A 57,671-nucleotide genomic window follows, 5' to 3' on the forward strand; every position below is an offset into this window, starting at 1 on the left:
CTATTTCTCTATGAAGTGGTATATTTGTTTTAAATCCTTCTATATGAAACTCATCCAATGCTCGTCTAGCTTTAGCAACTGCTCCATCCCAATCTAGCGCCCACACAATCAACTTCCCAAGCATAGAGTCATAGCAAGTTGGTGTTTCGTAGCCGCTGTATAGACTAGTATCTAGTCTTATCCCAGGTCCTCCCGGTGTTAGATATTTTTTCACTACTCCAGCTGTGGGCATAAAGTTGTTTTGCGGGTCTTCTGAGTTGATTCTAAACTCTATAGCATATCCTCTAAATTGTATCTCACTTTGTAAATACTTTAGTTTATCACCAGCAGCTATCTCTATCATTCTTTGGATAATGTCAACTCCTGTTACTATCTCAGTTACAGGGTGTTCTACTTGAACTCTGGTATTCATCTCTATGAAGTATATATTATCCCTCTCATCAACTAAAAACTCAACTGTCCCAACACTCTCATATCCAAGTTTTTTCATAGCATTTACAGAGATAGTGCAAAGTTTTTGTCTCACTTGTGCATTTAAAAGTGGTGAGGGAGTTATCTCTATAACTTTTTGATGTCGTCTCTGAATTGAACAATCTCGCTCACCTAAATGCAGCACATTCCCATACTGATCAGCAATAACTTGAATCTCAATATGCCTAGGATTTTGAACGTATTTTTCTATAAAAACATCTCCTTTACCAAAATATTTTATGGATTCATTTGTAGCAGAGCTAAACATTTTTGAAAAATCATCAGCAAAATGGACAATTCTCATTCCTCTTCCACCACCGCCAAAGGCTGCTTTTATTATGATGGGATAACCTATCTCTAGGGCTATCCTTCTCCCCTCTTCTTCATCTATAATAGGAGAACTCGTACCTTCTAAAACAGGAACTCCTATCTTTTTCATAGCAACTTTTGAAGCCATTTTATCACCAAAGAGTTCTATATGTTGTGGTTTTGGTCCTATAAAAATCAAACCATTGTCTTCACACGCTTGGGCGAACTCTGCATTTTCTGATAAAAAACCATAACCAGGATGAATGGCATCACACTTTGTTCTTTTGGCTATATCAATTATTTTGTCATACTTGAGATATGCATCAATGGGATTGCCAACTATCGGGTAGCACTCATCAGCTCTTGCAACCCAGATCCCATTTACATCAACCTCAGAAAAAATCACTACTGATTTGATTTCAAGTTCTTTACATGCTCTTATAATTCTTAGAGCTATCTCTCCTCTATTAGCTACTAAGATCTTAGTAAATTTTCTCATAACATACCCTCGTATTAAATTGATATGTTATTTTAATAAATTAATAGGATAAAATTCTTCTTCTATTTTGTCAATTTATTTGTTTGATAAAATAGTTTAAATTGTCCATAATTGTTATTTTAATTATTCTATCTCGCTATAATTATTTATGAATAAAATTACTCTGCAAAATAACACTAAAATATCAAACAGTATTATGTATTATATTTATACACATATAGATGTAAATATTGATATGCAAGAACTAAGTAAAGATCTTGGTATAAGTAAATCTCATATGCACAAGGTATTTAAAAATACTTTTGGTAAAAACATATATGAGAGTATCAAATCCATAAGACTGCAAAAAGCAGCTAGCTTACTTTTAACTAACAGATACTCTACAATCTCAGAAGTAGCTAATCTGTGCGGATACAGCTCTCACTCTTCTTTTATAAAAGCTTTTAAAAACAAATTTGACGCCTCGCCAAAAGATTGGAGAAATGGAGCATATAAAAACTACTCAAACTCCATTTTACAAGCATCAAACATATCTACAAACTCTAATGTAGATTATTCAAAATTATCTGCAACAATAGTTAATATGCCCTCAATAGAGAGTTACTATATTCGCAATAGTGGATATACAAATAATGTTAAAGAGACTTGGCAAAAACTTTATACTCTGATTTTAAATCATAAAGTAAAAAACTATCAAATGATAGCTCTTTTACATGATAATCCAACCATTACAGATCTCAATAATTGCCAATATATAGCGTGCATAAAAACAGATGAACAAGAGGAAGTATTTACAAAAAGATTGCCAAAATTTAAAATCTCCGATGGGGTATATGCAAGGTTTGATTTGCAAGGAGAAGGTGAAGATATACTAAGATTTATTCAATGGGTATATCATGATTGGCTAGTCGGTAGTGAGTATGAAACAACAACTAAGCCCTCCTTTATTGTTTATCATAAGAACAATTATCTAGATAATGAAAATTTGTTTGACATAAGTTATTACCTATCAATTAAGTTTTAAAAGCTCAAAGATTTTAAATCGTGTGAGATTATTTTTGCGATACTTTTAGACTCTCCAAAATGATTTAGAACTTCTATCTTCATATCTTCTATGCCTATCTGCATCTCGCGAGCAATATTTGGAATATCTATAGCTACATGCTTTCCACTATTTAAAAAGTAAGGATAGAGATAGACTTTATCCATCTTCATCTGATGCATCTTATCTATGGTGTCTTCAATGCTCGGCTGTGCTAATTCTAAAAAAGCGTACTCAACTTCATCAAAGTGAGTATCTTCTTCTTTTATTTTTTTAGCGAGTCTGATAAACTCATCATTTGATTCAGATCTTTTACTTCCATGTGCTATTAAAATCACTGCTATTTTTTTACTCATAGTTTTGCCTCTTTAATTTATTTATATATGACTCTAAACACGCCAGCCAAAAAGAGTACAACTGCCATCTCTTTTAGATTTTTATCATAAAGCAACATAAAAACAGCTCCTATCATAAGAGCAAATGAGATCGCATATGATTTTACTTCACTTTTTGCATCTCTTTTTATCCACTCTAGCTGATCACTTAAGAGCTCAACTTGAAGCTCATCAGAGCTCACTTTTTTTATGGCATTTTTAAAGTCTTTTACTATAAAAGGGATATCTTTTATCTCATCTATAAGAGTCTCTAAGATGCTCTCTTTTGCACCCAAAGCCTTTGGAATATTTTTTTGCAAAATCGGCAAGATATCTTTTACGCCATTAAAATTTTCTATATAAGTAGTCCCAAGCCCCTCTATAATGGCGCTCACCCTAAGTATGTAGATCGCATCGCTAGGAAGTTTAAAAGGTAGATCTCTAGTAGATTCTAAGATTTCAAAAGCGAGTTGTTGCATAGATTCACTGCTAAGATTATCGTTTGAAAATATCTCAAACATCTTTGCACTAAACTCAGCTAACTGTTCTGTTGGAGCTTCATAAGCTATGGTTCCGAGTTTTTTATTTGCTGCTATATAGCGTTCATAATCTTGTTCATTTGCAGCTTTTATAAGCTCGATGATGGCTACTCGTGTGTGATTTGGCACACTCTTTACCATCCCAAAATCAAGAAGTATAAGCTCGCCCTCTTTTGAGACTAAGAGATTTCCAGGGTGTGGATCTGCATGAAAGTAACCGGTTATAAGCATCTGTGTTGTATAAAAATCAACTAACTTTGCGATGATGGATCGAAAGTCTATCTTATGAGTAAAGATACTCTCTTTATCATCAAATCTAAAACCCTCTTCAAAGCTCATAACAAGAGCATCATCACTACAAAACTCAGGGAGTGGAGTTGGAAACTTAACGCCCGCATCTTTATATATGGATGAAAACTTCACCAAGTTACTTAGCTCTTTAGTGAGGCTAACTTCTTCTTTTATCATCTTAGAAAACTCAACTATTACTGCCTCAATGGAGTTTTTTGTATGATAGGAAAAGAGAGGTTTAAAAATGGTGTTAAAACTCTTAATGATTTTAATATCTGCCATAACTTGAGAGTAGATACTTTTGCGCCGAAGTTTTACAGCTACTTTTTGTCCCTTATGAGTATAGGCGACATGAACTTGTCCGATGGAAGCTGATGCAATTGGTATATCATCAAAACTAGCAAAACAGCCTTTTTGGAAGCTCCTTGTATATACTTCATCAAACTCACTCTTTTTCATAGGAGGAAGTGAGTCGTGAAGCTCTTTTAATTCATCAAGATACTCTTTATCGAAAAAGTCTGAACGAGTAGCTAGAACTTGTGCTAATTTTATAAAACTCGCACCTAAAAAAACTATGGTCTCTTTTAGCTCTTTTGGTTTTAACGGCTTAAAACCTAAAAAACTCTTTCTCTTTTTAATAACTAGATAGATAGTTAGTAAAAAGCTAAAAACCCTATAAACTCTTCTAGGCGAGTAGTATTTGAGTGAGTCTATTTTAGATCCTCTTTTAGTTTTGCTAAGTCTTCTTTAGTCGCAAGTCCTAGCTCTTCTATGACCTCTTTAAGAGTTGATTTTAACTGCTCTTTTATTCTTTGTTCTTCCTCTTTACCTTTAGTCTCGATAGACTCTAAAAAGCTCTTTGCATCTTTAGTCTTTATCTTACCCTCATCTTCAAGCTTTTTTAGTTCATCTTCTACTTTTTGCTTTAAAATAACCGCCGCGCCAATACCAGTATGAATTAATTCTTTTAACATTTCCTATCCTTTGTACTTTTGTTTAATGCTTTTTAACTTGACATATTCTAGCATACTCATTGATACATTAGTATACTCAAAACCTTGATAAATTTACTTTCTTATTACGCTTTAAAAATCTCTATAGCTACTTTAGCTGCTTCTTTGTGTTTTAAGATCGGTTTTGGGTAGTCTTTGATTTTATTATTTAAAAGATACTCTTCATTGTGAAGATATTTTGAGTCAAGATCTCTTAACTCACTTATATGTTTTTTTATATAAATCCCATCTCTATCAAACTTTTTACTTTGTAAGTAGGGGTTAAAAACTCTAAAGTAAGGTTGCGGATCTACTCCAGTTCCTGCACTCCACTGCCACGATAAAACATTACTAGCCTTGTCAAAATCCAGCAAATATTTTGCAAAAAAACTCTCTCCCCACTGCCACGGAAGAAGTAGATCTTTTGTAAAAAAAGATGCCACAACCATGCGGACACGATTGTGCATATTACCACTTTTTAAAAGTTCTCTAACTCCAGCGTCAACTATTGGCACGCCAGTTTTTGCCTCACAAAAGGCTCTAAACTTCTCTTCATCTTCAATGCCGTTAAAAGCATACTTATAGTTTTTATGCTCAATATATGGCAGATGAAAAAGCAAGTAAGCATAATAGTCTCTAAAGATAAGCTGTCTTATAAAGCTCTCAGCATTTTCTAGTTCGAGTACGCGTCTTAAGATCTCTCTAATTCCAATAGTTCCAAACCTAAGATCTACGCTAAGACCTGAACTTGCAGCAAGATTTAAAAAGTCTCTATCTTCTTTATATTTTGGGAGTTTTTCTACTAGATCTTCTAGTTTTTCATAAGGAGAAACTATTTCAAGATCTTTTGCTTCAAAACCAATATTTTCAAGTCTAAGTTCTTTTGTAGAGATCTCTTGATCTTCTTCTACTATTGTCAAACCCTCATAGCTTGAACTAAAAAGAGTCTGTTTAACTCTTTGGATCTCATCTATATTTTTACTCCCTAGAGCTATTTTTGCTTTTTTATAAAAAGGAGTAAACACAAAGTATGTAGTTCCATCATCTTTTAAGATCTCATTGTGTTTAAAAATGTAAGTATCTTGGATATATCTAAAATGAAGTTTGTGAGAGACTCTTAGATCTCTCTTTTTAGCATACTCATCGTAGTCTCCAGATGCTACAACCTCATCAAACTCAAAAGTGCTAAGATATGAAAAAACATCCTCTACATTTGCATAAAAAACTTTAAGATCTAACCCAATTGAGCGAAGATCTGACTTTAGTTTTACAACACTCTTGTAAATAAAGTTAACTCTTCTATCATCACTTTGTAGTAGATCTAAGATCTCTTTATCAAAAATAAATATGGGTAAAACCTCCCCCTCGTAAGTGAGAAGTGGATTGTCCTTTACTCTTAGATCTCGCCTAAACCACAGGATTCTTTTCATTTAGTAGATTTTAGATCTGAGCGAAGTGCTAACTCTTTTGGGTATGGATCTAGAAATTTCTGCTCTAGCAAATACTCCACCTTATACTTTGTAGCGTAGAGTTTAAGAGTACTAAGTGGCACAATAAGTGGAACTATCTTAGCTACATAATCATCTATAAGGCCATGTAGCATCTGCTTCTCAGAGCTATCTAAAAAGTTCTTTATAAATCCGCTCATATGTTCAAGTACGTTTCTAGTTTTGCCTACACTGCTCTTTTGTGAGATCGCCATTTTAAAGAGCAACTCATACTCACTTAAGATGAGATCAAAACTCTTTTGTTCGTGGTTTCCAACTATTTGACCTAATTCTCTATAGGTTTTTTCATCTTTTGATTGTAGTAAAAACTTGTAAGATTTGTGAAATTCAACTAGATCTCCCATCTTAGCGTTTAGTTTAAACTCTTCAAAATCACTATAAGCAAAGAGTTGCATTACAAAGTTTTCTCTAAGCCAAGCATCACAGAGTCTGCCCTCCTCTTCCATAGGAAAGTAACCAAACTCAGCTCTACACATTGAAGCAAAAACTCCATCATCCTTGCCATCTGCAAAACCATTTTCTAAATATACCTTAGAGCTCATAAGTCCACAAGTTGGAGACTTTGACTTTAGTATTATGCCGCGGATATTTTGTGCTTTTATCTTCTGTAACTCCGCTTTTGCTTTTTCATCCAAGATCTCTGTTAGATCCTCTTTCGTTTTGTTTGAGATGATGCGAAATTCGCCCTCTTCGCCTCTTACCATTCTAATGGATGGTCGTGGAGAACCAAAAGCGATATTCTCAGGACAAAAAGATACAAACTCAGCATATTTTCCAAGCTCATCTACTACAAAATCATCTCTTTTATGTCCTTTGTCAAAACGAACTTCTTCACCCAAAAGACAAGCTGAAACTGCAATTTTTATCATAACATTTCTCCTGCTGCTTTATGGTTTATCGGTCCTCTTGAGTGGCCGATATTAGGAGCTTTTAATATAGCGTCGTGGATAAATTTTTTAGAGATCTCAATGGACTCTTCAAGAGTTTTTCCAAGTGCTAGATTTGCAACGATGGCACTTGAGTATGAACAACCAGTTCCATGAACGCTTGTTGAGTCGATGTAAGGAGTTTGAAAAACTCTTTTTTCATGTCCAAAAAAGAGTTGATCTATACTTATTTTCTCATCTCTTATCTCTAAGATATGATTTTTAACAAGCACCTTACAAGATTGACAAAAAATTGTCTCCAAAGATGGTGTATCTCCAAACTTGTAGTTAAACAAAACCTCTGCCTCGTAAGTGTTTGGAGTGATAAGTAAAACATGCTCAAATAGCTCTTTCATAGCTTCTATGGCATCTTCTTGGAGTAGTTTAGAGTTTGCTTTTGAGATAAAGACTGGATCTAGAACTATTGGAATATTAAGATCTTTTATGATCTCTTTTACAAGATCTATAATCTCTTTTGAGTAGAGCATCCCAATCTTTATAGCTGCCACATCAAAATCTTTTAACACAGCTTGGATTTGCTCTTTTACAAATGATGGATCTACTTCGTAGATCCCACTTACACCCATAGTGTTTTGTGCGGTTAGCACGGTTATTGCCGACGCTCCAAAAACGCCAAAGGCTTCAAAGGTTTTGAGATCTGCTTGAATCCCTGCTCCACCGCTACTATCAGATCCTGCTATAGTCAATACTACTTTCATGCTAAACCTCACTTTATATTTTACGTGATTTTAGCTTATTTAAAAAAATTTGTAGCCTTATTATGCTTCTTTATCTAAAATCTTATAGAACTTTTTTTACCATCTTGCTCAACACTTATACTTGACTTTAAAATATAAAGAGTAGCTCCTGTTTTTTTGTAGATGATCTTTTGAAACATCTCTTTTGTATTTAGTGGATCATAACCCACAGCCTCTATCTTCTCTTTTTTATTTATAATGATGCAATTATTTGCAATGCTATAAAGACTAAGACTCATAGCGTCATCTTCTTTGCTTAGAGGTGCTCCCCTTACTGCTTCAACACTAGGACAAGCGAGTGTCTCTTTTTTTACAACATCTCCTTGAGCAAAACTCAACAAAAGAGCTAATATTAAAATGTTTTTCATAAAATGATCCAATATAAGAGTTATATAACTTAATGTGATACTTTTAAAGTTATATTTTTTTTCTAAAGATGATTATACCCTCTAGTTTTAAAGTTCGTTATTAAAAGTGTTTACTTTTTTTACTATAAATTTTTATAGTGTTATTCACCTTTATAATAATGATATAATCAAAAGTTTAAATAAACTATAGTTAAAAGTAGAAATCAAATGATAGAAAAAGTTTTTTTAGTTACGACTAAAGATGAAGAACAAACAAGCACTTTTAATGACTTAGTTTTGCTTATAAAAACTCACTATAAGTTAGTAGTAGAGTTGAAATATTACTCTGATATTATTGAAACAAGTGAGCAAAAATCATTTGTACTGCTATATCTTAGTGATGAGCGGATAAAAATATTTTTCAAAAATCATTTAAAGAGTGATATAAACATAGCCATCTTGCCAACTGCTAAAAATCCAAAAACTATTTCAAGTTATGGAGTGTCAAGCGATATACATGAAGCTCTTGAGGATGCACTTGATATTTCAAAATATATGAAAGTAGATATACTACTTTGTAATGGTGAGCCTACTTTTACCAATATCGTCATAGGTGATGTTCATGGACTAAACAATGCTAGCTTAGAAAAGAAGTTTTTTCTCACAAAAATAAAAGAGTTCTTTGTGCATCTAACAAAGTTAAGCTTTAGAGATTTTACTTTTACAACTGCAAAAGATTATGAACTTCATACTGCTTCAACTGGTATTATGATACTAGAACACAATGTTAAACATGCTCGCAATAATATTATTCATGAAGAGTTCTCATTTCAAGATGGCAAATTAAATGCCTTTATACTCTCTCCAACAAGTGTTATATCTTATGTTTACTATCTATTTTTAGTCTTTTTTTATAGTAGATTTTCACTCAGCTCTCTCCCTAAAAGTATAGGAGTTATAAAAACTTCAAAGTTAACTATCACAAGTTCTAAACCTATGGACTTTAAAATAGATGAGAGTTTTGTAAGCTCAAAAGCTATTGAGTTAGAGATTATAAAAGAAGCCCTTAGTATCTCTTTAGGTAGAAGTATAAAAGATCTACCAAAAAAACCTACAACAGAAGATGATAAAGACACTATTAAAACAAGTGAATTACCAAAAGGTGAAATAGTTGGTTCACTTTTAAGTGAGACTGTTCCACTTTTTAAAAGAGCAGAAGAAGATGATTTTAAAGATTTATTCTCATCACTAAGAGAGAGTTCAAAATTTAGCTCAATCTTTATAGTACTAATGGTACTAAGTACACTTTTAGCTACGACAGGTCTTTTTCAAAACTCTGCTCCTGTTATCATCGGTGCGATGATTTTAGCTCCGCTTATGGGTCCTATTATATCATTAGCTATGGGTGTCGTTAGAGCTGAAAATCTATTCATAACAAACAGTCTAAAAACATTAGCATACGGCATAGTAACTGCTCTGTTTTTTTCATGTATCTACACATATTCTATGCCACTCTCAGAGTTAACACCAGAGATGCGAGGACGACTAAATCCAAATGTATTAGATCTGATGGTAGCCATCATCTCAGGAATTGCTGGAGCTTATGCAAACTCTAAGAGTGAAGTTGCAAAAAGTCTAGCAGGTGTTGCAATAGCTGTAGCGCTCATTCCTCCACTAAGTGTGACTGGAATCGGGATCGGTTGGGGTAACATTGACATTATCTATGGCTCATTTTTACTCTTTATCACCAACCTTGTAGGTATTACGCTCTCGGCATCTTTGACATTTTTAGTCTTAGGTTACGCTCCACTCAAACGAGCAAAAAAAGGCTTAGTTTATACATCAATAATCTTGGCTTTAGTTACTATACCTTTGATATTCTCATTTGCAAAACTTATAAAGCAAAATAGCATCTTAAGTAGACTAAACAACAAGACCTACATCATAAATAGTAAAAAAGTTGATATTACCGTCCTAGAAGTAGATCTAAGCTCTAAAATTCCACTTCTATATATAAAAACAAGAAGTGACGCACTTTTAAGTAAAGAAGATTTAGTAAGTTTAAAGAAAAATATATCCAAGCACATAGATGATGAAGTCGCACTAAATGTCTCTATGCGCACTGTAGTTGAGTAAAATACTTATTTTATCTATTGAATGCTATGAAGAGTTATTAAGTTGGATCCTGAATCAAGTTCAGGATGACGGTTTGTTCGTTCATAATAACGCGTGTCCCGTCATTGTGTGCGTGTCCCGTCATTCCGTGCTTGTCCCGTCATTGTGTGCTCTCCTGAGGTGGAATGCATATCACAAACAACTCCCAAAATACGCCGCACCTCAGAAAAGGTGTGGCGAGAGTGGTGGAACGGGAGGAAAGCTGATTTCCTAGTTTTATCACTCTACTTGCAAAAGTTCACGAGATGGAGTTATTTATCTCTCTTGCACAAACTACACCGCTACTAAAAGCCCACTGAAAGTTGTAGCCTCCTAGCTCTCCTGTAACATCTACAACTTCGCCTATAAAGTGTAGGTTTTTAACTCTTTTTGACTCTAGATTTTTAAAGTTAAGCTCATCTGCTAAAACTCCACCTCGGCAAACCTCCGCCTTAGTAAAACCAAAGTTACCAGCTGGTGCAAACTCATAGTTGTGGATATTTACTAGTTTTTCTCTCTGCTCTTTTGTGATCTTCTTGCACTCTAGATCTACTACATCTAAAGCTTTTAGTATCGCTACACTAAGTCTTTTTGGCAGAGGAATAACTGAACTTATGAGTTTTTTACTTCCTTTAGTTAGCTCCAAAATATCTTCATTTGGTAAAAAATCAATCTCAATATTGCCCTTTCTCCAATAGAGTGAAGTGCTAAGAATTACAGGACCACTAATGCCTTTGTGAGCAAAAAGAAGATCCTCTTCTAAAACTCTATCTTCTACTTTTATGCGAACACTACAACTAAGTCCACTAAGCTCTTTCATCCAAAACTGCTCTTTTTGAAGAGTAAGCCCAACTAATGCAGGAGTAAACTCTTTATTTAAAATGCCGAAACTTTTGGCAATTTCAAGCCCAATTTCACTAGCTCCTAGCGTTTTATAGCTCTTTGCACCAGTTGCAACTATAACTCTTCTAGCTTTTATCTCGCCTCTGTCTGTTTTAACACTAAAGATCTCATCTTTTTTGCAAACTTCTAAGATCTCGGTATTTAAAAAAAAAGTATTTTTTGAAGTTAGTTTTTTTAGAATATTTATAATCTCATCAGATGAGTCCTTGCAAAAGTAGTAGCGGTTTTTTCGAACAACTGGACTTAGCCCATGTTGCTTTAAAAACTCCAACAAATCATCCCTACTAAAACGACTCAAAACACTCGATATTAGTTCTTCGTCTCCATCAAAGTTTCTCTGGCTCATAATGGTGTTTGTGATATTACACTTACCACCGCCAGAGATCTTTAGTTTTTGTGCAACTTTACTATTAGTATCAACTATGGCAACACTCATCTCCTTACTCAAATGAGCCCCACACATCAAAGAACTAGCCCCTCCACCGAGGATTAAAACATCATATATTTTCATGGGCGTATTGTAGCATTTTAGTTTGTTAGAGCACTAACTTAGATATAATTACGAAAATTTTTACAAAAGTAGTAATAATGAGCAACAAACTCCATATAGTCTCTCTTGGATGCACCAAAAACCTTGTCGATACTGAAGTTATGATGGGCAAACTTCAAAACTTTACCCTAACAGATGACCAGTCGCAAGCTGATGTTATCATCGTAAATACTTGTGGTTTCATCGATGCTGCAAAAGAGGAGTCCATAAACACTGTTTTATCTCTTCATGAAGCAAGAAAAGAGGACTCAGTTTTAGTAATGGCGGGATGTTTGAGTGAGAGATATAAAAAAGATCTAGCTACTCAGATGCCAGAGGTTGATATCTTTACTGGTGTTGGTGACTATGACCGTATTGATGAACTCTTAAGAGATAAAAAGAGCCGTTTTTCAGATGAAGTATTTCTTATAGATGGTAGTGAGAGAGTTGTAACAGGTTCCTCTTATCACGCTTACATCAAACTATCTGAGGGCTGTAACCAAACTTGTAGTTTTTGTGCTATTCCCTCTTTTAAAGGTAAACTAAATTCAAGAAACCTTGACTCCATTGCAAAAGAAGTTGAAGGTTTAGTGGCTAAAGGCTATTATGATTTTAGTTTTGTCTCACAAGATAGCTCTTCATTTTTAAGAGATCAAAATATCAAAGATGGACTAAGCCTTCTGATTCAACGCATAGAGCTCATCGAGGGCGTTAAAAGTGCTCGTATCCTCTACTTATATCCATCAACTACAACTATCTCACTTTTAAAAAATATTGCAAAGAGTGAGATCTTTCACAACTACTTTGATATGCCGATCCAGCATATAAATGATGAGATGCTTCACATTATGAAGAGAGGTTTTGGCAAAAGTAAGACTCTTGAACTTTTAGAGTTTATGAAGAGCCTGCCAAATGCATTTTTAAGAACTAGCTTTATTGTTGGACACCCAAACGAAACACAAGAGATGTTTGATGAGATGTGTGAGTTTGCAGCTTCTTTTGGATTTGATAGGATAAATGTATTTTCATACTCTGATGAAGAGACAACTCCAGCCTATGATATGGATGATAAGATCCCAGATGAGACCATCGCCAAAAGATCTCAAATACTTGGTGATATTGCTTCAAAGGTAAGAAATGAGTCTTTAGAAAAAAGAGTAGGTATTGAGACAGAGATAGTTATTGATCAAGAGAGTGATGAGCATGAGTATCTCCTAAGTGCAAAAGAGCTTATGTGGGCGCCTGAGATCGATGGTGAGATCTATGTAAATGATAGAACTGTTGATGAAGATCTTGTCTTTGCTAGAGTCTATAGAGCAAAAATCACTGAGCTTATAGGCGACACTCTAACTGCTACAGTTGATAACAAAGAGTAGATCTTATGCTTGAGCACACTTGCCTAGATCAACTTAGAGGCAAAAAAAATCTCCTAGCTTTTTCAGGTGGCGTGGACTCCTCCGCTCTTTTTTTCCTACTCTTAGGTGAAGAGATAGAGTTTGATATAGCCATAGTAAACTACAAACAAAGAGCACAAAGTGAGCAAGAAGTCTCTTATGCTAAAGATCTCGCTTTTAATCATAATCTTCTTTGTCACACATTTATATCCCCTACAATTAAGTCCAACTTTGAAGCAAAAGCAAGAGAGATAAGATATGATTTCTTTGATACGCTTATAAAAAAATACTCCTATGAAAACCTTCTAACTGCTCATCATCTAGGCGATAGATTTGAGTGGATGCTAATGCAATTTTGTCGTGGTGCTGGTTGTGCTGAGATGGCTGGAATGCAAAAGTTGCAAAAAAGAGATAGTTACACTTTAGTTCGCCCACTCTTGCATCTTGACAAAAGTGAACTATATAATTATCTCAAAAAAAACAATATTAAATATTTTGAAGATGCAACAAATGAAGATGAAGAGATAAAGAGAAACTCCTTTAGACATCGTCATACAAATATACTTTTAGATGAGTATCTAAGTGGTATAAAGAAGAGTTTTGAGTATCTTGACGGAGATAGAGAGATCCTAGTGCCAGAAGTTGAGATAGAACATATAGAGGAGTTGAGCTATTTTAAATCCACTAAGAACACTCGTTCAGATATCTTTATAGTAGATAAAATCTTAAAGAAAAAATCTTATATGCTTAGCTCATCTGAGAGAGAGTTACTCTTAACAGAGAGTAGTTTAGTAGTAGGTAGAGAGTTTTTAGTAAGTTTCTCAAATGAATTTGTTTTCATCTTGCCATATTTGGATGCGACTATGACAAAAGAGTTTAAAGAGGAGTGTAGGATCTTAAGAGTAGATCCAAAGATGCGTCCATATCTCTATAAAAACAGAGAAACATTTACAAAAGTAAAAGAGCTACTCCTGTGATGCTTTTTTACTTCTATATACTCTCATAGTAAAAGATGAACTTATAAGCTCATGATCACGTTTAAACTCTATAGGAAAGTTTACTCCTATAACCCAGTCAGCTTTATTGATGGCATCTAAGAAGTTATAAAAACTTTGCGGAGAGTTTATAGATGAAGTTGTATTTACTTCATAAACACTAAACTCATCTTCATCATCTAAGGGTTCTTGTTTTGATAATTCTAAAGATATAAAGTAACTTCTAAATTGTTTTTGAAACCTCGTAGAGTTAAATGAGTTGTCAAAAGAGGTTATGATATGAGTATTTTCAGACTGTAACTCTTTTAACTTTTGTAGAGTTTGCTCCGTAAACTCTTCATATCTTCTAAGCTCCATTGCCTCTTTATTTAACTTACTTCTTTGTTCTCTATAATTTTTCCCCTCAGGAATTAGAATTAAAAAGGAAAATATTAGCACAAACAGAAGTAAGATTATTGAGAAGAAAAGAAGATATAGGCTCTGTTTAGTTATATTAATCTTCATAATCTGCCTCTTTTTCTTCCTCATATCTTGGGGATTCTAGTGATAATATTTCTTCATCTATATAGTTTGTAGAGACAAATCTAAGCCAACCATTTTCACTCTCATAAAAACTACTATAAGTTCTATGAAATATAGAACGAAGAGGAGCTTGAAGCATAAAGTTATATACATCTTTATTTGGCGTAACTCCATGAAGTATTAGTCCATTTTTTAAAAGTGTTGCTTGTGAGAGTGTTATGCGTTGTGGCACAAGGTCAAAAAGGTTTGCAATAGAATCTTTTAAAACTGTATTTTTAGTTGAAATTGTCTCACTTAAGAGTACTTCTTTTTCTATAAAAGTTATTTGTGAGTTCATATTTTGCACACTTGACTCTAACTCAATCATTTTTTGTTTTATATCTTGCATATTTTGAGCAAATCTATAATCTTTAAAAAACAAAAAGAAGTAAGTTAAAAAAAGCATAATAAGCGTGATACTAAAAAAGCTAAATATGAGTTGTAGTTCTCCTGATATAACACTTTTTTTGCGTGGTTTTATGTAGCTATATTTCATTTTAGCTCTGCCTTTGCAAGGTCAATAATCTCGCCACCTAGATCAATATGCCTGATAAAGACACTAAAAAACATCTCTTCTTCTAGATAAGTTTTAAGATCAGAACTTACACCTATGGCATCTGCGATATAAACTGTCTCTATAAATTTACTTTGGTATTTTGAGTCTTTATAATATCTATTTACAGAGCTTTGAATAGCTAAAAATCTTTGATAATCTTCATTAAAGCTACTTGGGTCTTGAACTAAAAGCTCATCTTCTTCACTTAAAAACTCATCATCTTGAGACTGTGCAAACTCATCTATTTCATCTATAGTATCAAGATCTTCAATATCTCCAAAGTCATCCAAACCATCAATGTCACTCATTGTATCAATATCATCTAGATCTATACTAGACTCCAAATCAAGATCTATTTCACCATCTGATGAATCCATCATCTCATCTTGCATATTATCATGCTCAACATCTAAATGTTCCCCAAACAAGAGTTTCGTTTTATCAAAAACACCTAGTGTGATGTAGTTATCTTCTAAAAGAAGAAAAAGACCTAAATGAGTATCTATTTTATCTTTAAAAAAACTAGATAAGATACTAAAAGGAGAAAATATAAAGTCAACTCCCACTTGTGCGTAAGTTCTTTTGATCTCTTCTATGGCTGATGTAGATGTAAAATATGTCCAATCATTTTTATGACACATCATCTTTGAAGCACTAAAGTCACCAAAAACAGACATATCTTTTGTAGAACATGTTGGAAGAGCACCTTGTTCTTGCGAATAATCTAAAACACATATATATGAAAAAGGAGAATCACCTATAAAAGAGTCTATGTACTCTTTCATTTTTGTAGAAAACTCTGTATCGTCAAAGCTTTTATGATAATTTTTAGGTGTGTGTTTTTTACTGCTTATTTGAATATAGACAACACTTTTTGCGCGTTGTATTACAATAGCTACAAATATTTTATTGTATATGGATTCAAAAAGTCTGCCGAGCACTATTCATCTCCACATAGAGGATGTGCTTTGTTATAGTTTTGTTGTTTCAATGCACTGCCTAATTTTGTATATATTTGTGTAGTAGCCATACTAGAGTGTCCCAAAAGTTCACTAACATCAGCAATAGATGCACTACCATTTAATAGTTCTGTCGCATAAGAGTGTCGAAGTTGGTGCGGTGACACTCTTAACCCTACTCTTTTAAAGACTTTATTAACCCTATATCTTAGAGTGTTTTGGCTTAATCTTTCATCATTTGCCTCAAAAAGAAATATTTTTGGGGAGTTTTTTGTCAAATATTCATCTATAAGTTTCTTAGTTGATTTTAAAAGTGGTACATCTCTATGCTTAGCACCTTTACCTAAAACTCTTATCCACTCGCTTGATATATCACTTAGCCTTAGATCACATAGCTCAGATATTCTAAGCCCTAAGGAGTAGAGCATCACTACGATTAATCTCTCATATTCATCTGCATACTCAAGTGCCTCAGTTATATGTTTATGTGATATTGGTTTTGGCAAAGTTTTTGCTACTTTTATGCTCTCATCTGCCTTTAGAAAAACGCTCATCTCATTATCATTTAAAAACTCAACAAAGCCTCTTATAGCACTTAGTTTTCTACTAATACTTTTAGGATTTAATTTTGCAATTTTTATACGATATGGCATAAGATTTATGATTAGTTTGTCATCTTCTTCATAGATCTCTACGGATTCTAATGCCTCTTTTATAGCCTCATCATAGCTCTTTATCGTTAGATCTGAGTAACCTCTAAAGCTCTCTAGGTGCTCTAGAAATGCTATCCTTTTTTTACTTACTAACTTTTTCAAGTAACTTCTCAAAATCTTTATGATATTTTGCCGCTTGACTTACCAACTTTTCATCAGTTACAACACTTGGAGCTAGCTTTTTATATGCACTTAGCATTATCTCACATATAGTTCTTATCTTTGCTCTATCTGCATTAGAGATGACTTCATGCGTTGCAATCTTATTTATATCTTGCATATAAGCCCTTGCATCTTCATTGTAAGAAACATACTTAAGGGAGGTGATAGACTGAGCCATAACAGTTGATGCCATGCGATTATATATATCCATACTAAAGGCTTCTTTTGCAAAAACAAGAGCTTCTTTATACTCACCTATTTCGTAGTAGTATTTTGCTTTTAAGGATTTTTCATAGGATGGGTTTATAAGGAAGTAAAGCGCCATAAGAAAAATTAGCAAAAAAGCTACACTTGGTATTAATACTCTAGATCTCATGAATTTCAAGCCCCTGTTTTATTAAAGTTCTCGCTTCTTGCATCTTCATATCACTTATATCAATCAAATCACTAATATAGTAGTTTATTGTACCAAATGGTTTTGGTATTACAAATTTATCCCAGGAAGAGAATTGCCAATATGAACTAGGCTTTATTTCAACAAGAACTATTTTAACATTCGCTTTTTGAGCCATAACAATTATACCATCTGCAACTTCATGTCTAGGACCTTTTGGACCATCGGGCGTTATACCTAAATCATAACCATCTTTTAGCTCTTTTATGGATTGTATCAAAGCTCTTGCTCCACCTCTAGTCGATGAACCGCGAATCGTACCAAACTTAAAAAGCTCTAATGTTTTTGCAATTAGGTTACCATCAAAGTGTTCTGAAATTACTAATTTTACATGTGGAATTTTTCTATATCGGGTATAAGCATATGGGATCATAAGAAGCTCCCCATGCCAACAAGCCATGATAATAGGCTCATCGCCAATACTCTGCGGAGCATGAAACTTTATTTTATTTGTAGCATATAAAAGTCTAATCAAAAGCGAACCAAAAAAAGGCACGATAATTAGAGCAAGGGCACGACTTATTTTTTTAAGCAACAACTTCACCTGTTAAAATTGTTCTTCCAATGGAAGTTATCTTAACATCTCTAAATTGACCTAGAAGTTCATCAGAACCTTTTACTTTTATAACGATATTATCATCGCTTCTACCACTTACATAGTAGTCTTGTATAAGATCTTCAAAGTATACTTTGTATGTTTTGCCAAGAGATGTAGCGTTTATCTCATCCAAAATTTCTGTATGAAGATTTTGAAGTGTTGTAAGTCTAAGGGAAGCTACTTCTTCATCGACTGTGTTTGTAAAGTGCTCAGCTTCTGTCTCTGGTCGAGCAGAATATTTAAAAGAAAAAATTTGGTTAAATCTAACTTGACGCATAACATCTAAAGAGTCAAGAAAATCTTCATCACTCTCACCTGGAAAAGCGACGATAATATCAGTAGAGATACTGACTTCTGGACACTCTTTGCGGAGTTTTTCAACGCGATTTAAAAACCACTCTTTTGTGTAGCCTCGCTTCATCTCTTTTAAAACTTTACTAGATCCACTTTGAAGTGGCATATGCATTGACTTACATATCTTAGGATTTTTTGCAAACTCTTCTATAAACTCATCGTCCATATGAAAGGGGTGTGGAGAGGTAAAGCGAATGCGCTCTAGCCCTTCTATCTTAGAGAGTCGTCTTAGAAGTTCTGAGAAGTTTACTTTTTCATGTTCTCCTGAAAATCTACGACCATAATTATTTACATTTTGTCCTAAAAGAAAGATCTCTTTAGCTCCTGCATCTACCGCTTTTTTAGCTTCATTTATGATAAGAGTATCAGGGATAGAGATCTCATCACCACGAGTCTTTGGAACTATGCAGTAGGTACAAGATTTATCACAACCTATGGAGATATTTATAAAGGCTTTATATGAGGAGGTTCTAAAGTCATTGAAAGCAAATTCGCTCTCATCGTAGTTTATATCTATCTCAACTGCTCTATCTTTATGTAAAACTTCACTAATTTTAGAGACATTTCTAGCACCTAAAACAAAGTTAACATATGGTGCTCTTTTTATGATCTCTTCGCCAAGATGTGACGCTGTACAACCGCAAACACCAATCTTTGCATCTGGTTTTTTCTTTTTATTAAAAACGCCAAGTTCTGAGAAAAGCTTTGATACTGGCTTTTCTCTAACTGAACAAGTATTTATGAGTATTAGATCTGCCTCTCTGAAGTCATTTGTAGTCTCATAGCCCTCTTTCTCTGTAAGCTCGGCTATCATATGCTCGCTATCTCGTGAGTTCATAGCACAACCTAAGGTCTCGATAAATAATTTCATTATTTTATCTCAAACAGTTTTAACAAGTCCAAACTGTTTTCAGTCACTAAACCTTTGGTGAGAATATTCATTTTATACCCTAGCTAATTATATGTACTTGATACATATACTCATTGTCTGAAAGGCCGTATTTTACTTCACTCATATAAAAACTCTTACCTTTTTGCTCAAAATGATCTTGAAGCTCTAATAGATCTTTGTGAGAATTGTCTTTGTCAAAATAAAAAATCATATTCCCCTCTTTCTCTACACTAGCTTCTAGTTTGTCTAAATCAACTTTTTTTGGTTTTGTATCTATATCTGTTCTTGCAAATTTCAAATCCATCTCTTTATTTCCTTTAATTTATTTCATAAATTTAAGGGAACCTTTTCCCTATTCATTTATCACGCAAAACGAACAAGTCCGTTTCACTACGCTAATACCCCAAGGGTGCTCCGCCGTGCGCGCTTGGTTTCCCTCAGCGGGAAGCTCTCGGCACTAGTGCCTCTTTGAGAATGACTTGTCAAACTTTAAAGTCTTCCTCGTTCCATCTCTCTTTCAAGCGAGGTTTTAACCTCGCCAACTCTAAACACTCAACACCAATTTTACTACTATTAAAAAGTCTTGCATTATATACGAAAACTACTAAAAGTCATATTAAAGATAAATTTGGATATAATTTCGCACTTCATAAGAAATCCCAACAAATATTATTATTACTGTTTTTTATGAGACTTAAAAAAAACCGTTGCTTATGCAAAAATCAAGGAAATTGTTATGGAAAAAATCTTAGATATTGTTGATGCTATTGCACATGAAAAAGGTCTCCAACCTGACAAAGTCATAGAGGCTTTAAAAACTGCATTTGTACAAACTGCAAAAAGAGTTATAGATAGAAGATTTGCTTTTGAGGCTACTATTGATAAAGCAAAAAAAAGTGTTGATATTGTTCAGACTATTACAGTTGTAGCCGATGATGATGAGAGACTTCTAGATGAAGAAGTTGCACCTGCATATATATCTCTAACTGATGCTAAAGAGTATGACGACCAAGTAGAACTTGATGACCAACTACAGATCCCACACGACCTAGAAGAGTATGGAAGAACTGCTGCATCTAACCTTCATCGTGAGATAGAGTACCATGTTCAAAGACTTGTAGAAGATGAGCTTTTTAACAAGTACAACTCTAAAATTGGAACACTTGTAAATGGTCGAGTTACAAGTGTAGATTCACAAAATGCTACATATATAGAAGTAGATGAAGTTCGTGCAGTACTACCTATGAAGAGTCGTATAAAAGGTGAGATCTTTAAAAAAGGTGATCATCTAAAAGCTGTTGTTCGTCGTGTTATAATGGATAAAGAAAATGGTATCCAAATAGAACTTTCACGTACATCTCCTAAGTTTTTAGAAGAGCTTTTAGCATTAGAAGTTCCTGAAATTGCAGATGGCGCAGTTATCATTGAAAAAAGTGCAAGAATTCCTGGTGAGAGAGCTAAAATAGCACTAATAAGCACGCATCCACAAGTCGATGCAGTTGGCGCTACTGTTGGTGTAAAAGGTGTTAGGATTAACGCAGTTAGTCGTGAGCTAATTGGTGAAAACATCGACTGTGTTGAATATACAACTATCCCTGAGCTTTTTATCTCAAGAGTTATGTCTCCTGCTATTATCTCTCATGTAGAAATCATAAGAGATGAAGATGGAGAGCCTGAAAAAGCTATAGTCACACTACCAGCTGATCAAAAGTCAAAAGCAATAGGAAAGAGTGGTATAAATATCCGCCTTGCATCTATGTTAACTGGCTTAAATATAGAACTTGTAGAGAATGATGAAGTAACAGATGAGCAAGGCGAGACACAAGAGTCAAAAGATGGTGTTGATGCACTAGAGGCTTTATTTAATTAGTCTGTAGTTTTTACAACACTACTCCGTAATTACGGACTATTATAGCGCGTCGTCGAAGAATATATAGTCCGTCATGTTGAACGCTAACAACTCGTCATCCAGAACGCTAACAACCCGTCATCCTGAACGCTAACAACCCGTCATCCTGAACTTGATTCAGGATCTCTTGAGGGTTTAAAAACACAAAAAGCTTTAAAGTCCTGATGAGATTGCGGGTCAAGCCCGCAATGACGGAGATACTGAACCTGCAATGATGGAACTCTCAAGCCCGCAATGACGGAGATACTGAACCTGCAATGATGGAACTCTCAAGCTCTCGATTAGGAAAAACTTAATTTTTTCCTATGTATGGATTTAATTTTAGTAATATTAGATCTGCTACCATATTCCCCAAAAGTGTCAAAAAGGCTGTTATTATCAGAGTTCCCATAATTATGGGATAGTCACGACTAAGTGCACTCATAAAAAAGAGTTGCCCCATTCCATCGATTCCAAAGATAGATTCTAAAATAACACTTCCACCAATAAGCCCAGGAAGAGAAAGCCCTAGCAATGTAATAATTGGAGGTAAAAGGTTTGGAAGAATGTAGTAACGAAGTAGTTGTTTTTGTGAGAGACCTCTTGAGAGTGCAAAAAAGTAGTAATCACTTTTTAAGATCTCAAGCGTTAATGAGCGGACATAAATTATCATACTTCCAAGCCCTACAAATATCATAACTCCCACTGGCAAAACAAGATGCCAAGCCATATCAAGATAGTAAGATAAACCCTCTTTTGGCTCAATAGAGTGAAGTCCCGCTATTGGAAAAAGGTTCAAATTTAATGACAAAAATATAATAAATAAAAGAGCCAAATAAAACGATGGCATAGAAAATGAGACTAATGAGATCTGACGAATAATGTAGTCTGCTTTTTTCTCATACTTCATTGCCGCTTTGATCCCAAGGTACAAAGATATTACAAAAACTGCCACAAGTGCAATGGAGTTCATTATAAGCGTTATTGGAAGTCTTTTTAAGATCTCAGAGCTTACATCTTGCCCCGTTACAAAAGAGATGCCAAAATTTAGCGTGAGTATATTTTTTATCCAGTCAAAGTATTGAGCTGTGAGAGATTTGTCTAAACCATAAACTGCTTTTAGTTGTTGTATTGCCTCTTCTGTCATGTTTGGGTTTAACTCTCCTGCTGCAAAAAAACTATTTGGAGCGGCATGTATTGCTAAAAATGAGATGATTGAGATAAGTAGTAACATAAAGATTATATAAAAGATTTTTTTTATCATAAGAGGGATTATATCAAAATTTAACTCTTCTTAAAAGTAGAAAAAAGAGTTAAAATTTTCTTAAAAACTAGCAGAAACCGTAGCTACAATATTATCTTCTGTTTTAGTAGTAGAAGCTTCAAAATCCATTGCAGTGTACGCAACACTAAAGTCATAATTAGATATAGTTTTAGTTACGCCAATAAGCTAATAAACTCCTATATATTCGTACTTTCCAAGAGTTGCATCTATACTAATATCCATAGGCAAAGGGAGACTAACATAGGCTTCGTACGCATTTTCTGGATCTCCATCATCGGTTTTTATACCTAGGCTATATTTTGCTCCAATTTCAACTACTTTAAAATCATAACTAAGCTCTAAATACGCTTCACTAAAGTTTAGCGCTTGTGAATCATTTGGATAAGCATAATAAATACATCCTATATCATATACAACTCCATAAACTTTATTTTTATAACCTGCATAAGCGTCAAGTTCCATAGAAGCATCACTTCCTTCATATCTAACATTAGAGCCCCATGTCCCAAGATAAAGACCTTTATAATCCAAGTCAAACCCACCATTAATTGCTGGCGAATCTTCACTTTGACTCATACCTCTCCATACATAGTTACTTGTTAATGCCACATTTGCACTTACTCCAACTTCTGAAAGTATATTTTCTGCATATACACTTGTACTTACCAGTGTTGCTGTTATTAAACTTATTAGCACTTTTTTCATTTGTTGTCCTTTTTTTACAAATTAAGAGGATCTTTTTATCCTCTAATTTATTAATAACTTATATAAAAACTATTAAACCGCTTCGCTTCCAGTTTCACCTGTTCTGATTCTTATAATCTTCTCAATATCAGAAATAAAGATTTTTCCATCTCCGATTTTTCCAGTTTTTGCAGACTCTATAACAACTTCAACAACTTTATCAACATCTTCATCATTTACAACAATATCAAGTTTGATTTTTGGCATAAAATCAACTCTATATTCAGCACCACGATAAAGTTCGCTATGTCCTTTTTGTCTTCCGTAACCTTTTACTTCAAACACCGTCATACCAGTAATCCCTATATTAGCTAAAGCAACTTTTACATCCTCAAGCTTAAAAGGCTTGATAATAACTTCCATCTTTTTCATACTTTACTCCTTGTATAAATTTGTGTAAATTCTTAGTGTCTTTTAAACTCTGGATAGGCTTCAAGTCCAAGTTCATGTATATCAAGACCCTCAACTTCTTCTTGCTCATTTACTCTTAGTCCTATCAGCATATCTAACACTTTCCACACAATAAATGATGTAGTGAAAACATATACACCAATGACTAAAACACCTATGAGTTGTGGCATAAATTTATCATTTCCAAAGATACCAACAGCTAAAGTTCCCCAAATACCAGCTACCAAGTGAACTGAAAGTGCACCAACCGGGTCATCAAGCTTTAGTTTATCAAACAAAGGTACTGCAAATATAACTAAAATTGCACCAACTACACCAACTATTGTCGCATATCCCATACCAGTATCAGGAGCTGCTGTTACAGAAACTAAACCAGCCAATGCACCGTTTAAAACCATTGTCAAATCAACTTTTTTGTATATAAGTTGAGTAAGTATTGTTGCTGTTATCGCACCTACAGCTGCAGCCATATTTGTAGAAGCCATTACCATAGCAATTGCGTCTATATCTTCTTTTGAACCCATCGCAAGTTGAGAAGCACCATTAAAACCAAACCATCCCATCCAAAGTATCAGCGTACCGATAGTCGCAAGTGGCATATTTGATCCAGGAATTGGTCTAACATTACCATCTTTATCGTACTTACCTTTTCTTGCTCCAAGAATTATTACACCAGCTAGTGCAGCCCATCCACCTACTGAGTGAACTATCGTAGAACCAGCAAAGTCAGAAAAGCCGTCTAAAAGACCTCCTAAAGATGTACCACCCCATGTCCAATGACCTTGAATAGGATATATCACAGATGATAAAACAGCTACAAATATCAAAAATGGCAATAGTTTCATTCTCTCAGCTATAGTTCCTGAGATTACAGATGAAGCAGTTGCAACAAATACTACCTGAAAGAAAAAATCTGCCATTACAGAGTGGCCTAGTCCTTCACTTGTAAAACCGCTAAGTGCAAAGCCTCCACCTATAAATGAGTTTTCCTCACCATACATTAAGTTGTAACCTATAAAATAAAACATAATACAGCTCAAAGCATATAAAGCTACATTTTTTGTCAAAACTGTAGCTGTATTTTTACTTCTTGTTAATCCAGCTTCAAGCATAGCAAAACCTGCTGCCATCCACATAACCAATACTCCACCAAACAACATTAAAAAGCCGTCTAGAATATATTTCACATCTGTAAAACTTTCCATTTAATCTCCTTTAATTGATACCTGAAAAAGTATATCAGCTAATTGAACATTTTTTATATCTATTTTTGTATAATTTTTATACAAGGATAGAGATTGAATAGTTATGCTAAAATTTGATATGGAAAATTTTATAGCATTATCACTATCTTCAAAAAAAGCTTTACATGTTGCAAAGATGTCTGTGGCTTTACCTGTAAATATTTTAATATTAGGTGAAATTGGTGTTGGGAAAAAAACTTTAGCGCAAGAAATTTTACAAAACTCTCAAAGCTATGAGGCTACAGAAATAGAAAAGTTAATACTGAATAAGCAAATTGACATTCAAAGTTTCAAATCCTTGATTCTATATAACATAGATGCACTCATAAATAAAAAACAGTTTTTTGAAAATTTAAAAACACTAAGAATTATAGCTACTGCATCACAAAACTATAAAGATGACTTGAATACATTTCCTATCAAGATAAGGCTTGAGCCCTTATCTGAGCGAAAAGAGGATTTAGAAGAGCTGATAAGCATCTATATTAAAGAAGCAAATAAAATCTACTACTCAAATAAAACTGCGCATGATGTAGAGATAGATATATCTAAAAACGGAATTTCTTTAAAACAATCTATATATAAAAGTATTTTACTAAGTTCAATCACTAAAAATGATATTATGGATATTTTATATAAATATTTTATAAGTGATTTAAAAAGTAGAGATAGATCTTACAAAGATTTATTAGATATTTTTGAAATTCCACTTTTAAAGGCATTTAAAGAGAGATATAAATCTCAAGTTCAAATGGCAAACCACTTATGTATAAATAGAATGACTCTTAGAAAAAAGCTAAACAGTTACTATAAGGTAAAGAAAAATGTATAGTGATAGCTTTTATAAAGCATTTATTCATGAATCCATAAACCCTTTTATACTATTTAACAATGAGGGTAAACTTATAGATTTTAACAATGAGGCTGAAATTCTTTTTAACAGTGTATCTCCTAAAGAGATATTTGAATTAACTTTAAACCATTCACCTCACAATTTTGGATTTGAGAGAAAATATATAAATTTAAAATATGCAAAAATGAAATATTATGCACTTCTTGTAGGATATATAGATGATGAACATATAGCTATAGAGCTGTATAAGCAAATAAATATAGAAAAAGAGATAGCTAAGATTCAAGATGCTCAATTAACAAATATCTTTAGCCTTATAGATATATCAAAAAATACGAATTTTGACTTTACAAAAACAACAATAACTGAAGAGTACGACACATCAATACCTGAGATAAGAGTAAATATAAACAATTTTTTACTTACTCTAAATGAATGTTTTAAACTATTTAAAGAGTCAAAAAAAGTTAAAATTGCCGTTCATGTAAAAGTTGGTGAATATGAAGTTATAGATGATAAGAAGCATAGCATCGCATCTATTAGATGCAAAGCAGATACTCTAATAGAAGCGAGTCAAGAGTTAGAAAGACAAGCTTTAAAGTCTCACATAAATGTATTTGAAGTTAATGGTTATATAAAATTGGAATTTCCAATTATTATATAGCCATTAGATTTTTTAATTATTTACGACTATCCCAAGAAAAAACAGTTTTACCATCTTCATTAGTCTCAGCCGCAGCCATTCCCATGATGTTGTATCCACTATCAACATAGTGAACTTCACCAGTTACACCAGATGCAAGGTCGCTAAGTAGATACATAGCAGAGTTTCCAACTTGTGAGGTTGTAACATTTTTCTTTAGAGGTGAATTTGTCTCATTCCAATTTAAAATCTGTTTAAAGTCGCCTATCCCTGCAGCTGCTAGTGTTCTTATTGGTCCTGCTGAGATCGCATTTACTCTTTGACCCTTTTTACCTAGATCTACCGCCATATATCTTACACTTGATTCAAGTGCAGCTTTAGCAACTCCCATTACATTGTAGTTTACTATATATTTTGGACCACCTAAATATGAAAGAGTAAGTATTGATGCATCATCAGCCAAAACACTCTCTAAGCGGTTTGTTAAGTCAATAAATGAATATACAGAGACATCCATAGCAATTTGAAATGCTTTTTTAGAAGTCTTTATAAAAGGCTCACTCAATGCTTCTTTTGGTGCAAATGCAACAGAATGAACTAAAAAGTCAATCTTTCCAAAGTCTTCTTCAACTAACGCTGCAATCCCTGCCATATGCTCTTCATTTGAGACATCAAGCTCATAAACTTTATCGCTTCCGAACTCTTTTGCAATTGGTTCAACTCTCTTTTTGAGTGCATCATTCAAGTAAGTAAAAGCCATCTCAGCACCTTGGTCATGACAAGCTTTTGCTATTCCATAAGCTATTGATTTATTATTTGCAAGACCTACGATTAGACCTTTTTTACCCTTCATTATCATTCTATTATTTCCTTATTTTTATTTTTATTTTTTATCTCTTCTCTCGTTCCACCTCTCTCGAGGTGGAATGCATACCAAATGCAACTTCATCAGTACATCACACCTAAAGAGAGGTGCGACGAAGAAACCTAACTCTTCTCTATCTCTTGCGCAATTTCACACATCTTGCAAAAATCTTCTGCAATGAGTGCTGCGCCACCTACTAAAATACCTTCAACATCATCTATGCCTAAAACTTCTTTGGCGTTACTTACCTTTACACTTCCACCATAAAGAAGTGGAGCTGATGATTTTTTCTTTAACTCTTTATGAATTGACTCTATATCTTCACTAGTTGGAGTAAGTCCTGTCCCAATTGCCCAAACTGGCTCATAAGCTATTATAAGGTTTTCATACTCTGTATCTATGCCCGCATACTGCTTCGAAATATATTGCATCATATTATCAAACCCTGTCTCTCTAACCTCAAGAGGCTCACCTACACAATAGACTATCTTAAACCCAAGATTTCTGTAGAAGTTAAACTTCTTCACTAGATCTTCTTGCGTCTCACCTAAAACGTGTCTTCTCTCACTATGACCAATGAGGATGGTTTTTATACCAAACTCATCAAGATGTATACTTCCTATCTCTCCAGTAAATGCGCCATTACTTGCTCCATAAGCATTTTGAGTGCCTATTGTTACCTTTCCATCATGAGTATTTAGTGAAGTTGGAGATGGAAACACCAAAACCTCTTGAGTAATACTTTTTTTACTCAAACACGACTCTAAACTCTTTAGATATTTTAATGTTTCTATTCTAGTCAAGTTTGTTTTTAAATTTGCAGCAATTATCATCTTAATCCTCTTCTTGAATTATCAAAGGTTCAACACCTGGGAGTATTTTTCCCTCTAAAAGTTCCAGTGATGCACCACCGCCAGTAGAGATAAAACTCATCTCATCATCTACTCCAACTCTTTGAACAAGATCCGCAGTATCTCCACCACCAACAATTGTAGTAGCATAACTATCTGCTACAAAATTAGCGATTTTACTAGAACCTCTTGCAAATTTTTCCATTTCATAAACACCCATCGGTCCATTCCAAAGAACAGTTTGCACATCAGCTAGACCCTCTCTATAGAGTCTTACAGTCGCAGGTCCAATATCAAGCCCCATCCAAGCATTTGGAATCTCTTGTGTGGTTACGATTTTACTAACTGCATCTTCTGAGAACTTATCAGCTGCTATAACATCTACAGGTAAGTAAAACTTAACACCTAGCTTTTTTGCCTTATCCATAATATGTCCAGCTTCTTCAAGTAGATCATCTTCTACTAAAGATGCACCTATGTTATAGCCCATCTTTTTTAAAAATGTAAACGCCATACCACCACCTATGAAAATCTTATCTACTTTTGGAAGTAAATTCATAAGAGCTTCTAGTTTTCCAGAAACTTTTGAGCCTCCAATTATCGCGGCAAATGGGCGAACTGGATTGTTTATAAGTTTAGAAAAAAATGTTATCTCTTTTTGTAGTAAAAATCCGGCAGCTTTGTGATTATTATCAAAAAAGTGCGTTATTCCCTCAACTGAGGAGTGCGCTCTGTGACTAACTCCAAAAGCGTCATTTATATAAAACTCTGCGAGTGATGCTAGTTTTTTTGAAAATTCTTTATCATTTTTAGTTTCATCCTCTTCAAAACGAAGATTTTCTAACAACAAGACTTCAGAAGGCTTAAGAGAAGATGCTTTAGCTAGAGCATCTTTACCTATGACATCTTTAGCCATTTTCACATCTCTTTTTAGAAGATGCTGAATCCTTCTTGCCACTGGAATTAAAGAGTATTTTTCATCTACCTTACCCCTTGGACGACCAAAATGAGATGCTAAAATAACCGCACATTCTTGATCAAGACAATAATTTATAGTCGATAGTGCTGAGCGAATTCTTCTATCATCAGAAATATTTCCAAACTCATCCATTGGTACATTAAAGTCACATCTTATAAAAACTTTTTTACCAGTTAAATCTAATTTTTTTATGCTTAATAATTCCATATAATTCCTATTTGCTAATGTAGAGAGCCATATCAAGAAGTCTCGTAGAATATCCCCACTCATTATCATACCACGCCATTACTTTTATCATATCGCCTGCTATAACCTGAGTTAAGTCCTCTGCAACTATCGAGCTGTAAGCACATCCAACAAAATCTTGAGATACTCTCATGTCTTTATCAATGAGCAAAAGCCCCTTTAGTTTAGTCGCTGCCATCTCGTTAAGTAGAGCATTAACCTCTTCTACACTTGTTTTTTTTCTAACTACTACATTTAAGTCAACCATAGATACATCAGGAGTTGGAACGCGAACACTTTGACCATGAAGTTTTCCAATAAGCTCTGGAAGAACTAAACCAATAGCCTTTGCAGCTCCTGTTTTTGTTGGTATCATGTTGATAGCCCCTGCACGTGAGCGACGTTTGTCTGTTTTATGCTTTGCGTCTAAAATATTTTGATCATTTGTATATGAGTGAATGGTTGTCATAAGACCCTTTTCAATCCCAAAAGCATCGTTTAGAGTTTTTGCAATAGGTCCTAGGCAGTTTGTTGTACATGATGCATTAGATACTATTTTTTGCCCAGTGTAAAGATGCTCATTGACTCCCATAACAAAAGTAGCAGTATCTTGATCTGCTGATGGAGCTGAAAAGAGCACTTTTTTAATCCCCTTATCTATATGAACACTTCCACTCTCTTGAGTTAAAAAAAAGCCTGTACACTCTAAAACTATATCAGCACCATATTTGACAAAGTCAAGTTTTTTAGGGTCACTCTCATTAAAAATTTTAATATTTTTTCCATCTATGTTAATAGTGTTTTCATCTACTTGAACTACCTCACTTTTAAATGCTCCATGAACTGAGTCATATTTTAGTAGGTAAAGCATCATATCTATTGTAGCCATATCATTTATCGCTACAATTTCAACATCACTTCTATTGGCTGCTATGCGAGTCACACAACGACCAATCCTACCAAATCCGTTTATTGCTATCTTTAGCGCCATATATATTTCCTAAAATTAAAAAAATTGAATTATTTTATCCAAAATTAGCTATAATTCGCTTTAAATTTGGACTAGCCTATGGAAACTATCGCACTTTATGGTGGCTCTTTTGACCCGCCTCACATCGCTCACGAGGCTCTAGTTAAAGCTCTCTTAGAGATAAAAGAGATTGACAAAGTTATAGTGATGCCGACATATCTAAACCCTTTTAAATCAAATTTCTTTGCACCATCAGAGTTAAGGCTAAAATGGTTAAGAGAAATTTTTAGTGAGGTTAAAGAAGTAGAAGTAAGTGACTATGAAGTTAGGCAAAACAAAAAAGTTCCAAGTATACAAAGTGTAAAGCATTTACTAAAGAGATTTAAGAAGATATACTTAGTCATAGGTGCGGACAACCTTACATCGCTACATAAGTGGGAGGGTTTTGATGAACTAAACAATTTAGTTACATTTATAGTAGCCCAAAGAGATAGAGTCGATATACCTGATGGTTATATAAGTCTCAACATAGATATAAATATCTCATCAACTATGTTAAGAGAAGATTTAGACAGAACAAAACTGCCATCAAAATGTGCAGATGAGATAATAAAATTTTACCAAGGAAACAAATGCAATCAAGAATAGAAACAATAGTAAACTCACTAGATAAAAACAAAGCAGAGTCTATAGAGGTCTTTGATCTAAGAGATAAAAACTACTTTGTAGAGTATGCAATCATTGCTTCATCACTAGGAGCAAAACACACAAGTGCTCTTTTAAACCACATAAAAACTGATCTAAAACCAGTTGAAAATTTTGTTCATGTTGATGAGAGTACAGACTGGGTCGTAATAGATCTAAGCGATATACTGATCCACATTATGACACCAGAATACAGAGTAAAGTATGACATGGAGAGCTTTTTAACTTCACTCTCTACTGGTAAAGAAGGCGATGCACTATAGCAAGTAAAGTAAAAGGAAGAACTTCCTTTTATTTCGCTTACTCAGTTTTTACTCTTTTGCTTCTTTATCTTCTTCATTTATATTTTGTAAAATATCTTTATAATCATAAATAGAATCAACATATCTAACAGGTTCACTTCCTCTAGCATAGCCATGTTTTAGAGTTTTATAGTATTTTTTTTGGGATAAAAGAGGTAAAACTTTTTTAAGATCACTCCAGATATTTTTGTTAAGCCCCATTTTAACAGCAAGAGTTTGTGCATCTACAATATGTCCCATTCCTACATTATATGCAGCTAATGCAAATTTTAAGCGGTTCTCTCCCTCTACTTCATCTGGAACATATTTTAGCATCTGATTTAAATGCCTAGTGCCCCCTTTGATGCTCTGCTCTGGATCAAGACGATTTTTAACACCTAGAAGTTTTGCTGTTTTTAGTGTTAACATCATTAAACCACGAACTCCTGTAAAGCTCTTCGCTTTAGGGTTCCAATGTGATTCTTGATAAGACTGTGCGGCTAAGAGTCTCCAAGGGATTCCATACATCTCTGCATACTTTACAAAGTACTTTTTATAAGTTGGAAGTCTTGATTTGACTCGTTTGTAAAACATTGTGTTGTCATAATAGTCAAAGAAAAGTACATAACTATAGTAGTGATCTTTTAGTTGAGCTAGTTTACCACTTTGATTAAAATTATTAAACCATGAGTACATATCAGCTTCAAGTTTTTTAGAGTTTGGTGCAAGTACCCATGCCAACTGTTCTCTTCCACTTATAATAAATGCTGATTCAATCTGAGACATATACCTTTGATTTAATGCATATATATTTGAATCTGCAACCGTACAATCTATCTCATGAGATGCAACCATCTCCAATAACTCTTCAGTTGATAACTCAGTATCAAATGTTGCATTTATATCAAAACCATCCGCTTGTAGTGAACGCAACGTCTCACTATAACTTGTCTCCTCTCCAACTTTTATACTTAGTCCTGCTAACTCTTCTATACTTCGTGGAAAATTTCCACTTATAATCATCCCTCGGTTGCAAACAACCTGCTCTTGTACTTCAAAGTATGATGGTCCAAAGTTAAACTTTTTTTCTCTCTCTTTTGTTTTGGCTAAGGATGCAGAGGTTATATGGACATGAGGTAGTTTTGAGAGTCTAATAGCATCTTTAATAGTGTTTGCAGTTATAATATTTAGCTTTACACCTAGATGCGCGGCATAAGCACTAAGCAAGTCATATTCAAAACCTTGTGCTCCTTCTACGCCTATATAATAGGTTGATGGTGCATTTAATAAAACAACATTTAGTTTTTTAGTTTTTTTGATCTCATCTAAAACAGTGGGTTTTTGTATTCTTTTTCCTGGCTCATAAGCTGAGTTACTCAGCCAGCCAAAAACAAAAAAACTCAAGGCAAAAACAACTGTTAAAAAAGCTCTTATATTTTTATCTAATTTACTCATCCTATTAGTTTACATACGCAAGCTTACGCAAAGATAAAGCGATTAACGCCATCTTCATACTCGTGTGCTAAAACCTTGTCATGAACTTTTAGGATTGAATCGACAAGATAAAGACCTAAACCAAAACTATTTTTAGCTGGATTGTCTTTTGTAAATGGCTCAATATAATATTGCAAAGGGTGTCCTATACACTCACCTCTGCTCTCAAAGCACAATTCATTATTTTTTATAACTATCTTAACATGAGAATCTGTGGAATATTTAATCCCATTATCTATCATGTTTTTTATAGCTGTGGTGTAGAGTCTATAGTTCGCTTGTAGTTTAACACTTGCATCAACATCTATGCTCACACACTCTCTATCTGCCATTGCCATATCTATTGCACCATCTATAATATCTACAAGTCTATACTCTTTAAAATTATTCTTATCGTTGATGCTTGTGACCTCTTCTATGAGTGCAAACTCCTCAACTAAAGATTCTAATCTTCCAAAAATAGAAGTAAATCTATCTATCTCTTTTTTAGTACCAAGCATCTGAGTAGCGATAGTCCCCTTTGCAATAGGAGTCTTTAGTTCATGCATAATATTTCTTAAAAAAAGAGTTCTAGCTTCTAGTAGGCTATTTATCTTCTCTCTTGTGGATTCTAGCTCGTTAGAAACAAGTGCTATCTCATCACTTCCTGTAGTTTTAAAAGAGATGTTCATATCTCCATTTCCAAAAAGTGCTATCTTTCTTCTAAGTCTTATAAGTGGTCTTAATCTTTGTAGTATCAACATAAATGAGATAGATATTATTAAAATAATAGTTAGGTAGGAGTAAGCAATAGAGTAGTAAGTAAATGGTTTTAACTCCTCATCTTGAATGAGTACACTTCCCAAAGGCGACTCTATATAGAAGTGTATTCTTTTTGCATATTCTAACATCGAGATTCTAAAGTCCCGAGTTACTTTTTGAGTATATAGCCCTTTATTATTAAGCATAATAGCTTCATCAACTCTTGTAAAATTCCTCTGTTTCAATATAGTTGCGTGTTTTGTGATTCTTTTTTTTGCATTTTCATCTTTTTCTAAAACAAACTTATAGACTGCTAAGTTTGCTTCAAGCATGATTTGTGAAGTATTTTTTTGAAGGTATTCACGATAGATTTGGTTTATGGTTTCATGTTTTGTAAAGATCTGCTCTATATACTGACTTTTATTTAATTTGTAAAATTCCAAAAAAACTGCACTAACACTAAAAAGTGTAACAGTTAGTGCAAAGAGTACAGTTAATAAAACAGCGTGTTTTTTCACTTGAGTAGTTTGTATCCAACGCCACGAACTGACTCTATAAGAGTTTTATCGCCTAATTTATTTCTGATTCTACCCACCATTACATCTATACTTTTGTTTGATGAGTCTTCATTGATTGCATTTACATTATGTATGAGATCTTCTCTTGATACTACAAGTCCTTGCTTTGCTATCATATATGCAAGGATTCCAAACTCTGCGTTTGTTAGATCTATGTTTCTGCCTTTATAAGTTATCATCATAGAAGAGAGATCACATCTAAAATCACTCTTTGATTCTTCTTTTGCTTCTGATTTTGCAGCATATCTTCTTAAAACTGAGTGGATTCTAGCTTCAAGTTCTCTTGGATCATATGGTTTTGGTAAGTAATCATCCGCACCAAGTTCTAGAGCTTTTACCTTATCTGTAACATCACTTCTAGCTGATGAAATAATGATAGGAATATCTTGTCTCTCACGAATCGCCTCACAAACCTCAAGTCCATCCATGCCAGGAAGAGTAAGATCTAGTATAACTAAGTCAAACTTCTCTAACTTTAGTATGCTAACTGCTTTAAATGGGTCATCTTCTGTAATAACCTCAAAATCAAACTGCTCTAGATATTCAGTTAAAATCTCTGCTAATTCTAAGTCGTCTTCAATCATTAATATTTTTTTCATGGTGCAATTTTATCCTATTTAAACTAATGAATCATTACGAGAACAATAAAGCGACATTATACGCTACAAATGCTAGTGAATAAGCTAGTACTGAAGTAAAAGCAAAAAGATAAAAGAAGTACTTTATCCCACCAGCTTCGCGAGTAAAGACTATAGAAGCCGCCAAACATGGAAGATATATCATGATAACAACTATAAAGGCAACTGCGGATGCAAAAGATATGTTTTTGCTTATGGCGTTTACTAAGGTGCTACTCTCTTCATCTACCTCATCGCCTAGTGCATAAAGAACTCCCAAAGTTGAAACTACTACTTCTTTAGCAGCAAGACCGGTTTGAAGTGCAACGCTCATTCTCCAGTCAAAACCAAGAGGTGCAAAAAGAGGCTCAGAAAACTTTCCTATTGTTCCCAAATAACTCTGTTCTAAATGCTTAACTCCAAGTTCATTTGTTAGCTCATTTTTCTTCTCTTGCGTAGAAGCAAGCTCTATCTTAGAGGAAAACTCTTTTTCGAGTTCTAAGTTATGCGGATAGTTACTTAAAAACCAAATAAGCATAGATGCAGCTGCTATAAAAGTACCTGCTTTTTTAAGATACATCATAGTCTTTGTTAAAACCGTATGCCATATAAGTTTAACTGATGGAAGTCTATACTTTGGCATCTCCATAACAAAGGGTTCATCAGCCCCTTTAAATGCAGTTAGTTTTAAAATCTTTGCAGCTATTAATCCAATAAACGCACCACCAATATAGATAGCAAATAAAACATTTCCAGCCATCTCAGCTGAGAAAAATGCACCTGCAAACAGAACATAAACAGGAAGCCTAGCTCCACAACTCATAAAACCTATGATAAAAAGAGTTAAAAGTCTATCTCTATCATTTTTAAGTATCCTAGCACTCATATAAGCAGGGATAGAACATCCAAAACCAGTAACTAGAGGGATAAAAGATTGCCCATGAAGTCCAAACTTATGAAAAAATCCATCTAGTAAAAAAGCGACTCTTGACATATAACCTGTACTCTCTAAGAGCGCGATCCCGATAAAGAGTATGATGATATTTGGAACAAATAAAACAACAGCACCCACACCAGCTATAACACCATCTACTATAAGTGAGCGAATATCTTCATTTGCTATAGTTGCGCCTATGGTATCACCAAGCCATCCAAAAAAGGCTTCTATCCACTCCATAGGAATAGATCCTATTTCAAAAGTAAGCTGAAAAAGCCCCCACATAAAAAACAGAAATATTGGGATACCAAAGAATGGATGAATTAAGATATTATCTATCTTTTGGGTAATGGTTTCTTTCTCTTGAACTGTTGATGCTTTTACAACTTCTGTGATGATACCTTTGTTAAAAGCAGCATATTCTTCTGCAAAAGCTTCTTTAATATCATCACTATCATGATGTAATTCTATATGTTTTGTTGCATCTATAAGGATTGGCTGAAGTTCTGTCCAGATTGGATCATCATGAAGTCTTGCATAAGTTTTTTTATTATTTTTTAAAAGATTTATAGCTATGTTTCTATATGAGTTTGGAGCCTCGTGTTTATGCTTTTGTAAGTAAGCAACTATCTTTGAGATCTCTTCTTCAACCGCTTCACTAAAGATAAGTTTTGATTCTTGTTTGGCTTGTGATCCAACTTTTACAATTGCATCCAAAAGATCTTCTATACCCTCTTTTGTAACTGCGGAAGTCTTTATACAAGGGATGCCAAGAAGTTCAGACATATAGACTTCATCTATTTCTATACCCTCTTTTTTAGCTTCATCACTCATGTTTAGTGCTATAACTATATCTTTATTCATACTCATAAGCTCAGAAGTGAGTTGCAGGTTTTTCTCTAAGTTTGTAGAGTCTACTACATTTATAATAAGGTCATATCCACCACCACTAAGGTATTTATGAGTGACCCTTTCTTCTATAGAGTAGTCAGTAAATGCGTAAGTTCCAGGTAGATCAACCACTGTAAAGTGATAACCTTTATAATCAAACAAAACTTCAGTTTTATCTACTGTAACGCCAGAGAAATTTCCCACATGAAGATGTGCATTTGATACAGAGTTTATAAGCATACTCTTACCAACATTTGGTTGCCCTACAAGTGCTACTTTAATGTGATTTGCTATTACTGGACAAGCATTTCCTTCTTCCTTAATCATAGTGCTTTTACCTCTATAAGTTCGGCTTCTTGTCCTCTTAGAGCTAATGTCATTTTTCCAACCTTTACTACTATAGTAGATTTGCCAGGTGCAGACTCTATCATCTCAATAATAGCTTCTTTCATGATCCCTAAAGATATAAATCGTTGTTTTAAATCTTTTGGAGCATGAAGCTTTAAAACTCTAACTTTTTGGTTTTTTTGGCAATCTTTTAATGTTTTCATACATAATCTTATTTTAAATTTTCTATTGTCGTAAGGATAGTCTTATTTAATTTAAAAGCATCTTAATAATGATAAATGTTATCAATAAAGCCTTGTGCTTTTTTATAGGCAAAACAATTTGATTAAAAGTATTTTAAGAGATATAATTACACCAAAATTTAGCTCAAGGCTTTTTATGAAATTTCTCTACAACCCAGGTTCTCACTTCAACCTTGCAAACCTTTTTACCTTTGTAAATATCACTGCCGGTCTTCTTGCTACTTACTTTATCACTCAAAACAATTTTGTTTTAGCCATCATTTTAGCATGGATTGGCGGTGCTTTTGATATTTTTGATGGCAAGATCGCAAGAAAGTTTAAACTCTCAAATGAGTTTGGAGTGCAGTTAGATAGCTTTGCAGACTTTTTAACCTTTGTACTTGTTCCTGTCTTTTTGATTTTTCAAGCTGTTTATGCAACTTCACTCTCAGGATTTTCACTTCTTGTTGCTTCAGTTATAAGCATCTACTATGTAATAAGCGGTCTAAGACGACTAGTGCACTTTAACCTACACACAGATGCAGGCGAGGTAAGCAAGTATTTTACAGGCGTGCCAACTCCACTAGGTGCGATTTTTTTATGGTTGGCATATTTAACTCATGCTTATGATATTTTACCAACTATGGTTGTAGTGGTTTTGATGGCGATTGTGGGGTGGAGTTTAAATTCTACTATAAAAGTTAGACATCCGTAAAAATTGGCAAGTTTTTCGGAAGTGGAACTTCTAGGAAGGCTAATCCGTCTCTCGTTCCCATGCTCCGCGTCTCTCTCTCGTCCCCATGCTCCGCGTGGGAATGCATATCACTTGCCACTCTCTCGTTTCCATGCTCCGCGTGGGAGTTTATATAAATACTAAACCCAAATATATATGAATTCCCACGCAGAGCGTGGGAACTAGCTAAAAAGTCCTCAAAATTACTTAGAGTTTAAAGAATACCTACCAGATCCGAGAAAAAACACACCTAGAGATAAAACAAGATATAAAAATGGAAGCTCCATCACAGGTGCTCCGTGTTTTCCTAGGGCTAAAAAAGCTCCGCCATAAGCTAAAAATATAGCAAAAATCATTGTAAAAGCCACCCCAACAGATGCTACCCTTGCATAAAGCCCTAAGATTATAAATATAGGTAGTATTACCTCACCTACATAGACTCCATAGGCGAAAAACTCTGGTAATCCTGCTTTTGTAACTAAGTGCTTAACTCCGCCTATTCCATTTCTAATCTTATCAACTCCGTGAAAGAGCATCATAATCCCAAGGCTCAGTCTTATAATGAGTTTTGCTACATCTATATTTTGAAACATTTTATTCCTTTTTCTCTTTTTTAAATCTACAAGTTCCAACACTAATTATTTTGCCGTTTTTTATAGACTCTTTAACATACAAAAGCGTACCTTGTGGATCTGCATCTCCGATCTCTTCTTCTATGATGCGAAGCAGATCTTTCTCATTTGTTGTTGTCCATGTTTTTTCATAGTTATATTGTGTTTGTATATTCATAAGTAGTATAATAGCCTAAAATCTATTTATCGCACAAAGGCTTTGAATGAAAAATATGCTAAAAAACTTCACTATTTTGTATGTAGAAGATGATGAGATGGTAAGAGCTAGTGCGGTTGAGTATCTTAGCCGCGAGGCAAAAGAGGTTTTAGAAGCAAAAGATGGTAAAGATGCTATAAAAGTTTGGAGAGAACACAAGCCCGATATCATCATCTCAGACATTAGCATGCCACGACTAAACGGCATCGATATGGCGAGCTACATTAGATCTCACGACAAAGATGTTCAAATCATCATAGCAACTGCCCATTCAGACACAGAGTACTTACTAAGGGCAGTAGAACTTCAACTTGTAAAGTACATCATAAAGCCCATAACAAAAGAAAAACTCATAGTTGCATTAGAGAGATCTATAGAACTCATAAATGATAAAAGCAAGTTTAGCTTAGCACTCTCAAAAAATACAAAATACAACGCTTTTGAAAAAGTGATCTACGAGGATGATAAAGAGGTAAAACTAACAAAAAATGAAACTCTTTTTTTAGATCTCTTAGCACATCACCACACTAGAGTTGTAAAATATGAAGAGATAGAGAGTGCCATCTGGCCATACGATGGAATGAGCCAAGATGCCATTCGCTCTCTTGTAAGGGGGCTTAGAAAAAAAGTACCTCACAACTCCATAGAAAACGTCTCGGGAAGTGGTTATAAACTTCACATCTACAGTAAATAAATTTGTCTTAACTAGTTCCAATGCTCCGCGTTGGAACTCGTATATATTCTTGAGTCTTACACATATATAGGCTCCCATGCGGAGCATGGGAGCCAGAGAAATCCTATCCTCTCTTTGCTACAAACTTATGATACAAAATCGGTAAAAGAACTAGAGTTAAAAAGGTTGATGAGACTAAACCGTTTATGATAACTATAGCTAGAGGTTTTTGTATCTCAGATCCTGGTCCCGTTGCAAAAAGCATCGGTATAAGAGCTAGAGCTGCGATAGATGCTGTCATTAAAACTGGTCTAAGTCTTCTTAGTGCTCCTTGAATGACTAACTCTTTAGAATCCTCTATAGTCCCTTTAAGTTTGTTGAAATACTCCAACATCACAACCCCATTTAAGACCGCGATTCCCATAAGTGCAATAAAGCCAACACTAGCTGGCACACTCATATATTCACCTGTATAATAAAGCCCAAAGACTCCGCCAATAAGTGCAAATGGTATATTTAAGAGTATTAAAAATGCTTGCAGAGATGACTTGAATGTCAGAAGAAGCAAGATAAAAACCATAACAATACTTAGAGGCACTATGATAGATAGTCTCTTAGATGCTCTTTGTTGGTTTTGATATTCACCCGCATACTCTATAAAATAACCTTGTGGAAGTTCAAGCTTTTCATCTACCATAGAGCTAAGTTCATCCACAAAACCAACTAGATCTCGCCCTACTACATTGGTTTGTACAAGAGACTTTCTCATGGAGTTTTCATGATCGATCTGTACTGGACCTTGTGTCATTTTAAACTCGACTAGCTCATTTATCTCAATACTCTCTCCACTAGGCAGTACATATTGCAGATTTCTATTTTTGCTCATACTTGTTTGAAGAGTTTTATCTCCCTTTATCATCAAAGGAATGCGTCTTAGATCTTCTTGAACTATCCCCACTTCAATCCCATCAACACTAGCCTTTAAGTAGTTTGAGAGTTCATCTTTGTTTACACCATGTCTAGCCATCGCTTCATCTCTATAATCAAGCTCCCAGTAAGCGACTCCCTCGTTTGCTTTTTTGTAAACATCGCTACTTCCCTCTATGGACTCAGCAATAACAGCTACTTCTTTTGCTATCTCTTCAAGTTTTTCGGTATCGCCTCCATAGATATTTACAACTATATCTCCACGAGATCCACTTAGCATCTCAGACACTCGCATAGCAATAGGTTGTGTAAAACTATACTCAATCCCCACAAACTCATCTAAGACTCTTCTAAACTCATCAAGTAGCCACTCATTTGACGCTACTCTCCACTCAGCCTTTGGTTTTAAAACCAAAAATGTATCTGTATCGTTTAAGCCCATTGGATCTAGCCCTATCTCATCACTTCCACCACGAGCTACTATAGATAGTATCTCTGGAACTTCTCGCATTAGAGCTGTTTGGATCTTAAGATCTATATCACGACTTGCTTCAAGTGATATAGATGGATTTTTCTCTATTCCAATGATCACATTTCCCTCATCAAGTGTTGGCATAAATGTCTTTCCCACTCCGAGATATGCAACAACTGCAACTATCCATAAAACTCCTACTATAGCAAAGATGCTCTTTTGATGAGAGAGTGAAAATCTTAGGATCTTCTCATACCACTTCTCTAAAAACACCATCAAAGCCACTTGTTTGCCAGACTCTTTTTTTAGTACATAAAAGCTTACAACTGGTATAAAAGTAAGTGCTAAAATCAGTGAAGAAGTTAGTGCAAAAACGATGCTTAGAGCGACTGGAACAAAGAGTTTACCTTCCAATCCCTCTAACGTTAAAAGTGGTAAAAAAACTATTATTATGATGAGTATCCCAGTAAAAACTGGAGTTGCAACCTCTTTTGCAGAGATCAAAACCACACTTAGTTTTGACTCATCTTTGTACTTCTCATCTTGCAGGTGTTCTGCAATGTTTTCAACCATCACAACCCCAGCATCTACGAGCATTCCAATGGCAATTGCAAGCCCTCCAAGACTCATAAGGTTTGCACTGATCCCAAAGTAACTCATGGCAACAAAGGTCATCATAGCGGCAAATGGCAAGATAACCGCCACACTAAAAGCAGAGGCAAAACTTCCTAAAAAAAGGTACAAAACTATCATGATAAGCGCCATAGCTTCAAGCAGTGCTTTTGTAACTGTATTTATCGCTTTTGAGACTAGATCTGAGCGGTCATAAAAGATATTTATAGTTGTGCCTTTTGGCAGATCTTTTTCTATATTTTTAAGCTCATCTTTTACTCTCTTTAAAACTCCCGAAGTATCAACGCCTTTTCTTGAGAGGATTAAGCCTTGAACTGCTTCTTCTTTTCCATCTTTTGTGACAAAACCGCCTCTGGTAAGAGATCCAATCCTAACCTCAGCAATATCAGAGACTCGAATATCTCTAGCATCTATATTTTTGATGATGAGTCTTGAGATATCTCCAAGGTTTTTTAGTCTTCCCTCAGTCCTTATAAAGAGACTCTGCTCACCTATAGAGAGTCTTCCAACTCCCTCATTTTTGTTGTTTGCTCTTATTGCACTCTCTAGATCTCCCATTGTGATCTTGTGAAGTTTCATCTTAGCAAAATAAGGGACTATCTCATAAGTCTTAACATATCCGCCCAGAGCATTTGTATCTGCCACTCCATCAATAGAGCGGATTTTTTTGTTTATGACCCAGTCAAGAAGTGTCCGCTTCTCCATGAGATCTAGTGTATCAGACTCTATAGTAAACATCAAAACTTCACCAAGCGGTGTAGTGATGGGAGCGAGTCCACCTGTAACATTCTCAGGAAGCAGATCTTTTACTTCGCTGAGTCTTTGTGCTACTTGCTGTCTCGCCCAGTAGATATCAACCCCATCTTCAAAGTCAATAGTTATGTCACAAAGTCCATACTTTGCAAGTGAGCGAACTATCATCTGATTTGGTATGCTTTGTAAGTTTTGCTCCACTGGAATCATCACACGAGACTCCATCTCAGCTGGTGTCATGCCAGATGATTTTAATATGATCTTCACCTGAGTTGGAGCTACATCAGGATAGGCATCTACTGGTAGTTTTAGCATCGAAGATGCTCCAAAAAACAAAACTCCAAATGCAACTAATACAACTAAAAACCTTTGCGAAAGTGCAAAACTAATGAGTCGTTCACTCACTCTGATACTCCAATGCACTAAGAAGTGCGGAGGTAGAACTAACCGCCACTTCATCTTCTTCACTTAGATCTGCTTCAACTATATAAGTTTGTGCATCTTCTTTGAGTATCAAAACACTCAAAGCCTCATATCCTTTTGGGATCTTCTTAAAGATTATAGGCTTGTTTTGCTCATAAACCAAAGCACTTTTTTCAACCGTAAATGCGTTTTCTAAGCTCTTTTTTATCTTTGCGAAATAGACTCTATTTAGCATCACATCTTTTGCATCTTCTATAACTGCTCTGATTTTTACAGATTGAGTCTCTTCATTTGCAATGTTTGAGATCGCAACTATCTTAGCACTCTTGCTCTCAAAGTAGCATCTATCTCCTAGATCTATATTTTTTGCAACAGCGATAGGAATGTTTAGCTCCAAATATCTCTTTGAATCTGCATAGATTCTCATCATAGCTCTATTTGATTCTACTTTTTGCCCAACATTTACAGCTATGGCATCTACTAAACCATCTTTTGGTGCTAAGATATTTATAAACTCAACAAGCGTGTGAGTCTCTCTAACTCTCTTTAGTAAAGCATCATCAAATCCACTCATAAGAAGTTCACTCTCACTAAGTTTTACTCTTAGCTGGGAGTTTAATTTCTCTTTTTTTGAGATAAGTAGAGTTTTTTGTGAGATGATTCCCTCGCTAAATAGTTTCTCATCTCTTTGGTAACTCTTTTGTGCATTATCGCTCTCTATAAGAGCATTTATATACTCTTTTTGAAGCTTTAAAAGCTCACTACTTCTTAAAGAAAGAAGCTTCTGTGATTTTTTTACAGACTCTAATGATTTGACAAAAATATCTATCACAACCGAATCAACTGCTAGTCCAATAGAGATAATATCTTTTGCATCTAAGCTTACTTTTGCGTTATATGCACCAAACTCTATAGTTGTTGCTTTTTTTAGTTTTGTGGTTTTGATACCAAGTTCACTCTCTTGCTTTTGGCTCATCTCTATTGTTGCAAAAAGAGTTAAAAAGCCAAGTGTTAAAAGTGTTAATATTTTCATAGTTTTTCCCTCATGTCAGCTATTTTATAAAGCTCAAATAGTTCATTGTAGTACTCTTTTTTAATTTCTTGTAGCTCTAGTGTTATCTTTGAGTATGAACGCGTTGCATCTAAATATTCTAAAACACTACTATGTCCCTCTTTTAGAGACTTCTTTGCTAGATCTTTTAACTCCAAACTCATTGGCAAGATCTCCTCATCTAAAACAATGAGCTCTTCATAAAGAGTCTTTAGTCTCTGGCTAGATCCTTCAATTTGGCTCTGAATCTCTCTTATTAATGCATCCTTTTTAGCCACAAGTGAAGCATCCTTATACAGTAACTCAGCTCTTTGTGTTTGGGCTTTTGAGCTTAAAAAGTCTAAAGGAAGACTCACTCCAAATGTATAACGCTCTGTATCTAGCTCTTTTTCATAAAGCAGCTCGTAGCCGATGGAACTAAAGCTAGAGTTATAAACATTGTAAGAAGACTTTGTTGCACTTTGCTCGTAAGAGATCTCTTTTATAAGAGCATGATCTTGGACTTGTTTTAGTTCTATTGTTTTTGTGATTTTCGCCAAATCATTACACTCTAGATCTGTGATCTCAAGATTATCAATCGCCTCGTTAAGGCTTGATAGATCTGTCATATAAGCTCTTTTGTAAGTTGTAACACTTCGCTTTGTAGTTGCTAGATCTAACTTATTAAAGAGTAGCTCTTTTTTTGAGATCTCACCAAGAACGTAGGCTCTTTGTAACTTTAAAAAGCCTTCATTTTGTTCATCGTATAGTCTTTGTAATGACTTACTCATATCTTTTGAGATACAAGCTTGATGATATGTTTTTGCTATATCAAGACTCAACATATCAAGGGTGTGAGACACACCTAGCTCTATGGCTTTAGTCTTTGCATCTACTGTTTTACTTTTATTTGCAAAGGGATGGTTTAGCTCTTGAGAGATGCCAACTGCATACTCTTCTCCTTTATCACCAGTCTCATCTGCATGAGATATACTAAGCCCTAAGTATGGTGCATCGTAAGTGTTTAGAAGTTTTGTTTGAGCTATCTCTGATTTTGATTGCTCTTTTATTGATATTACTCTTTTGCTCATACTTGCAGCTTCTAAGATCTCGCTTAGATTTTGCCCAAAGAGAGCTGTAGATATAAAAAGTGGTAAAAATAGTTTTATTTTCATAGTTTGACCTTTGTTTAAAATTTTGTTTTTAAAAAAAATCTATGAGAGTGGAGGTCTTTGTGGAACTGGATTTACATTTGAACTTAGGCTGTATGTGATGCTACAAGGTGCTACATCTAAGAGTTTAACATCTTTAGTTGATGCTTCTTCGAGATTAAAAGTAAAGATATTATGGATGGATTCATGGATCTTATCTTGCATATCTGCTTTGTCAAAAGCTTTATAGCTAAGCTCATAAATGGCATCTTGATTTACATCTTCTACAACATAATCATGCACGACAAAAAAAGCAAATGTTAAAAGCAACAGAGTTAAAACTTTATTTCTAATCTTTTTCATAATGCATGCATTCTACATAAATTTCTATTACAAGAGTGTTAAGATATAAAACTATATCTCAATCCTAAAACAAGCTCCATCTTCATGGTTATGAACACTCAAACTTCCACCCAAATGCTCTTCTATAATCATCTTTGACATGTATAATCCTAGTCCCGTTCCGTTATGTTTATCTTTTGTAGAAAAGTATGGCTCAAAGATCTTCTCTTTTATAGCCTCCTCAACTCCTCCAGCATTATCACAAACTTCAACTATGAGTCTCTCTTTTTGACATCTTGTTTTGATGATAATTTTAGGATTTTTTATCTCTTTATCCACCAAAATATCTTTTGCATTTTTGATAAGATTTAGCATAACTTGAATAAACTCATTTTTATATATATGAGTCAGATCTCGTCCTTGTGCATCTAGTTCAATCTCTACACCACTAAGTTCTAAGGACTTTTGCATTAAAGCCACACTTGTATTTACCACATCGCTAACAAGCACAAACTCTTTTGATTTATCTGGTCTAAAGTAGTTTCTAAAGTCATCTATAGTTACAGACATAAACTCTAAGATACTATTTGCCTCAACTAACTTATCATCAAGATACTCTTTTGTTAACTCTTTATACTCATAAGCAGAACCGATGTTCATAAACAAGTATGACATCTGATTTAGTGGTTGTCTCCATTGATGAGCTATCATACTTAACATATCTCCCATTTCTGCCATTTTTGACTGCTGGATTAGCATCTTATCTTTTTGTCTTTGATCTCTGAGTCCATCAACGACTCTTTGTTCTAGCGATTCATTTAGACTCTCTAATTCATCAGCTCTTACTTGGACTTCATCTTGATACTCTAAAAATATACGGTTAATTTTTCTTGAGAGAAGTAACGAAAGAACAACTACAAAGATAACAATAGCCGCTGATGCACTTAGTATAAATTCTAACTCATTATCTAATATCTGCTCTAATTGATTTTGTTTTTCTAACTCTTTTTTACTCATCTTAGATGTCTCAAAACCATAAACTAAGTGCCAATCAAGTGGCTCATAATACTTAGAATAGTAGTAAAAATCATCTAGCGTATCTTTATACCATTTTGGCTCTTTTGAGAGGTTTTTAGATATAAGTTCAAGTGAATTATCTCCTAAAAATGATGACATTTTTTTAGATATAAATATAGGATCTTTAGATTCATATAAACCCATAAAATCTGCTCTATCCATAGGTATACTCTTAAGCATCTCTAAAAGTTCAAACTTTAGAGCATCTCTTTGTCTCTCAACATTTATTGATGATCCTATGTAGTAATTATGAATATTTAGGTTTTTAACATAAGTTATATAGCTTTGGCCTTTTTCATAAAAATCACTCTCTATAAATCCCTCTTGATTTTTTCTAACCTTTTGGATCTCTTCTAATATAACAGCTCTATGATTTGCATCTTCATAAGCTATAATATTTTTTTGAGGTAAGTTTAGACTTCTAGAAAGAATATTTTCTCCTGTGAAACTCGTAAGAAAAACTGGGTTTTTGCTTGTATTAAATGCCATCTGAGAATCTATTACTCTCTGTTTTATCTCTTTTGTAAATCTTTTACTATTGTACTTCTCATATATATATCTTGCACTATCATAAGCGAGATCTACACTCTGTTTTAACTCTATTTTTATGCCATCAACTAAACGGTTGTTCTTATAATCAAAAAGAAGGTTTAACTGATCAACCCAGATCTCACTCTTTGCTTTTTTAGACTCTATATGCTCAGCTATTGAGATCTCTTTTACCTTTTTAAAGTAGGCATTAACTTTTTCTATATAAAAGGTAGTTATAAAAAAACTAGCCGTTAAAACTAAGGCTAATGGCACTAGTACTATAAGGTACGAGATTACTCTTTTTTCATTTATTTTCATTTTTACTCTTCACTTATTATGCTTAATTCTTTTTTTGGCTTCAAACCTAACTCTACAAGATTCTCAGCTCGCTTTATGATATTTCCTTTACCACTCTTTAATCTCTTCATAGAGATATCATAAGAGTCTTGAGCTTTTACTAGATGCTCTTTAACCTTTAGCATCTCATCTACAAACAACACAAGTTTTTCATACATTGCCTCAGCTTCACTCACTATCTTTTGGGCGTGATCTTCTTGATTTTTAGTCCGCCAAATATGCTCAATGGTTCTAAGTGTCACTAAAAGAGTAGATGGTGAGACTACTAAGATATTACTATCATAAGCTCGCTTAAAAAACTCTCCATCTCCATCTAAAGCCAAGTGAAAAGCTCCCTCTATTGGCATAAATAAAAGTGTGAAGTCGAGTGTGTTTACACCTTCAAGTGCGTCATATTTTTTAGCACTTAACTCTTTTATATGTGTATTTATTGAGCTTAAATGTTCCCTAAGTGCAAGACTTTTTAACTTCTCATCACTCTCTTTTATAAACCTCTCATAAGCTACAAGAGAGACTTTAGAGTCTATGATAATATCTCTTTTTTGTGGCATATGAATGACTACGTCTGGACGATAACTCCTGCCCTCATCAGATTTTAGACTCACTTGTGTTTTATACTCTATTCCTTCTCTTAAACCTGATTCTTCTAAGATTCTAGCTAAGATTATTTCACCCCAGTTTCCTTGAGTCTTATTCTCACCCTTTAGTGCACTTGTAAGATTTAGTGCATCTTGTGAGAGTTGTGCGTTCATCTCTTTTAATCTTACTAACTCATCTTTTAAAAGATGTCTCTCTTTTGTCTCATAAGTAAACTGCTCTTTTGATTGGTTTGAGAAGTTTGCTATCTGTTCACGAAATGGACGAAGTAACATCTCAAAATGCTCTTTATGAGTATGATTAAAGCTCTTTGATTTTGTCTCAAAGATCTCATTTGCTAAGAGTCTAAACTCTTTTGAGAGTTCTTCTTTTGCACTTTGGAGCATCTCTATCTTTTCATAATGAGATTTTATATTTTCGTCATACTTGTTATTTAAGATTGCATATCTCATTCTCAAGTCATTTTTAGCTTGAAGAGTTGAGATATAAAGATATAGCAATACGACTATTATAACACCACAAATAAGCAACAGGGCTAAATATAGATCCATCTTAAAATCCTAAATTTCAATTGAGTAAATTATACAGTATTTGTATTTGTATTGTCTCATTACAAGGCAAAATGTCATTTTTTATGCTAAAATCATTTTTATGATCAAATGGCATGAAGGTCTAAGTCTTGGCGTAAAATCCATTGATGATGACCATAAACAACTCCTAAATATTATCAACAGACTCTCAGATGCTATAAGAGATGGCAATGCTCAAGAGATTATAGATAAGACCTTTCAAGACCTAGAGAAGTATGTTATAGAGCATTTTCACAGAGAAGAGCTTCTACTAGCAAAATGTAACTGCTTACATATAAAAGAACATATCGCTCAACATAGAGAGTTTGCTAAAAAAGTCCCTGAATTAAAAGCTAAACTAGCCAATGCAAAAAACAGTGCTATGGCACAAGAAGTAAGCTACTTTCTAACAGACTGGCTTTTTAACCACATCATAGAAGAAGATATCCCAACTATTGGTCTTTTTGAAAAATGTGGACTTACAGAACAAAAAAAGAATAAAAAAAAGAATTTTATTTCACAAATAACAAAAAAAACTATAGAAAATTTTAGCTTTACAAAGAGAATCTTTCTCTCAGCCATCATTCCTCTACTTGGAATGCTACTTTTTGGGACTATTATACTTTTTAACAACCTTACAACATATATAAATATGAAAAAAACATCTTCTATCACGAAAATAGTATCAAATGTAGACAGAGTTGTTCACGATATGCAGATAGAAAGAGGTTTAAGTAGTGGGGATATCACTTGTATAGATGGTAAATTTAAAGACTCTCTAAAAGAACAAAGACATACTCTTGATATCTCAGCAAAAAAATTTTTAGAAGAAGTTAATTTAGCAAGTATCAAGCGTATTGACGTGATACAGCCATATATAAAAACATTCCAGATGGATCATTCATCACTAAAAGAGCTTAGAGATAAGATAGATGCAAAAACCATTACTCAAGCCGAGGCGATAAAGTCTTATACAAAAATTATAAAAAACATACTAAATATCACTCCAAAAATAGCCTTTTTAAACTACGATAGAGAGATCTCTTCTAACATTACTACTCTCTCTTCCTTACAACATCTAAAAGAATCTTTAGGAAAACAAAGAGCTTATGCAACAATGCTTATAGAAAACAAAGATGGTTTACTTGAAGAATTTATAGACTTTGCAACCCTAGAAGGAACTCAAGAGGCTTTTTTTGAAACATTTAAACAGAGTGCATCTAAGTCACAAAAAAATGCTTACAATTCTATAATGATTTCAGATATAGCAAAAAAAGTAGATGAATATAAAGAGAGTATTTATTTAAGAAAATTTGACTCTCTTAACTCACAAGTCTGGTTTGATTCCATGACAGATCTGATAGATGAGATAAAAATTTTTGAAGATAGCCTTCTGTTTAAAATAGACTCTTTAGTAGATGCGAGCATAGACGATTCTGTAATTCATCTTCTTTTATGGTTATCTTTTGCTACGACAATCTTAATAGTTACACTCTCTATGCTATACACTTTTAGAACAAGTACAAAATACCAGATCCATCAACTCACAGATGCCATGAAAGATTTAGCTAAAGGAGGAAGATCCCTTAGACTCTCTCCTATAAATATAAACAGAGATGAGTTGGCTTTTATGTACGATGCATATGAGACAACTAGGCAAAAACTTCTAAAAGGCGATATATACACCCAACTATATCTAAGCAAAAAAGAGTTAGAGATCCAAACTCATCAAAAACAAAATGTTGAGCTTCAAGAGATGGCGTATATAGATCCACTTACAGGAGCGATAAATCGTCGTAAATTTGATGAATTATCCCAAGAAGAGCTTGAGCGTTCAAATCGATACAAGAGTGAGTTGAGTTTTTTGATGTTAGACATAGATCATTTTAAGAACATAAACGATACCTATGGACATGACGCTGGAGATGAAGTTCTTAAACACTTCTCCGCTATATGCCTAAAGATGGCAAGAAGCTTAGATATCGTTGCTAGAGTTGGCGGTGAAGAGTTTGTAGTAATGTTAAGAGAGACTGATTCAAAGGGTGCTTTTATATTTGCTGAGAGATTTCGCCAAGAGATCTTTGATTCTGAATTAAATATTGATGGAAATATTATAAAATATAGCGTAAGTATAGGAATATCATCAAGAAAAGAAGATGACAAAGATGTACGCTCAATCCTCCAAAGAGCAGACAAAGCACTCTATGAGGCTAAAAATGCTGGAAGAAACCGCAGTGTTGTCTACTCCAATGCTGCAAAAAATTAATTTTTCGAGAGATTCAAAATATTTTTAGACCTTTTTACACAATACAAGCTTAAACTATCAAACATCTAATCAACTTCAAGCTAAATTTTGTTTAACTTGGATATAATCCGCCAAATAGTTTAAGGGGAAGGTGCTTTGCGTTTGGCAAAATTGTATCATCTCCTTAATTACAAGGATAATGATGCAAGAACATGCACAAACAGAACTAAACGTACCCGCAAAGGAGAACCTAATCACATTTGATGACTTAGGTTTAAACAAAGACATACTTAGAAGCGTAAAAGAAGCTGGTTTTACAGTACCAAGCCCTATCCAAGTCGCAGCAATCCCATTTATACTACAAGGTCGCGACATTGTTGGTCAAGCTCACACTGGAACAGGTAAAACTGCAGCCTTTGGACTTCCTGCACTAAACAACATAGATCCAAAAGCTGGAGTTGAGATACTAGTTATCACTCCAACAAGAGAACTTGCTACTCAAGTAAGTGATGAACTTTTCAAATACGGTAGAACAATAAATGCTAAAACTGTTACAGTTTATGGCGGAAGCTCATATAAACGTCAAATTGACCTAATAGAGAGAGGTGCAAGCGTAGTTGTTGCTACTCCAGGACGTCTCTTAGACATACTCAAGAAAAACCTAGTAAAAGATTTTACACCTAGCATAGTTGTTTTAGATGAAGCAGATGAGATGCTAGATATGGGATTTTTAGATGACATCAATGAGATATTCTCTTATCTTCCAACAAATCGTCAAACTCTACTATTCTCAGCAACAATGCCAAAGCCTATAAAGCTTCTAGCTCAGAGAATTCTAGACAACCCTGAGTTTATCTCTATCACTCAAGGTGAAACTACAAACACAGATATAGAACAACTTTATTATGTTATAGAAGAGTCTGAGAGAGATGATGCGATCATCCGTCTTATGGATTCAGAAGAGACTACAAAGTCAGTTGTATTTTGTAGAACAAAGAGCGAAGTTGATAGACTATCAAATGTTCTCTCAAACGCTGGTTACCTAGCAAATGGACTTCATGGAGATATGGAGCAACGTCAACGTGAGACTGTTATCAAGGGTTTTAAATCAAACTCTGTAAAAGTTCTAGTGGCAACCGATGTAGCTGCTCGTGGTATCCATGTTAACAACATCTCTCATGTTTTTAACTACCATATTCCTTTTGATCCAGAGTCTTATGTTCACCGTATTGGTAGAACTGGTCGTGCTGGAACTAAGGGTAAAGCTATCACACTTCTAACTCCACTAGAGTTTAAAGAGCTTCAACGCATCAAGCAAAAAGTTGGAACTTCAATGGCACATGCATATGTACCAAGTAAAACTGACTTAAGAAGCACTACTATTGACAATCTTGTTAAAAAAGTAGAAGATCATAAGATCTACGATGAAGCACATAAAGTTCTAGACAAACTTAGAGAAGATATAGATGAAGAGCAAATGGCTTATAAACTTATCTCTATGCTACTAGATCAACAAGATATTAAGGGACCAAACAGCATTGGTATCCCAGCTGATAAAATGGAAGCAATTCTTGCAAGAGCTTCTCAAAGAAATGACTCAAGAGGAAAAGGTGGTCGCTCAAGAGGCGGATCATTCCGTTCTAACAGCAGTCGTCCTGCAGGTCAATCAGATAGAAACCGTTCAGGTGGATATCGTGGTACTGCAAGTCGTGACAAAAACCGTTCAAGCAGAGCGAGATAAACTCCCAACTCGTCGTCCTAAACTCCCAACCCGTCACCCTGAACTTGATTCAGGGTCTCTTGAGGTTTTAAAAACATAATGAGATTGCGGGTCAAGCCCACAATGACGAAAATATCAAGCCCACAATGACGAAAATATCAAGCCCGTAATGACGAAAATATTAAGCCCGCAATGACGGAGTTGTTAAGCTCATAATTACGGAGATGTCAAGCAAATTACAGAAACATTATTCAAGTAACGAAAGCGTCAAACAATAGAGTATAATGCAAGCTTAAAAAATATATAGGACAACTAATGCAAAATATAATCTATGAAGACAAAGATATATACATACAACAAGAAGAAAGTCAAATCCCATGGCTAAAAATCTTTACAAAAGAACCATACAAAGAGTTAGGAGACTTGCCAAAAGAGTTAAGAGTAAGACTTTGGGATATATACGATATCGTAGAGGATGAAATGAAGAGTTACTACAAGCCTACAAAAATCAATATGGCTTCATTTGCAAATATGCTACCCAGAGTTCATATCCATGTAATGGCGAGATTTGAAGATGATTCACACTTTCCAAATCCTATGTGGGGAGAAAAGTTAAGAGAGGCAACTATAGAATTGCCTAACGAGAAAGAGTTTTTTAGGAGGCTTGAGAAAAAACTTAAGCTTTGATGAGATTGCGGGTCAAGCCCGCAATGACGGAAATATCAACTCGTCACCATAAGCACCAACTCATCGTCCTGAACTTCCCAACTCGTCACCCTGAACTTGATTCAGGGTCTCTTAGGTTTTGAAAAGTTCTATAAAGTTTAAGATTTCTCTCGTTCCATCCTCTCCTGAGGTGGAATGCAGATAAATAAAACAAATATAATAATGGATTGAAGTAGAAAATATACTTATATGCATTCACATCGAGGACGATGGGAACGAGAGAAGTTATCTTACATCGCCAAAATCATGCAAAAGTGTTATTTTATTTCTGAAAAATTATTTTATTGGTGAAAAAGGAACTAGAGCACTTCCCCATGTTAAGCCTCCGCCAAAAGCGTCAAGTAACATCAGATCTCCACTCTTTAACTTTCCTTGCTCATAAATATCATTAATAGCCATAGGAATGGATGCACCTGAAGTGTTTCCATATTTTTCAACTGTCATAACAACCTGCTCATCTTTTAACTTTAGAGCATCGCCTACAGCTTTTATGATGCGATAATTTGCTTGATGTGGTACAAAGTGAGTTATGTCTTGGCTCTGTATCTTGTTTTGCTCTAGTATGTCTATAACATCTTTTGTAAGGGTACGAACTGCTACTTTAAAAGTTTCATTTCCCTTCATCTGCATAAAACAACTATTAGCTTCTTGGTCAAGTGAGTCGTGGATCGAACCACTCCCACCATTTGGAGTCATAAGTAGATCTGCATATGTACCATCAGCTGCTGTGTGAATATCTATAATAGCTTCACTTTTATCATCAGTTGCACTAATAATAGCAGCACCAGCACCATCTCCAAAAAGGATACAAGTACCTCTATCACTGTAGTCAGTTATAGCAGATAACTTCTCAGCACCGATGATAAGAACATTTTTCTTCATTCCAGATTCTATAAATGCTTTGGCGATTGAGAGAATATAAACAAAACCTGTGCAAGCTGCCGAGATATCAAAAGCTGTAACATTATTAAGTCCAAGTTTATTTGAAATGATAGTAGCAGTTGATGGCATACAGAAATAATCAGGCGAAATAGTAGCACAGATCACCATGTCGATATCTTCTTTAGCTATACCACTTCTCTCTATTGCTAAAGAGGCAGCTTCTACTCCCATGTCACTTGTAGTTTGACCCTTTGCTGCAATACGACGCTCTTTGATACCTGTTCTTTTGGTAATCCACTCATCAGTGGTATCAACCATTTTTGATAAGTCTTCATTAGTAAGTATATCAGCAGGAGCGTAGGCCCCAATAGATCTAAATGCAGCATATGCCATTAAACTTCCTTATTTTTTAACTCTTTGAGTCGTGTGATGATATGCTCATTTACACCAGTATCTACATAGTTTATAGCTTGATATATAGCATTTTCTATAGCTTTGGAGTTACTTTTTCCATGGCTAACAATAGCACAACCTTTTATCCCAATTAGCGGAGCACCACCAATTTCAGCATAATCAATCTGTTTTTTAAGAAGTTTAAAAACTTTTCTCATTAAAAGAGCACCAGTAATAGCTACAGGAGATTTTCTTATGTAATCTTTGATAAGCTGACTAATTGTAGCGGCAACACCTTCACTAGCTTTTAAGACTAAGTTGCCTATAAAACCATCACATGCGATAACATCGCAAGTTCCATTGAAGATATCTGTGCCTTCTACATTTCCCTTAAAGCCCTTATATCCTTCTAAGATTTTAAAAGCCGCTTTTGTAATCTCATTACCTTTTGAAGCCTCTTCTCCATTTGCCAATATTCCAATACTTGGGTTTGGAATTTTAAGCAAATCTTCTGCGTAACATCCGCCCATAATAGCAAACTGAGCTATGTGAATAGCTTTAGAATCAACATTTGCTCCAGCATCTAGTAAAATTGAACGGCGACCTGATTTAGTTGGCATAAGAGTTGCAAGTGCAGGACGAGCAACACCATCAAGGCGACCTAATCGAAGAGTTGCAAGAGTCATAGTAGCTCCACTATGTCCAGCTGAGACCACGCCATGTGCCTCGCCAGTTCTTACAAGCTCTATGGCTTTATATATACTGCTCTCTTTTTTCTTTACTGCATCTGTTGCGGCATCAGACATTGAGATAACATCGCTTGCTTCAACTATAGAAACTTTAGCTCTATAACGCTTTGGTAACAGAGCTAAAATTTCATCTTTATTGCCAACAAATATTGGCACAAACAGCTTTCTCTTTAGTGCTAACATAGCACCTTTAACAATTGGTTCGGGACCGAAGTCCCCTCCCATTGCATCAATTGCAATCTTTATCATCGACTATTTATACTCACCAGTAGTTGGGTTGATATGGTGAGGAAGTTTGTAAGTTCCATCTTTATCTTTAACTGGGCGAGCTAAAGAAATCTTGTAGTGAGTTCTTCTTTTTGCTGAACGTGAGTGAGACACTCTTCTCTTAGGTACTGCCATATTATTTTCCTTTAATTTGATTTATTTCATAAATAAAATGAAGGAAAACCTTCATCCTATTTGTCCGTAAAAGGAACAAGTCCCTTTTACTTCTTATAGATTACTCTGTTTTACAATTTTCGCAACTATGATAGTCGCTTTTTATAAGCTCAAGTTCGGAGATTAAAAGCTCATCTAAATCTGCTGTAGAGTCAAAAGACTCAACAACATCTAAGTCCATGCTTGCATCTGAGTCAAAAACACCATCGCAAATAAAAAATTCTATCTTTTCATCTACTTTTAGTTTAAACTCTTCACCGCACCGACTACATTCACACAATGTAAATCCACTTAAATTTGCTCTTAGCAAAATCAATTTGCCTGAATCATACTCTAAATAACCTTTAAATGTTATTTCATCAGATTTGACTTCAAAGTCTATTGGTGTCTTACCTATTTTTATAAGTTTAATCTTCATAAAATAAGTCTTTTTGTGAATTTATGAAATTTCTCTCTCAGAAAAAAAGAAAGCGATCTCTACAGCTGCATTTTCAGCAGAATCACTTCCATGAACTGCATTTGCATCTATATTTTCAGCGAAATCTGCACGAATAGTACCTATTTCTGCTTCTTTAGGGTTAGTAGCACCCATAAGATCACGGTTTTTTTGCATTGCATTTTCACCCTCTAAAACACTTACAACAACTGGGCCGCTGATCATAAAATCAACTAAGTCATTAAAGAAAGGTCTCTCTGAATGAACAGCATAAAAAGCTTCAGCATCAGCGCGTGATAGTTGAATCTTTCTAGTTGCTGCAACTTTAAGACCATTGCTCTCAAAACGATCTAAAATCTTACCTATTACGCCTTTAGCAACGGCATCTGGTTTTATTATTGATAGTGTACGCTCCATCAAATCTCCTATATATTCATAAAATTAGAGTGGAATTATATCTAAAAAATATCTGATTGTTGTTTAAATTGTAAGATTTGCAAAAAATGAAGAGTTTACAAAGTGCAAAATCTGCACCTTGCAAAATATTTTAAGTGGAGAATTAATCTATAACATTCTCATGGTTTGAGCGTTGCTCATCTGTGACGTCTTCACGATGCGCAGGACTCTCACCGATAGCATCCCAAGTGATACAGCCCTCAGTTGGACAAGCAGTAGCACAAGCTGGCTCATCGTGATGAGAAACACACTCTACACATTTGTTACCATATACATAGTAAATTTCTTCACCTGATGGGTTATCATCTTCATCAACGATAGCTTCTACTGGACATTCATCTATACAAGCACCACAATTGATACAAGTGTCATTAATAATAACTGCCATAAAATTCTCCTAGTTTTAATTTTCGAAGTAAGTTTATCACAAGATTTTTAAAGATAGCTAAAACATATCTTTAAATATCTAAATACCTTTTAATCTCATCCACTCTGTTTGTTAGCTCCCATGTAAAGCCATCTTCTTCTCTTCCAAAGTGACCATATGAAGCTGTTTTTCTATAAATCGGACGAAGTAGATCTAAAGATTCTATGATAGCTTTTGGAGAAAGGTCAAAAAGTTCTTTTACGCAACGCTCTATCATCTCTTCATCAACCACACCAGTTGAGTGTGTATCTACAAGTATTGAAGTAGGTTTAGCTATTCCAATAGCGTAAGATATCTGTATAGTTGCTCTCGTACAAGCACCAGATGCCACTAAGTTTTTTGCCACCCATCTAGCGGCATAAGCAGCACTTCTATCTACTTTTGTAGGATCTTTCCCACTAAAGGCTCCACCGCCATGCGGACAACTTCCACCATAAGTATCTACTATGATTTTTCTGCCAGTCAGTCCTGCATCGCCTTGTGGACCACCTATTACAAATTTTCCTGTAGGATTTATATGTATCTTAGTAGCTTCACTCATCATCTCTTTTGGTATAACATGCTCTATAACTTCGCTTATCATATCTTTTCTAATCTGCTCTTGAGACACATCTGGAGCGTGTTGAGTTGAGATAACTATAGTATCAACTGAGACAGGTTTATCCCCAACATATTTAACGCTTATCTGCGCTTTTCCGTCTGGGCGAAGATATGGAACTATACACTCTTTTCTAACTTCTGTTAATCTTCGTGTAATAAGATGTGCTAAGTAGATAGGAAGAGGCATCAAAACTGGTGTTTCACTACAAGCATATCCAAACATTAACCCTTGATCGCCCGCCCCAATTTCGCCATCTGCAAGATCTACACCTTGATTTATATCCGGAGATTGTTCACCTATAGTATTTAAAACCGCTGCAGATCTATAGTCAAATCCATAGGTCGCATCTGTATAACCAATCTCTTGAATAACCTTTCTTGCTATCTCTTGCATTGGTGCATAAGCCGTTGTTTTTAGTTCGCCTGCGATTACACAAAAACCATTAGAT

At 34.6% G+C, this 57,671-nt stretch carries 59 protein-coding genes (1 of these 59 running past the window's edge); 14 read left to right on the top strand and 45 right to left on the bottom strand.

The features are described from left to right. Window positions 1-1,279: acetyl-CoA carboxylase biotin carboxylase subunit (locus M0Q24_RS03410; protein ID WP_295047285.1), on the bottom strand; the 1,279-nt coding region annotated here is incomplete at its 3' end. 148 nt (window positions 1,280-1,427) lie between these two features. Between M0Q24_RS03410 and M0Q24_RS03415 the strand changes: the two genes are divergently transcribed. Next, window positions 1,428-2,303: a GyrI-like domain-containing protein gene (locus M0Q24_RS03415; protein ID WP_295047288.1), complete on the top strand. Its 876-nt coding sequence runs from the start codon at window positions 1,428-1,430 to the stop codon at window positions 2,301-2,303. Here the strand turns inward: M0Q24_RS03415 and M0Q24_RS03420 are convergent. From M0Q24_RS03420 to M0Q24_RS03450, 7 genes are all read right to left on the bottom strand, one after another. Continuing rightward, complete coding sequence (locus M0Q24_RS03420) at window positions 2,300-2,677, bottom strand: CbiX/SirB N-terminal domain-containing protein (protein ID WP_295047292.1); 378 nt, start codon at window positions 2,675-2,677, stop codon at window positions 2,300-2,302. The genes M0Q24_RS03415 and M0Q24_RS03420 overlap by 4 nt on opposite strands. Window positions 2,678-2,694: 17 nt before the next feature. After that, entirely contained in the window at window positions 2,695-4,239 is a 1,545-nt protein-coding gene (locus tag M0Q24_RS03425; RefSeq protein ID WP_295047491.1) for an AarF/UbiB family protein, read from the bottom strand. Beyond that, the gene (locus M0Q24_RS03430; protein WP_295047295.1) at window positions 4,236-4,499 is read right to left on the bottom strand and encodes a hypothetical protein; all 264 of its coding nucleotides are present in this window, start codon (window positions 4,497-4,499) and stop codon (window positions 4,236-4,238) included. The genes M0Q24_RS03425 and M0Q24_RS03430 overlap by 4 nt, the downstream gene beginning before the upstream one ends. Before the next feature lie 104 nt (window positions 4,500-4,603). Then, the gene (locus M0Q24_RS03435; protein WP_295047298.1) at window positions 4,604-5,947 is read right to left on the bottom strand and encodes a deoxyribodipyrimidine photo-lyase; all 1,344 of its coding nucleotides are present in this window, start codon (window positions 5,945-5,947) and stop codon (window positions 4,604-4,606) included. Then, window positions 5,944-6,894: a DUF523 and DUF1722 domain-containing protein gene (locus M0Q24_RS03440; RefSeq protein ID WP_295047300.1), complete on the bottom strand. Its 951-nt coding sequence runs from the start codon at window positions 6,892-6,894 to the stop codon at window positions 5,944-5,946. The genes M0Q24_RS03435 and M0Q24_RS03440 overlap by 4 nt, the downstream gene beginning before the upstream one ends. Then, window positions 6,891-7,670, bottom strand: coding sequence for a bifunctional hydroxymethylpyrimidine kinase/phosphomethylpyrimidine kinase (thiD, locus tag M0Q24_RS03445; RefSeq protein WP_295047302.1), 780 nt, complete (start codon window positions 7,668-7,670; stop codon window positions 6,891-6,893). Before thiD ends, M0Q24_RS03440 begins: the two co-directional genes overlap by 4 nt. Before the next feature lie 74 nt (window positions 7,671-7,744). Beyond that, entirely contained in the window at window positions 7,745-8,077 is a 333-nt protein-coding gene (locus M0Q24_RS03450) for a hypothetical protein (RefSeq protein WP_295047306.1), read from the bottom strand. Between the two features lie 207 nt (window positions 8,078-8,284). Between M0Q24_RS03450 and M0Q24_RS03455 the strand changes: the two genes are divergently transcribed. Beyond that, a complete protein-coding gene (locus M0Q24_RS03455) occupies window positions 8,285-10,192 on the top strand; it encodes a TIGR00341 family protein (protein WP_295047307.1) in 1,908 nt (635 codons plus the stop codon). A gap of 277 nt (window positions 10,193-10,469) precedes the next feature. Here the strand turns inward: M0Q24_RS03455 and M0Q24_RS03460 are convergent, their stop codons facing one another. After that, entirely contained in the window at window positions 10,470-11,624 is a 1,155-nt protein-coding gene (locus M0Q24_RS03460) for an aminoacetone oxidase family FAD-binding enzyme (RefSeq protein WP_295047310.1), read from the bottom strand. A gap of 77 nt (window positions 11,625-11,701) precedes the next feature. On the opposite strand from M0Q24_RS03460, the gene rimO reads away from it, so the two are divergent. Beyond that, a complete protein-coding gene (gene rimO / locus M0Q24_RS03465) occupies window positions 11,702-13,018 on the top strand; it encodes a 30S ribosomal protein S12 methylthiotransferase RimO (protein ID WP_295047315.1) in 1,317 nt (438 codons plus the stop codon). A gap of 5 nt (window positions 13,019-13,023) precedes the next feature. Then, window positions 13,024-14,013 (top strand): tRNA lysidine(34) synthetase TilS, encoded by a 990-nt coding sequence (gene tilS, locus M0Q24_RS03470; protein ID WP_295047318.1) that lies wholly within the window; start codon window positions 13,024-13,026, stop codon window positions 14,011-14,013. Here the strand turns inward: tilS and M0Q24_RS03475 are convergent. The 8 genes from M0Q24_RS03475 to M0Q24_RS03510 all read right to left on the bottom strand — a co-directional run bounded on the left by M0Q24_RS03475 (window position 14,002) and on the right by M0Q24_RS03510 (window position 19,584). Continuing rightward, window positions 14,002-14,535, bottom strand: coding sequence for a hypothetical protein (locus tag M0Q24_RS03475; protein WP_295047321.1), 534 nt, complete (start codon window positions 14,533-14,535; stop codon window positions 14,002-14,004). The two genes, tilS and M0Q24_RS03475, sit on opposite strands and share 12 nt — an antisense overlap. Continuing rightward, the gene (locus M0Q24_RS03480) at window positions 14,525-15,088 is read right to left on the bottom strand and encodes a hypothetical protein (RefSeq protein ID WP_295047324.1); all 564 of its coding nucleotides are present in this window, start codon (window positions 15,086-15,088) and stop codon (window positions 14,525-14,527) included. The genes M0Q24_RS03475 and M0Q24_RS03480 overlap by 11 nt, the downstream gene beginning before the upstream one ends. After that, on the bottom strand, window positions 15,085-16,089 hold the full coding sequence (locus tag M0Q24_RS03485; protein WP_295047327.1) for a hypothetical protein: 1,005 nt from the start codon (window positions 16,087-16,089) through the stop codon (window positions 15,085-15,087). The genes M0Q24_RS03480 and M0Q24_RS03485 overlap by 4 nt, the downstream gene beginning before the upstream one ends. Beyond that, window positions 16,089-16,922 (bottom strand): tyrosine-type recombinase/integrase, encoded by an 834-nt coding sequence (locus tag M0Q24_RS03490; RefSeq protein ID WP_295047329.1) that lies wholly within the window; start codon window positions 16,920-16,922, stop codon window positions 16,089-16,091. Before M0Q24_RS03490 ends, M0Q24_RS03485 begins: the two co-directional genes overlap by 1 nt. Next, complete coding sequence (locus M0Q24_RS03495) at window positions 16,903-17,358, bottom strand: hypothetical protein (RefSeq protein WP_295047333.1); 456 nt, start codon at window positions 17,356-17,358, stop codon at window positions 16,903-16,905. The genes M0Q24_RS03490 and M0Q24_RS03495 overlap by 20 nt, the downstream gene beginning before the upstream one ends. Next, entirely contained in the window at window positions 17,348-17,971 is a 624-nt protein-coding gene (locus M0Q24_RS03500) for a lysophospholipid acyltransferase family protein (RefSeq protein ID WP_295047336.1), read from the bottom strand. Before M0Q24_RS03500 ends, M0Q24_RS03495 begins: the two co-directional genes overlap by 11 nt. Beyond that, a complete protein-coding gene (miaB, locus tag M0Q24_RS03505; protein ID WP_295047340.1) occupies window positions 17,964-19,259 on the bottom strand; it encodes a tRNA (N6-isopentenyl adenosine(37)-C2)-methylthiotransferase MiaB in 1,296 nt (431 codons plus the stop codon). Before miaB ends, M0Q24_RS03500 begins: the two co-directional genes overlap by 8 nt. A 79-nt stretch (window positions 19,260-19,338) precedes the next feature. Continuing rightward, complete coding sequence (locus tag M0Q24_RS03510; protein WP_295047343.1) at window positions 19,339-19,584, bottom strand: HP0268 family nuclease; 246 nt, start codon at window positions 19,582-19,584, stop codon at window positions 19,339-19,341. 432 nt (window positions 19,585-20,016) lie between these two features. On the opposite strand from M0Q24_RS03510, the gene nusA reads away from it, so the two are divergent. Then, window positions 20,017-21,150 carry a transcription termination factor NusA gene (gene nusA / locus M0Q24_RS03515; protein WP_295047346.1) on the top strand — a complete coding sequence of 378 codons (1,134 nt, stop codon included), beginning with the start codon at window positions 20,017-20,019 and terminating at the stop codon, window positions 21,148-21,150. A 331-nt stretch (window positions 21,151-21,481) separates the two neighbouring features. Here the strand turns inward: nusA and M0Q24_RS03520 are convergent, their stop codons facing one another. From M0Q24_RS03520 to amt, 4 genes are all read right to left on the bottom strand, one after another. Further along, complete coding sequence (locus M0Q24_RS03520) at window positions 21,482-22,441, bottom strand: ABC transporter permease (protein WP_295047493.1); 960 nt, start codon at window positions 22,439-22,441, stop codon at window positions 21,482-21,484. A gap of 177 nt (window positions 22,442-22,618) precedes the next feature. Further along, complete coding sequence (locus tag M0Q24_RS03525) at window positions 22,619-23,158, bottom strand: TorF family putative porin (RefSeq protein WP_295047349.1); 540 nt, start codon at window positions 23,156-23,158, stop codon at window positions 22,619-22,621. Between the two features lie 72 nt (window positions 23,159-23,230). Further along, entirely contained in the window at window positions 23,231-23,569 is a 339-nt protein-coding gene (locus M0Q24_RS03530; RefSeq protein ID WP_295047352.1) for a P-II family nitrogen regulator, read from the bottom strand. Window positions 23,570-23,601: 32 nt separating this feature from the next. Continuing rightward, complete coding sequence (amt, locus tag M0Q24_RS03535) at window positions 23,602-24,813, bottom strand: ammonium transporter (RefSeq protein WP_295047354.1); 1,212 nt, start codon at window positions 24,811-24,813, stop codon at window positions 23,602-23,604. Between the two features lie 103 nt (window positions 24,814-24,916). Here amt and M0Q24_RS03540 point away from each other — a divergent pair, with 103 nt between their 5' ends. Both M0Q24_RS03540 and M0Q24_RS03545 read left to right on the top strand, forming a co-directional pair. After that, window positions 24,917-25,684, top strand: coding sequence for a sigma 54-interacting transcriptional regulator (locus M0Q24_RS03540; protein ID WP_295047357.1), 768 nt, complete (start codon window positions 24,917-24,919; stop codon window positions 25,682-25,684). Then, complete coding sequence (locus tag M0Q24_RS03545; RefSeq protein WP_295047360.1) at window positions 25,677-26,369, top strand: hypothetical protein; 693 nt, start codon at window positions 25,677-25,679, stop codon at window positions 26,367-26,369. Before M0Q24_RS03540 ends, M0Q24_RS03545 begins: the two co-directional genes overlap by 8 nt. Before the next feature lie 16 nt (window positions 26,370-26,385). Here M0Q24_RS03545 and fabI read toward each other — a convergent pair whose 3' ends face one another. The 4 genes from fabI to gap all read right to left on the bottom strand — a co-directional run bounded on the left by fabI (window position 26,386) and on the right by gap (window position 30,259). Further along, on the bottom strand, window positions 26,386-27,207 hold the full coding sequence (gene fabI, locus M0Q24_RS03550) for an enoyl-ACP reductase FabI (RefSeq protein ID WP_295047363.1): 822 nt from the start codon (window positions 27,205-27,207) through the stop codon (window positions 26,386-26,388). 128 nt (window positions 27,208-27,335) lie between these two features. After that, window positions 27,336-28,046, bottom strand: coding sequence for a triose-phosphate isomerase (locus M0Q24_RS03555; protein WP_295047366.1), 711 nt, complete (start codon window positions 28,044-28,046; stop codon window positions 27,336-27,338). Window position 28,047: 1 nt separating this feature from the next. Next, window positions 28,048-29,250, bottom strand: coding sequence for a phosphoglycerate kinase (locus M0Q24_RS03560; protein WP_295047369.1), 1,203 nt, complete (start codon window positions 29,248-29,250; stop codon window positions 28,048-28,050). 7 nt (window positions 29,251-29,257) lie between these two features. Beyond that, the gene (gap, locus tag M0Q24_RS03565) at window positions 29,258-30,259 is read right to left on the bottom strand and encodes a type I glyceraldehyde-3-phosphate dehydrogenase (RefSeq protein ID WP_295047372.1); all 1,002 of its coding nucleotides are present in this window, start codon (window positions 30,257-30,259) and stop codon (window positions 29,258-29,260) included. Between the two features lie 78 nt (window positions 30,260-30,337). Here gap and nadD point away from each other — a divergent pair, with 78 nt between their 5' ends. Together nadD and rsfS are read left to right on the top strand one after the other, a co-directional pair. Beyond that, window positions 30,338-30,886, top strand: coding sequence for a nicotinate (nicotinamide) nucleotide adenylyltransferase (gene nadD, locus M0Q24_RS03570; RefSeq protein WP_295047375.1), 549 nt, complete (start codon window positions 30,338-30,340; stop codon window positions 30,884-30,886). Then, window positions 30,871-31,206: a ribosome silencing factor gene (gene rsfS / locus M0Q24_RS03575; protein ID WP_295047377.1), complete on the top strand. Its 336-nt coding sequence runs from the start codon at window positions 30,871-30,873 to the stop codon at window positions 31,204-31,206. Before nadD ends, rsfS begins: the two co-directional genes overlap by 16 nt. 48 nt (window positions 31,207-31,254) lie before the next feature. Here rsfS and mltF read toward each other — a convergent pair whose 3' ends face one another. From mltF to M0Q24_RS03600, 5 genes are read right to left on the bottom strand one after another with little or no spacing between them, the layout of a single operon-like run. After that, window positions 31,255-32,679, bottom strand: a complete 1,425-nt coding sequence (mltF, locus tag M0Q24_RS03580) for a membrane-bound lytic murein transglycosylase MltF (RefSeq protein ID WP_295047380.1) — start codon at window positions 32,677-32,679, stop codon at window positions 31,255-31,257. 23 nt (window positions 32,680-32,702) lie between these two features. Then, complete coding sequence (locus tag M0Q24_RS03585; RefSeq protein ID WP_295047382.1) at window positions 32,703-33,977, bottom strand: ArsS family sensor histidine kinase; 1,275 nt, start codon at window positions 33,975-33,977, stop codon at window positions 32,703-32,705. After that, on the bottom strand, window positions 33,974-34,636 hold the full coding sequence (locus tag M0Q24_RS03590) for a response regulator transcription factor (protein WP_295047385.1): 663 nt from the start codon (window positions 34,634-34,636) through the stop codon (window positions 33,974-33,976). Before M0Q24_RS03590 ends, M0Q24_RS03585 begins: the two co-directional genes overlap by 4 nt. Window positions 34,637-34,670: 34 nt before the next feature. After that, entirely contained in the window at window positions 34,671-36,809 is a 2,139-nt protein-coding gene (gene feoB, locus M0Q24_RS03595; protein ID WP_295047387.1) for a ferrous iron transport protein B, read from the bottom strand. After that, window positions 36,806-37,033, bottom strand: coding sequence for a FeoA family protein (locus M0Q24_RS03600; RefSeq protein WP_295047390.1), 228 nt, complete (start codon window positions 37,031-37,033; stop codon window positions 36,806-36,808). Before M0Q24_RS03600 ends, feoB begins: the two co-directional genes overlap by 4 nt. A 175-nt stretch (window positions 37,034-37,208) precedes the next feature. On the opposite strand from M0Q24_RS03600, the gene M0Q24_RS03605 reads away from it, so the two are divergent. Next, on the top strand, window positions 37,209-37,766 hold the full coding sequence (locus M0Q24_RS03605; RefSeq protein WP_295047393.1) for a CDP-alcohol phosphatidyltransferase family protein: 558 nt from the start codon (window positions 37,209-37,211) through the stop codon (window positions 37,764-37,766). A 221-nt stretch (window positions 37,767-37,987) separates the two neighbouring features. On the opposite strand, the gene M0Q24_RS03610 is transcribed toward M0Q24_RS03605, so the two are convergent. Together M0Q24_RS03610 and M0Q24_RS03615 are read right to left on the bottom strand one after the other, a co-directional pair. Next, window positions 37,988-38,377: a DoxX family protein gene (locus M0Q24_RS03610; protein ID WP_295047396.1), complete on the bottom strand. Its 390-nt coding sequence runs from the start codon at window positions 38,375-38,377 to the stop codon at window positions 37,988-37,990. A gap of 1 nt (window position 38,378) precedes the next feature. Beyond that, the gene (locus M0Q24_RS03615) at window positions 38,379-38,573 is read right to left on the bottom strand and encodes a hypothetical protein (protein WP_295047399.1); all 195 of its coding nucleotides are present in this window, start codon (window positions 38,571-38,573) and stop codon (window positions 38,379-38,381) included. A 46-nt stretch (window positions 38,574-38,619) separates the two neighbouring features. Here M0Q24_RS03615 and M0Q24_RS03620 point away from each other — a divergent pair, with 46 nt between their 5' ends. After that, complete coding sequence (locus M0Q24_RS03620; protein WP_295047402.1) at window positions 38,620-39,306, top strand: response regulator; 687 nt, start codon at window positions 38,620-38,622, stop codon at window positions 39,304-39,306. Window positions 39,307-39,409: 103 nt separating this feature from the next. Here the strand turns inward: M0Q24_RS03620 and M0Q24_RS03625 are convergent, their stop codons facing one another. The 6 genes from M0Q24_RS03625 to rmuC are packed head-to-tail and all read right to left on the bottom strand — an operon-like array spanning window position 39,410 to window position 48,129. Further along, the gene (locus M0Q24_RS03625; RefSeq protein ID WP_295047405.1) at window positions 39,410-42,475 is read right to left on the bottom strand and encodes a CusA/CzcA family heavy metal efflux RND transporter; all 3,066 of its coding nucleotides are present in this window, start codon (window positions 42,473-42,475) and stop codon (window positions 39,410-39,412) included. Next, complete coding sequence (locus M0Q24_RS03630) at window positions 42,468-43,526, bottom strand: efflux RND transporter periplasmic adaptor subunit (RefSeq protein WP_295047408.1); 1,059 nt, start codon at window positions 43,524-43,526, stop codon at window positions 42,468-42,470. Before M0Q24_RS03630 ends, M0Q24_RS03625 begins: the two co-directional genes overlap by 8 nt. Continuing rightward, entirely contained in the window at window positions 43,523-44,698 is a 1,176-nt protein-coding gene (locus M0Q24_RS03635) for a TolC family protein (RefSeq protein WP_295047412.1), read from the bottom strand. Before M0Q24_RS03635 ends, M0Q24_RS03630 begins: the two co-directional genes overlap by 4 nt. Window positions 44,699-44,737: 39 nt before the next feature. Beyond that, window positions 44,738-45,037 (bottom strand): hypothetical protein, encoded by a 300-nt coding sequence (locus tag M0Q24_RS03640; protein WP_295047414.1) that lies wholly within the window; start codon window positions 45,035-45,037, stop codon window positions 44,738-44,740. A 51-nt stretch (window positions 45,038-45,088) separates the two neighbouring features. After that, window positions 45,089-46,942: a cache domain-containing protein gene (locus tag M0Q24_RS03645; RefSeq protein WP_295047417.1), complete on the bottom strand. Its 1,854-nt coding sequence runs from the start codon at window positions 46,940-46,942 to the stop codon at window positions 45,089-45,091. A 2-nt stretch (window positions 46,943-46,944) separates the two neighbouring features. After that, window positions 46,945-48,129, bottom strand: coding sequence for a DNA recombination protein RmuC (gene rmuC / locus M0Q24_RS03650; RefSeq protein ID WP_295047420.1), 1,185 nt, complete (start codon window positions 48,127-48,129; stop codon window positions 46,945-46,947). Window positions 48,130-48,229: 100 nt separating this feature from the next. On the opposite strand from rmuC, the gene M0Q24_RS03655 reads away from it, so the two are divergent. The 3 genes from M0Q24_RS03655 (at window position 48,230) to M0Q24_RS03665 (ending at window position 52,799) form a co-directional block, all read left to right on the top strand. After that, the gene (locus M0Q24_RS03655; protein ID WP_295047423.1) at window positions 48,230-50,413 is read left to right on the top strand and encodes a bacteriohemerythrin; all 2,184 of its coding nucleotides are present in this window, start codon (window positions 48,230-48,232) and stop codon (window positions 50,411-50,413) included. A gap of 181 nt (window positions 50,414-50,594) precedes the next feature. Continuing rightward, window positions 50,595-52,133, top strand: a complete 1,539-nt coding sequence (locus M0Q24_RS03660) for a DEAD/DEAH box helicase (protein ID WP_295047426.1) — start codon at window positions 50,595-50,597, stop codon at window positions 52,131-52,133. 294 nt (window positions 52,134-52,427) lie between these two features. Next, window positions 52,428-52,799 carry an HIT family protein gene (locus M0Q24_RS03665; RefSeq protein WP_295047429.1) on the top strand — a complete coding sequence of 124 codons (372 nt, stop codon included), beginning with the start codon at window positions 52,428-52,430 and terminating at the stop codon, window positions 52,797-52,799. Between the two features lie 315 nt (window positions 52,800-53,114). On the opposite strand, the gene M0Q24_RS03670 is transcribed toward M0Q24_RS03665, so the two are convergent. The 7 genes from M0Q24_RS03670 to metK all read right to left on the bottom strand — a co-directional run. Then, window positions 53,115-54,113 carry a beta-ketoacyl-ACP synthase III gene (locus tag M0Q24_RS03670; protein ID WP_295047432.1) on the bottom strand — a complete coding sequence of 333 codons (999 nt, stop codon included), beginning with the start codon at window positions 54,111-54,113 and terminating at the stop codon, window positions 53,115-53,117. After that, window positions 54,113-55,111: a phosphate acyltransferase PlsX gene (plsX, locus tag M0Q24_RS03675; protein ID WP_295047435.1), complete on the bottom strand. Its 999-nt coding sequence runs from the start codon at window positions 55,109-55,111 to the stop codon at window positions 54,113-54,115. The genes M0Q24_RS03670 and plsX overlap by 1 nt, the downstream gene beginning before the upstream one ends. A 3-nt stretch (window positions 55,112-55,114) precedes the next feature. Then, window positions 55,115-55,264, bottom strand: a complete 150-nt coding sequence (gene rpmF, locus M0Q24_RS03680; protein ID WP_021287145.1) for a 50S ribosomal protein L32 — start codon at window positions 55,262-55,264, stop codon at window positions 55,115-55,117. Window positions 55,265-55,364: 100 nt separating this feature from the next. Beyond that, window positions 55,365-55,721 carry a hypothetical protein gene (locus M0Q24_RS03685; protein WP_295047440.1) on the bottom strand — a complete coding sequence of 119 codons (357 nt, stop codon included), beginning with the start codon at window positions 55,719-55,721 and terminating at the stop codon, window positions 55,365-55,367. 21 nt (window positions 55,722-55,742) lie between these two features. Further along, the gene (gene ndk, locus M0Q24_RS03690) at window positions 55,743-56,156 is read right to left on the bottom strand and encodes a nucleoside-diphosphate kinase (RefSeq protein ID WP_295047443.1); all 414 of its coding nucleotides are present in this window, start codon (window positions 56,154-56,156) and stop codon (window positions 55,743-55,745) included. 142 nt (window positions 56,157-56,298) lie between these two features. Continuing rightward, window positions 56,299-56,583: a 4Fe-4S dicluster domain-containing protein gene (locus tag M0Q24_RS03695; RefSeq protein WP_295047446.1), complete on the bottom strand. Its 285-nt coding sequence runs from the start codon at window positions 56,581-56,583 to the stop codon at window positions 56,299-56,301. A 70-nt stretch (window positions 56,584-56,653) separates the two neighbouring features. After that, window positions 56,654-57,671, bottom strand: partial view of a methionine adenosyltransferase gene (metK, locus tag M0Q24_RS03700; protein WP_295047449.1) — the 3' portion only. 140 nt of this gene lie beyond the right edge of the window; only the last 1,018 of its 1,158 coding nucleotides appear in the window; the start codon falls outside the window, past its right edge; it ends in the stop codon at window positions 56,654-56,656.

This window comes from Sulfurimonas sp., assembly GCF_023228785.1.
Classification (GTDB): Bacteria; Campylobacterota; Campylobacteria; order Campylobacterales; family Sulfurimonadaceae; genus Sulfurimonas.

Bases quoted from the DNA above. Each gene is read 5' to 3' on its own strand.
- M0Q24_RS03415 (WP_295047288.1), top strand. From the start codon at position 1,428: ATGAATAAAATTACTCTGCAAAATAACACTAAAATATCAAACAGTATT.
- M0Q24_RS03420 (WP_295047292.1), bottom strand. From the start codon at position 2,677: ATGAGTAAAAAAATAGCAGTGATTTTAATAGCACATGGAAGTAAAAGA.
- M0Q24_RS03430 (WP_295047295.1), bottom strand. From the start codon at position 4,499: ATGTTAAAAGAATTAATTCATACTGGTATTGGCGCGGCGGTTATTTTA.
- M0Q24_RS03435 (WP_295047298.1), bottom strand. From the start codon at position 5,947: ATGAAAAGAATCCTGTGGTTTAGGCGAGATCTAAGAGTAAAGGACAAT.
- M0Q24_RS03440 (WP_295047300.1), bottom strand. From the start codon at position 6,894: ATGATAAAAATTGCAGTTTCAGCTTGTCTTTTGGGTGAAGAAGTTCGT.
- thiD (WP_295047302.1), bottom strand. From the start codon at position 7,670: ATGAAAGTAGTATTGACTATAGCAGGATCTGATAGTAGCGGTGGAGCA.
- M0Q24_RS03450 (WP_295047306.1), bottom strand. From the start codon at position 8,077: ATGAAAAACATTTTAATATTAGCTCTTTTGTTGAGTTTTGCTCAAGGA.
- M0Q24_RS03455 (WP_295047307.1), top strand. From the start codon at position 8,285: ATGATAGAAAAAGTTTTTTTAGTTACGACTAAAGATGAAGAACAAACA.
- M0Q24_RS03460 (WP_295047310.1), bottom strand. From the start codon at position 11,624: ATGAAAATATATGATGTTTTAATCCTCGGTGGAGGGGCTAGTTCTTTG.
- rimO (WP_295047315.1), top strand. From the start codon at position 11,702: ATGAGCAACAAACTCCATATAGTCTCTCTTGGATGCACCAAAAACCTT.
- tilS (WP_295047318.1), top strand. From the start codon at position 13,024: ATGCTTGAGCACACTTGCCTAGATCAACTTAGAGGCAAAAAAAATCTC.
- M0Q24_RS03475 (WP_295047321.1), bottom strand. From the start codon at position 14,535: ATGAAGATTAATATAACTAAACAGAGCCTATATCTTCTTTTCTTCTCA.
- M0Q24_RS03480 (WP_295047324.1), bottom strand. From the start codon at position 15,088: ATGAAATATAGCTACATAAAACCACGCAAAAAAAGTGTTATATCAGGA.
- M0Q24_RS03495 (WP_295047333.1), bottom strand. From the start codon at position 17,358: ATGAGATCTAGAGTATTAATACCAAGTGTAGCTTTTTTGCTAATTTTT.
- miaB (WP_295047340.1), bottom strand. From the start codon at position 19,259: ATGAAATTATTTATCGAGACCTTAGGTTGTGCTATGAACTCACGAGAT.
- M0Q24_RS03510 (WP_295047343.1), bottom strand. From the start codon at position 19,584: ATGGATTTGAAATTTGCAAGAACAGATATAGATACAAAACCAAAAAAA.
- nusA (WP_295047346.1), top strand. From the start codon at position 20,017: ATGGAAAAAATCTTAGATATTGTTGATGCTATTGCACATGAAAAAGGT.
- M0Q24_RS03525 (WP_295047349.1), bottom strand. From the start codon at position 23,158: ATGAAAAAAGTGCTAATAAGTTTAATAACAGCAACACTGGTAAGTACA.
- M0Q24_RS03530 (WP_295047352.1), bottom strand. From the start codon at position 23,569: ATGAAAAAGATGGAAGTTATTATCAAGCCTTTTAAGCTTGAGGATGTA.
- amt (WP_295047354.1), bottom strand. From the start codon at position 24,813: ATGGAAAGTTTTACAGATGTGAAATATATTCTAGACGGCTTTTTAATG.
- M0Q24_RS03540 (WP_295047357.1), top strand. From the start codon at position 24,917: ATGCTAAAATTTGATATGGAAAATTTTATAGCATTATCACTATCTTCA.
- M0Q24_RS03545 (WP_295047360.1), top strand. From the start codon at position 25,677: ATGTATAGTGATAGCTTTTATAAAGCATTTATTCATGAATCCATAAAC.
- fabI (WP_295047363.1), bottom strand. From the start codon at position 27,207: ATGATAATGAAGGGTAAAAAAGGTCTAATCGTAGGTCTTGCAAATAAT.
- M0Q24_RS03555 (WP_295047366.1), bottom strand. From the start codon at position 28,046: ATGATAATTGCTGCAAATTTAAAAACAAACTTGACTAGAATAGAAACA.
- M0Q24_RS03560 (WP_295047369.1), bottom strand. From the start codon at position 29,250: ATGGAATTATTAAGCATAAAAAAATTAGATTTAACTGGTAAAAAAGTT.
- gap (WP_295047372.1), bottom strand. From the start codon at position 30,259: ATGGCGCTAAAGATAGCAATAAACGGATTTGGTAGGATTGGTCGTTGT.
- nadD (WP_295047375.1), top strand. From the start codon at position 30,338: ATGGAAACTATCGCACTTTATGGTGGCTCTTTTGACCCGCCTCACATC.
- rsfS (WP_295047377.1), top strand. From the start codon at position 30,871: ATGCAATCAAGAATAGAAACAATAGTAAACTCACTAGATAAAAACAAA.
- mltF (WP_295047380.1), bottom strand. From the start codon at position 32,679: ATGAGTAAATTAGATAAAAATATAAGAGCTTTTTTAACAGTTGTTTTT.
- M0Q24_RS03590 (WP_295047385.1), bottom strand. From the start codon at position 34,636: ATGAAAAAAATATTAATGATTGAAGACGACTTAGAATTAGCAGAGATT.
- feoB (WP_295047387.1), bottom strand. From the start codon at position 36,809: ATGATTAAGGAAGAAGGAAATGCTTGTCCAGTAATAGCAAATCACATT.
- M0Q24_RS03600 (WP_295047390.1), bottom strand. From the start codon at position 37,033: ATGAAAACATTAAAAGATTGCCAAAAAAACCAAAAAGTTAGAGTTTTA.
- M0Q24_RS03605 (WP_295047393.1), top strand. From the start codon at position 37,209: ATGAAATTTCTCTACAACCCAGGTTCTCACTTCAACCTTGCAAACCTT.
- M0Q24_RS03610 (WP_295047396.1), bottom strand. From the start codon at position 38,377: ATGTTTCAAAATATAGATGTAGCAAAACTCATTATAAGACTGAGCCTT.
- M0Q24_RS03615 (WP_295047399.1), bottom strand. From the start codon at position 38,573: ATGAATATACAAACACAATATAACTATGAAAAAACATGGACAACAACA.
- M0Q24_RS03620 (WP_295047402.1), top strand. From the start codon at position 38,620: ATGAAAAATATGCTAAAAAACTTCACTATTTTGTATGTAGAAGATGAT.
- M0Q24_RS03630 (WP_295047408.1), bottom strand. From the start codon at position 43,526: ATGAAAATATTAACACTTTTAACACTTGGCTTTTTAACTCTTTTTGCA.
- M0Q24_RS03635 (WP_295047412.1), bottom strand. From the start codon at position 44,698: ATGAAAATAAAACTATTTTTACCACTTTTTATATCTACAGCTCTCTTT.
- M0Q24_RS03640 (WP_295047414.1), bottom strand. From the start codon at position 45,037: ATGAAAAAGATTAGAAATAAAGTTTTAACTCTGTTGCTTTTAACATTT.
- M0Q24_RS03645 (WP_295047417.1), bottom strand. From the start codon at position 46,942: ATGAAAATAAATGAAAAAAGAGTAATCTCGTACCTTATAGTACTAGTG.
- rmuC (WP_295047420.1), bottom strand. From the start codon at position 48,129: ATGGATCTATATTTAGCCCTGTTGCTTATTTGTGGTGTTATAATAGTC.
- M0Q24_RS03655 (WP_295047423.1), top strand. From the start codon at position 48,230: ATGATCAAATGGCATGAAGGTCTAAGTCTTGGCGTAAAATCCATTGAT.
- M0Q24_RS03660 (WP_295047426.1), top strand. From the start codon at position 50,595: ATGCAAGAACATGCACAAACAGAACTAAACGTACCCGCAAAGGAGAAC.
- M0Q24_RS03665 (WP_295047429.1), top strand. From the start codon at position 52,428: ATGCAAAATATAATCTATGAAGACAAAGATATATACATACAACAAGAA.
- M0Q24_RS03670 (WP_295047432.1), bottom strand. From the start codon at position 54,113: ATGGCATATGCTGCATTTAGATCTATTGGGGCCTACGCTCCTGCTGAT.
- plsX (WP_295047435.1), bottom strand. From the start codon at position 55,111: ATGATAAAGATTGCAATTGATGCAATGGGAGGGGACTTCGGTCCCGAA.
- rpmF (WP_021287145.1), bottom strand. From the start codon at position 55,264: ATGGCAGTACCTAAGAGAAGAGTGTCTCACTCACGTTCAGCAAAAAGA.
- M0Q24_RS03685 (WP_295047440.1), bottom strand. From the start codon at position 55,721: ATGAAGATTAAACTTATAAAAATAGGTAAGACACCAATAGACTTTGAA.
- ndk (WP_295047443.1), bottom strand. From the start codon at position 56,156: ATGGAGCGTACACTATCAATAATAAAACCAGATGCCGTTGCTAAAGGC.
- M0Q24_RS03695 (WP_295047446.1), bottom strand. From the start codon at position 56,583: ATGGCAGTTATTATTAATGACACTTGTATCAATTGTGGTGCTTGTATA.